The sequence below is a fragment of the Streptomyces sp. NPDC002206 genome, from assembly GCF_053593595.1.
Window position 1 is genome coordinate 55,034 of the sequence record NZ_JBSFCW010000014.1, and the last position, 57,671, is coordinate 112,704.

At 69.1% G+C, this 57,671-nt stretch carries 43 protein-coding genes and 2 pseudogenes (2 of these 45 running past the window's edge); 19 read left to right on the top strand and 26 right to left on the bottom strand.

Annotated features, from left to right (window positions below):
* Nucleotides 1–111, bottom strand: the beginning of a protein-coding gene (locus tag ACWCP8_RS24345) for a PP2C family protein-serine/threonine phosphatase (protein WP_352267097.1). 720 nt of this gene lie to the left of the window's left edge; 111 of the gene's 831 nt are visible here — the first part of the coding sequence; it begins with the start codon at nucleotides 109–111; its stop codon lies off the left edge, out of view.
* A gap of 320 nt (nucleotides 112–431) precedes the next feature.
* Between ACWCP8_RS24345 and ACWCP8_RS24350 the strand changes: the two genes are divergently transcribed.
* Nucleotides 432–731 carry a DUF1876 domain-containing protein gene (locus ACWCP8_RS24350; protein ID WP_352267095.1) on the top strand — a complete coding sequence of 100 codons (300 nt, stop codon included), beginning with the start codon at nucleotides 432–434 and terminating at the stop codon, nucleotides 729–731.
* A gap of 140 nt (nucleotides 732–871) precedes the next feature.
* Nucleotides 872–1,984 (top strand): XdhC/CoxI family protein, encoded by a 1,113-nt coding sequence (locus ACWCP8_RS24355; protein WP_352267094.1) that lies wholly within the window; start codon nucleotides 872–874, stop codon nucleotides 1,982–1,984.
* Between the two features lie 122 nt (nucleotides 1,985–2,106).
* Here ACWCP8_RS24355 and ACWCP8_RS24360 read toward each other — a convergent pair whose 3' ends face one another.
* From ACWCP8_RS24360 to ACWCP8_RS24370, 3 genes and pseudogenes are all read right to left on the bottom strand, one after another.
* A complete protein-coding gene (locus ACWCP8_RS24360; RefSeq protein ID WP_451118079.1) occupies nucleotides 2,107–2,232 on the bottom strand; it encodes a hypothetical protein in 126 nt (41 codons plus the stop codon).
* Nucleotides 2,233–2,299: 67 nt separating this feature from the next.
* Nucleotides 2,300–2,545, bottom strand: a pseudogene (locus ACWCP8_RS24365) (pectate lyase); the annotation flags it as partial.
* A gap of 92 nt (nucleotides 2,546–2,637) precedes the next feature.
* Complete coding sequence (locus ACWCP8_RS24370) at nucleotides 2,638–2,943, bottom strand: PQQ-binding-like beta-propeller repeat protein (protein WP_352267091.1); 306 nt, start codon at nucleotides 2,941–2,943, stop codon at nucleotides 2,638–2,640.
* 72 nt (nucleotides 2,944–3,015) lie between these two features.
* Here ACWCP8_RS24370 and ACWCP8_RS24375 point away from each other — a divergent pair, with 72 nt between their 5' ends.
* On the top strand, nucleotides 3,016–3,654 hold the full coding sequence (locus tag ACWCP8_RS24375) for a DUF6629 family protein (protein ID WP_451118081.1): 639 nt from the start codon (nucleotides 3,016–3,018) through the stop codon (nucleotides 3,652–3,654).
* A gap of 179 nt (nucleotides 3,655–3,833) precedes the next feature.
* Here the strand turns inward: ACWCP8_RS24375 and ACWCP8_RS24380 are convergent, their stop codons facing one another.
* Together ACWCP8_RS24380 and ACWCP8_RS24385 are read right to left on the bottom strand one after the other, a co-directional pair.
* Nucleotides 3,834–5,534, bottom strand: coding sequence for an acyl-CoA dehydrogenase family protein (locus ACWCP8_RS24380; protein WP_451118083.1), 1,701 nt, complete (start codon nucleotides 5,532–5,534; stop codon nucleotides 3,834–3,836).
* A 76-nt stretch (nucleotides 5,535–5,610) separates the two neighbouring features.
* Nucleotides 5,611–6,222 carry a TetR/AcrR family transcriptional regulator gene (locus tag ACWCP8_RS24385; RefSeq protein WP_451118085.1) on the bottom strand — a complete coding sequence of 204 codons (612 nt, stop codon included), beginning with the start codon at nucleotides 6,220–6,222 and terminating at the stop codon, nucleotides 5,611–5,613.
* Nucleotides 6,223–6,683: 461 nt separating this feature from the next.
* On the opposite strand from ACWCP8_RS24385, the gene ACWCP8_RS24390 reads away from it, so the two are divergent.
* Nucleotides 6,684–7,220 (top strand): hypothetical protein, encoded by a 537-nt coding sequence (locus ACWCP8_RS24390; RefSeq protein WP_451118087.1) that lies wholly within the window; start codon nucleotides 6,684–6,686, stop codon nucleotides 7,218–7,220.
* 504 nt (nucleotides 7,221–7,724) lie between these two features.
* Here ACWCP8_RS24390 and ACWCP8_RS24395 read toward each other — a convergent pair.
* A complete protein-coding gene (locus ACWCP8_RS24395) occupies nucleotides 7,725–9,827 on the bottom strand; it encodes a SpoIIE family protein phosphatase (RefSeq protein WP_451118089.1) in 2,103 nt (700 codons plus the stop codon).
* Nucleotides 9,828–10,276: 449 nt separating this feature from the next.
* On the opposite strand from ACWCP8_RS24395, the pseudogene ACWCP8_RS24400 reads away from it, so the two are divergent.
* Together ACWCP8_RS24400 and ACWCP8_RS24405 are read left to right on the top strand one after the other, a co-directional pair.
* Nucleotides 10,277–10,476, top strand: a pseudogene (locus tag ACWCP8_RS24400) (IS200/IS605 family accessory protein TnpB-related protein); the annotation flags it as partial.
* 219 nt (nucleotides 10,477–10,695) lie between these two features.
* Complete coding sequence (locus tag ACWCP8_RS24405; RefSeq protein ID WP_352267226.1) at nucleotides 10,696–10,866, top strand: hypothetical protein; 171 nt, start codon at nucleotides 10,696–10,698, stop codon at nucleotides 10,864–10,866.
* A 128-nt stretch (nucleotides 10,867–10,994) separates the two neighbouring features.
* On the opposite strand, the gene ACWCP8_RS24410 is transcribed toward ACWCP8_RS24405, so the two are convergent.
* Nucleotides 10,995–11,237: a hypothetical protein gene (locus ACWCP8_RS24410; RefSeq protein WP_451118091.1), complete on the bottom strand. Its 243-nt coding sequence runs from the start codon at nucleotides 11,235–11,237 to the stop codon at nucleotides 10,995–10,997.
* 48 nt (nucleotides 11,238–11,285) lie between these two features.
* A complete protein-coding gene (locus ACWCP8_RS24415; protein WP_382838375.1) occupies nucleotides 11,286–11,417 on the bottom strand; it encodes a hypothetical protein in 132 nt (43 codons plus the stop codon).
* 436 nt (nucleotides 11,418–11,853) lie between these two features.
* Here ACWCP8_RS24415 and ACWCP8_RS24420 point away from each other — a divergent pair, with 436 nt between their 5' ends.
* Entirely contained in the window at nucleotides 11,854–15,198 is a 3,345-nt protein-coding gene (locus tag ACWCP8_RS24420; RefSeq protein WP_451118093.1) for a S8 family peptidase, read from the top strand.
* A 167-nt stretch (nucleotides 15,199–15,365) separates the two neighbouring features.
* Here the strand turns inward: ACWCP8_RS24420 and ACWCP8_RS24425 are convergent, their stop codons facing one another.
* Entirely contained in the window at nucleotides 15,366–16,685 is a 1,320-nt protein-coding gene (locus ACWCP8_RS24425; RefSeq protein WP_451118095.1) for a DUF6777 domain-containing protein, read from the bottom strand.
* Nucleotides 16,686–16,828: 143 nt separating this feature from the next.
* On the opposite strand from ACWCP8_RS24425, the gene ACWCP8_RS24430 reads away from it, so the two are divergent.
* A complete protein-coding gene (locus ACWCP8_RS24430) occupies nucleotides 16,829–18,109 on the top strand; it encodes a streptophobe family protein (protein ID WP_451118097.1) in 1,281 nt (426 codons plus the stop codon).
* A 174-nt stretch (nucleotides 18,110–18,283) separates the two neighbouring features.
* On the opposite strand, the gene ACWCP8_RS24435 is transcribed toward ACWCP8_RS24430, so the two are convergent.
* The 14 genes from ACWCP8_RS24435 to ACWCP8_RS24500 form a co-directional block, all read right to left on the bottom strand.
* Complete coding sequence (locus tag ACWCP8_RS24435) at nucleotides 18,284–19,327, bottom strand: serine/threonine-protein kinase (RefSeq protein ID WP_352267217.1); 1,044 nt, start codon at nucleotides 19,325–19,327, stop codon at nucleotides 18,284–18,286.
* Nucleotides 19,327–20,016, bottom strand: a complete 690-nt coding sequence (locus ACWCP8_RS24440; RefSeq protein ID WP_451118099.1) for a hypothetical protein — start codon at nucleotides 20,014–20,016, stop codon at nucleotides 19,327–19,329. The genes ACWCP8_RS24435 and ACWCP8_RS24440 overlap by 1 nt, the downstream gene beginning before the upstream one ends.
* 15 nt (nucleotides 20,017–20,031) lie before the next feature.
* Nucleotides 20,032–22,386 carry an FHA domain-containing protein gene (locus ACWCP8_RS24445; protein WP_451118101.1) on the bottom strand — a complete coding sequence of 785 codons (2,355 nt, stop codon included), beginning with the start codon at nucleotides 22,384–22,386 and terminating at the stop codon, nucleotides 20,032–20,034.
* A 149-nt stretch (nucleotides 22,387–22,535) separates the two neighbouring features.
* Nucleotides 22,536–24,173, bottom strand: coding sequence for a phosphoglucomutase (alpha-D-glucose-1,6-bisphosphate-dependent) (pgm, locus tag ACWCP8_RS24450; RefSeq protein WP_451118103.1), 1,638 nt, complete (start codon nucleotides 24,171–24,173; stop codon nucleotides 22,536–22,538).
* A gap of 47 nt (nucleotides 24,174–24,220) precedes the next feature.
* Nucleotides 24,221–24,967 carry a 4'-phosphopantetheinyl transferase family protein gene (locus ACWCP8_RS24455; protein WP_451118105.1) on the bottom strand — a complete coding sequence of 249 codons (747 nt, stop codon included), beginning with the start codon at nucleotides 24,965–24,967 and terminating at the stop codon, nucleotides 24,221–24,223.
* 212 nt (nucleotides 24,968–25,179) lie between these two features.
* On the bottom strand, nucleotides 25,180–26,748 hold the full coding sequence (locus tag ACWCP8_RS24460) for a tyrosine-type recombinase/integrase (RefSeq protein WP_451118107.1): 1,569 nt from the start codon (nucleotides 26,746–26,748) through the stop codon (nucleotides 25,180–25,182).
* A gap of 60 nt (nucleotides 26,749–26,808) precedes the next feature.
* Nucleotides 26,809–28,061, bottom strand: a protein-coding gene (locus tag ACWCP8_RS24465) for an IS3 family transposase (protein WP_451118109.1) whose coding sequence is annotated in 2 segments (ribosomal slippage) — nucleotides 26,809–27,779 and nucleotides 27,779–28,061 — 1,254 coding nt in all. Because the reading frame shifts where the segments join, the coding sequence is not laid out codon by codon here.
* 206 nt (nucleotides 28,062–28,267) lie between these two features.
* The gene (locus ACWCP8_RS24470; RefSeq protein ID WP_451118111.1) at nucleotides 28,268–28,816 is read right to left on the bottom strand and encodes a DUF4142 domain-containing protein; all 549 of its coding nucleotides are present in this window, start codon (nucleotides 28,814–28,816) and stop codon (nucleotides 28,268–28,270) included.
* 469 nt (nucleotides 28,817–29,285) lie between these two features.
* A complete protein-coding gene (locus ACWCP8_RS24475) occupies nucleotides 29,286–30,560 on the bottom strand; it encodes a glycoside hydrolase family 3 N-terminal domain-containing protein (RefSeq protein WP_451118113.1) in 1,275 nt (424 codons plus the stop codon).
* Nucleotides 30,561–31,257: 697 nt separating this feature from the next.
* The gene (locus tag ACWCP8_RS24480) at nucleotides 31,258–32,055 is read right to left on the bottom strand and encodes a bestrophin-like domain (protein WP_327243794.1); all 798 of its coding nucleotides are present in this window, start codon (nucleotides 32,053–32,055) and stop codon (nucleotides 31,258–31,260) included.
* Nucleotides 32,056–32,563: 508 nt separating this feature from the next.
* Nucleotides 32,564–33,052, bottom strand: a complete 489-nt coding sequence (locus ACWCP8_RS24485; protein WP_451118115.1) for a flavoprotein — start codon at nucleotides 33,050–33,052, stop codon at nucleotides 32,564–32,566.
* Between the two features lie 142 nt (nucleotides 33,053–33,194).
* Nucleotides 33,195–35,810 (bottom strand): ADP-ribosylglycohydrolase family protein, encoded by a 2,616-nt coding sequence (locus ACWCP8_RS24490; protein ID WP_352267070.1) that lies wholly within the window; start codon nucleotides 35,808–35,810, stop codon nucleotides 33,195–33,197.
* Between the two features lie 754 nt (nucleotides 35,811–36,564).
* Nucleotides 36,565–37,281: a response regulator gene (locus ACWCP8_RS24495; protein ID WP_451118117.1), complete on the bottom strand. Its 717-nt coding sequence runs from the start codon at nucleotides 37,279–37,281 to the stop codon at nucleotides 36,565–36,567.
* Entirely contained in the window at nucleotides 37,278–38,516 is a 1,239-nt protein-coding gene (locus ACWCP8_RS24500) for a sensor histidine kinase (protein ID WP_451118119.1), read from the bottom strand. Before ACWCP8_RS24500 ends, ACWCP8_RS24495 begins: the two co-directional genes overlap by 4 nt.
* A gap of 203 nt (nucleotides 38,517–38,719) precedes the next feature.
* On the opposite strand from ACWCP8_RS24500, the gene ACWCP8_RS24505 reads away from it, so the two are divergent.
* The 3 genes from ACWCP8_RS24505 to ACWCP8_RS24515 all read left to right on the top strand — a co-directional run bounded on the left by ACWCP8_RS24505 (nucleotide 38,720) and on the right by ACWCP8_RS24515 (nucleotide 42,576).
* The gene (locus ACWCP8_RS24505) at nucleotides 38,720–39,412 is read left to right on the top strand and encodes an ABC transporter ATP-binding protein (RefSeq protein WP_352267067.1); all 693 of its coding nucleotides are present in this window, start codon (nucleotides 38,720–38,722) and stop codon (nucleotides 39,410–39,412) included.
* A complete protein-coding gene (locus ACWCP8_RS24510) occupies nucleotides 39,409–41,769 on the top strand; it encodes an FtsX-like permease family protein (protein ID WP_451118122.1) in 2,361 nt (786 codons plus the stop codon). The genes ACWCP8_RS24505 and ACWCP8_RS24510 overlap by 4 nt, the downstream gene beginning before the upstream one ends.
* Nucleotides 41,770–41,973: 204 nt before the next feature.
* On the top strand, nucleotides 41,974–42,576 hold the full coding sequence (locus ACWCP8_RS24515; RefSeq protein WP_451118124.1) for a recombinase family protein: 603 nt from the start codon (nucleotides 41,974–41,976) through the stop codon (nucleotides 42,574–42,576).
* Nucleotides 42,577–42,618: 42 nt separating this feature from the next.
* On the opposite strand, the gene ACWCP8_RS24520 is transcribed toward ACWCP8_RS24515, so the two are convergent.
* Both ACWCP8_RS24520 and ACWCP8_RS24525 read right to left on the bottom strand, forming a co-directional pair.
* Nucleotides 42,619–44,343 (bottom strand): IS1182 family transposase, encoded by a 1,725-nt coding sequence (locus ACWCP8_RS24520; RefSeq protein ID WP_451118126.1) that lies wholly within the window; start codon nucleotides 44,341–44,343, stop codon nucleotides 42,619–42,621.
* Nucleotides 44,312–44,509: a hypothetical protein gene (locus ACWCP8_RS24525; protein ID WP_451118128.1), complete on the bottom strand. Its 198-nt coding sequence runs from the start codon at nucleotides 44,507–44,509 to the stop codon at nucleotides 44,312–44,314. Before ACWCP8_RS24525 ends, ACWCP8_RS24520 begins: the two co-directional genes overlap by 32 nt.
* Before the next feature lie 742 nt (nucleotides 44,510–45,251).
* Between ACWCP8_RS24525 and ACWCP8_RS24530 the strand changes: the two genes are divergently transcribed.
* From ACWCP8_RS24530 to ACWCP8_RS24565, 8 genes are all read left to right on the top strand, one after another.
* A complete protein-coding gene (locus ACWCP8_RS24530; RefSeq protein ID WP_451118130.1) occupies nucleotides 45,252–45,734 on the top strand; it encodes an N-acetyltransferase family protein in 483 nt (160 codons plus the stop codon).
* Between the two features lie 148 nt (nucleotides 45,735–45,882).
* Nucleotides 45,883–47,076: a S8 family peptidase gene (locus ACWCP8_RS24535; protein WP_352267059.1), complete on the top strand. Its 1,194-nt coding sequence runs from the start codon at nucleotides 45,883–45,885 to the stop codon at nucleotides 47,074–47,076.
* 404 nt (nucleotides 47,077–47,480) lie between these two features.
* On the top strand, nucleotides 47,481–51,770 hold the full coding sequence (locus tag ACWCP8_RS24540) for a discoidin domain-containing protein (RefSeq protein WP_451118132.1): 4,290 nt from the start codon (nucleotides 47,481–47,483) through the stop codon (nucleotides 51,768–51,770).
* Between the two features lie 220 nt (nucleotides 51,771–51,990).
* Nucleotides 51,991–53,415, top strand: a complete 1,425-nt coding sequence (locus tag ACWCP8_RS24545) for an extracellular solute-binding protein (protein ID WP_382838408.1) — start codon at nucleotides 51,991–51,993, stop codon at nucleotides 53,413–53,415.
* A gap of 87 nt (nucleotides 53,416–53,502) precedes the next feature.
* Entirely contained in the window at nucleotides 53,503–54,462 is a 960-nt protein-coding gene (locus tag ACWCP8_RS24550; protein ID WP_326601873.1) for a carbohydrate ABC transporter permease, read from the top strand.
* A gap of 13 nt (nucleotides 54,463–54,475) precedes the next feature.
* On the top strand, nucleotides 54,476–55,426 hold the full coding sequence (locus tag ACWCP8_RS24555; protein WP_352267057.1) for a carbohydrate ABC transporter permease: 951 nt from the start codon (nucleotides 54,476–54,478) through the stop codon (nucleotides 55,424–55,426).
* 315 nt (nucleotides 55,427–55,741) lie between these two features.
* Complete coding sequence (locus tag ACWCP8_RS24560; protein ID WP_352267055.1) at nucleotides 55,742–57,364, top strand: glycoside hydrolase family 13 protein; 1,623 nt, start codon at nucleotides 55,742–55,744, stop codon at nucleotides 57,362–57,364.
* A 79-nt stretch (nucleotides 57,365–57,443) separates the two neighbouring features.
* A protein-coding gene (locus ACWCP8_RS24565) for a cupin domain-containing protein (RefSeq protein ID WP_352267054.1) crosses the window boundary here: on the top strand, nucleotides 57,444–57,671 show its 5' portion. It continues 90 nt past the right edge of the window; 228 of the gene's 318 nt are visible here — the first part of the coding sequence; its start codon is at nucleotides 57,444–57,446; its stop codon lies beyond the right edge, outside the window.

A 57,671-nucleotide genomic window follows, 5' to 3' on the forward strand; every position in this document is an offset into this window, starting at 1 on the left:
CACCCGAGCCTGATGCAGCTGGACCTCGTGACGTGCCCGGGCGGTGAGCTGCTGCAGCGTGGTGAGCAGCTCCTCGGCACTCGCGGAACGGTGAGGACGACGCCGGTTCATGGGCCGCTCCACACTGCATTCGTTCGCGAGCCGCAACACAGGGCTTATGTGGCGGGGGGATCCGGGACGCCTCCCGCACAGCCCCGTGGGCACTGCGCCGGTCGGGAACTGTCCGGCGATGGCTTCCGTGGCAGTTGCCCTCTGCATCATATTTCGGCGCGGAAAGTCCCGCAGGATGAGCCACCGGTCACGGATCCCGCAGGGTCTCGGGGTGGCACCCGCCCGGAGCGCGCGAACCGGCCCTGCTGGGTGGATCCTGAGAGAACAGGACCGCGTCGTGGCGGCGCAGTGCGGCCGGACGCGGGTGAGGGAGGTGCGCGATGACACGCACGCTGGAGTGGAATGTCCACCTCGATCTCTCCGAGGAGAACGGTACGACCAAGGCCGAAGCCGTGCTGGACACCGGTTCCGAGATGCTCATGGGGCACGGGGTCGCCCGCTGCAACCCGCAGGACGTGGACATCCCCACCATCGGTGACGAACTGGCGGCGAGCCGTGCCATGAAGGATGTCGCGGGCCAGCTGATGAGAGCGGCCGACCGCGAAATGGAGGCGGTGGGCGCCGGACCCACGAAGGGGCCCCTGGGCAAGCCGTACGCCTGGACGGATGTGACGAGCTGAAGCCGTAGGCCGCAAGGCGTGCGGCCTCACGGCCGACGGCACATCCGTGGACGCCTTCGTCGAGGGACACGGCCTGCAGGCTTTCCGGACACCGCCCACGGCAGGTGTCGGCGGCGAGGCAGCTGTGGGCGGTGCTCGTCATGCGTGAGATCCTTCCGGCGCTGAGCCGCTGGTACGCCTCCGGAGAGCCGTTCGGGCTCGCCACCGTCGTCCACGTCACCCGCAGCGCGCCCCGCGGCCCCGGCGCGGCAATGGCGGTGGGCCCCGGTGACGAAGTCGTGGGCAGCGTCTCCGGTGGCTGTGTCGAAGGAGCCGTCTTCGACCTGGCCACGGAGGTTGTCGAGACCGGCCGGGCCCAACTGCGGACCTTCGGCTACAGCGACGAGGACGCGTTCGCCGTCGGGCTCACCTGCGGCGGAGAGATCACCCTCCTCGTACGCCCCGTCTCGGCCGCGACCGACCCCGCGTTCGGCGAGGTCGCCGCGTCGGTCGCCGAACACCGTCCGGTGGTGGTGGCCACCGTGACCGACGGCCCCGCCCCGCGCGGCGCCGCGCTCGCGGTATGGCCGGACACCGTGTCCGGTTCGCTCGGAACCAGCGGCCTCGACGCGGCTGTCACCGCCGACGCACGGGGCGAGCTGGCCCAAGGGGCAACAGGCCTGCGCCACTACGGTCCGCGCGGCGAGCGCCGTGAGGACGACGTCACCGTGTTCCTGCACTCGTTCGCCCCGCCCCCGCGCATGCTCGTCTTCGGTGCGATCGACTTCGCCGCCGCGGTCGCCCGGATCGGTGCGTTCCTCGGCTACCGGGTCACCGTCTGCGACGCACGCCCGGCCTTCGCCGACCCCCGGCGGTTCCCGGACGGTGCGGAGGTGGTCGTCGACTGGCCGCACCGCTATCTGCGTTCCACGGACACCGACGAGCGGACCGTCATGTGTGTGCTCACGCACGACCCGAAGTTCGACGTCCCTTTGTTGGAGGTGGCCCTGCGCTCCCCGGCCGCGTACATCGGCGTCATGGGCAGTCGCCGTACTCACGAGGACCGTCTGGCGCGGCTGCGGGAGACCGGCCTGGGCGAGACGGAACTGGCGAGACTGCGCTCGCCCATCGGCCTCGATCTCGGCGCCCGCACCCCCGAGGAGGTGGCCGTCTCGATCGCGGCGGAGATCGTCGCACTGCGCTGGGGCGGCACCGGCGCTCCCCTCGCCGACACCGCCGGAGCGATCCACCGCCCGCGACCGAAGTCCGTGTGAGCTGTCGGCGACGGAACCGTAAGCGTCCGAGCCGGTCGTGGTCACGGCCGGTGCCGGTGAAGGAAGAGGCCCGCCCCGGCTGCCGGGGCGGGCCTCTTCTCGGTGTTCCGGACCTCGTTGCGTCAGTCGACGTAGGTGATGTCCGAGGGGGAGTAGATGCAGTTGGTGCCATCCGCCCCGGTACCGATCTTGGTGGGCTCGCCGCTCGTCACACCCTTGTACCTGGTGCAGATTGTCGATATCGGCATCGGCGTAGTCGTAGATCGTGATGCCGGAGAACCGGGCCGTGTCACCGTAGTTGGTGTTGATGCCCACGATGCTGTCACCTGGCGAGGTGACCCGGACGTTCTGCACCTGGACGTGCCGGCCGTACATCGTGGAGCAGTTGCCGCACGAGCGGTACAGCTTGCCGAAGTCCTCGACCTGGAAGTTCTTGATGATCAGGGTGCCGGCGCCGTTGTGCTGGAAGACCTTGTCGTCCGCCGGTCTCGCGCCGCCGCCGTCGACCGTGCGGACCAGCGACGAGGAGCTGCCGAGGAAGGTTGCGGCGTCCTCGCCCACGTCCTACGGCATACGGCGGTCAATGAGTTGGTACGAACAAGCGCGAGCCGGCGCGCGACCGCACCGGCGGACGCTCGCCGACACCCGTACGGTCAGCCGTAGGTGATGGCTCCCGGCGTCGGAACACCGGCAGCGACGCGACGGTCCCCATCAGAGGTGGAGACGGCCGGATGACCGCTGCCCGCCGTTGCCCGGCCAGATGTGCCGACAGACAGGGCGCAGGAAGCCCGTTCGGTCCAGCGGATCCGCCGGCTCTTCCGGTCGACGGCGCGCAGTGTGTCGTCGGCGGTGAGGACGTAGACGGTGGAGTCGTCCCCCGTGACCTGCGCTGACGACCACGAGCCCACCCAGCGGGCGGTGATGTGCCGGAGGGAGGTGTTGGGCGGGGCGCCGGTCATGTCCCGTGAGGAGGCCCTAGCGTTGCCCGCGTCAGAGATCGACTCGCACAACTTCGGGGCCGGGGTGACTTCATGTGCTGGAGTGCGACTGCCGATCTGGTTGTCGGTTCCGGCATCGCCGCGATCGGAGTGGTCTGCGTCGCGCGCACCCGCCGGTTCCGCGATCTGCCGCTCGCGGCCTTGCCGCTGCTTCTCGGCGCCCATCAGACCATCGAGTCGTTCATCTGGCGCTCCGGTGGCGGCACCGGCCCCGCCACGGTGGCCTGGGCCGTCATCGCTCTTCCACTGCTGGCGCTCTGGGTGCCGTCGGCCGTGCTGAGCGCCGCGCCGCCGCAGGCCCGGCGCCGACTGCTGTTACCCGTCCTGGCCGGCGCCGCGACCGCCGCCTCCCTCGCGTACCGTCTGGCCACCCGTCCCGTGACCGCAGAGATCCGCGGTCACACCCTCGGCTACGTCCTCGACCTTCCGCACGCCGAACTGCTCGTCGCGGGCTACCTCGTGGCCACGGTCGGCTCCCTGCTGCTCGCCGCTGACCGTCTGCTGCGGCTCCTCGGCTTCCTCGTCGCCGTCGGGGCCGCGATCTGCGCGACGCTGTGGCGGCTGGAGTTCATCTCCACCTGGTGCGCGTTCGCTGCGGTGTGCTCGGTCGTCCTGCTCGGCTGGACGCACCGTCGGCCGGTGACCGCGCGGACGCCGATGCCGTATCACTGAGGGTCCGTTCCCCGACGGGCCGAGCCGCTCCCGGGCCGCGGCCCACTCCGCTTCCCGCTCGGCCTGCAGTCCGCGATTCCCTGCGGAGATCAGCGATGGGCACCAACTCCACGCATGTCCGCCGGACACGCTCGGGTTGGTGCCCGGCCGACGGCCCGGCTCGGCCTGCCGGACTGCCCCTAGCGTCCGCCGAAGTGCCGTTCCACGATCGCGGCGGCATCCGTGCCCCGCGGCAGGATGCCGTACTGGTGGCCGCGGTCCTCGCCCAGGCGGGCGGCGACGAACGCCTCGGCCATGGACGCCGGAGCGTGCCGCAGCATCAGCGAGGACTGCAGGGCCAGCGCCATGGCCTCGACCGTCGCCCGGGCGCGCGTCTGTGCGGCAAGGGGATCGCGCAGGTCCTCAGCCAGCTCGCGACGTACTCGACGCACATGCGTGTCGAGTACGGCACTGGCACCGGCGGTGGTCTCCAGCTCGGCCCAGAAGGCGTCCAGCGACTGCGGGGTCCTGGCGATGCCGCGCAGCACATCGAGGGCGATGACGTTGCCGGAGCCCTCCCATACGGCCATCACCGGCTGTTCGCGGTAGCGGCGGGCCAGTGGCCAGTCCTCGGTGTAGCCGTTGCCGCCCAGGCACTCCAGCGCCTCGTAGGCGTGGTGCGGGCCGCGCTTGCAGATCCAGTACTTGGCAACTGCCGTGGCCAGTCGGCGGAACATGGCCTCGGACTCGCCGCCGCCCGTCTCGTACGCCTGGGCGAGGCGCAGTGAGGTCCAGGTCGCGGCCTCCGTCTCCAGGGCCAGATCGGCGAGTACCGCAGTCATGGCCGGCTGGTCGACCAGCCGGGCGCCGAAGGCGCTGCGGTGCTCCGCATGCCAGATCGACTCGGAGACCGACTGGCGCATGCCCGCGGTGGTGCCCAGGACACAGTCCAGCCGGGTGTGGTTGACCATCTCGATGATGGTGGGAACGCCACGCCCCGGCTCACCGACCCGCACCGCCCACGTGGAGTCGAACTCCACCTCGGAGGAGGCGTTCGACTTGTTGCCGAGCTTGTTCTTCAGCCGCTGGATACGGACGGTGTTGCGGGTGCCGTCGGCCAGCACACGCGGTACGAGGAAGCAGGTCAGCCCGGCCGCGGCCTGGGCCAGAACCAGGAAGGCATCCGACTGCGGGGCCGAGAAGAACCACTTGTGACCGGTCAGCAGATGGGCCCGGCCATCGGGGTCGGAGGCGACCGGGACCGCGCGCGTGGTGTTGGCGCGGACGTCGGAGCCGCCCTGCTTCTCCGTCATCCCCATCCCGAACGTCAGCCCCGACTTGCCGCCCGGGGCGATCAGCCGCGGGTCGTAGGAGCGGCTGAGCAGCCCCGGCAGCCAGTCCTGGCCCACTTCGGGGTCGCGCTGCAGGACCGGGACCACGGCGTGCGACATGGACATCGGGCAGGCGTGGCCCGGCTCGACCTGGGCGAACAGCATGAACGACGCCGCCCGGGCCACCGCGGCGCCCGGCTTCGGGTCGGCCCACGCCGCGGTATGTGCGCCATGACGCACGGCCGCGCCGATGATCTCGTGGTACGCCGGGTGGAAGTCGACCTCGTCGACGCGGTTGCCGTACCGGTCGTGGGTGCGCAGCACGGGAGGGGAGGTGTGGGCGAGCTCCGCATCGGTCTGGAACTTCGCGGAGCCGACCAGGCTGCCGATCTCGTGGAGTTCCGGCTCGTGCCACGCTGCGCCGAACGTCCGGACGGCCTCGGCGAGCGGCAGATTGGTGCCGTACTCGTCGAGGCCGGTCCGGGGCGGCGCCTGATTGGTGACCTCATGGGTGGGGTGCGGTGCGGGAGCCTCCGGCCGGAGGCCGGTCGGGGATGCGGTGACGGTCATCTCGGGAGTTCCTGTCTGACGTCGGCTGTCTGGTCGGCCGGTGCTGGGGAGTGACGGTGCGGTGCGGGGGAGCGGGTCAGGTGCCGACCGCTCCCACGGCTCTGAGGCAGAGGGTGGCGATACCTGCCACGACCGGCTCCGGGTCGGTCCGCTCGCCCACCGGGGACAGCGGGCCGAGCAGCGCCTCGCTGATCGCTCCGATCACGGCGGCTGCAGACAGCCGGGCGTTCTGTGCGGGCAGCTCACCCGCCTCGATCCCGGCCGTGATGACCGTCTCGGCGAGGGCGTGATAGCCGCGCCGATAGGTCAGTCGTTCCGCCTCGACCAGCGGATCGACGGGCTCGGCGAGCAGCGCCCAGGCCGTACGGGGCGTGCGCAGTGCCCGGAACGCGAACACCTCGACCAGGGCGCGCAATTGCTCGGACGCCCCGCTCTTCGCGGCCACGGCTTCCTGTACCGCGGTGAGCTCATGGCCGGCGACATGCCGGAATACCGCGGCCAGCAACTCCTGCTTGGAGGCGAAGTGGTTGTAGACGCTGCCGGTGGCGACCTGGGCGCGCTCGGCGAGCGCGGAGATGCTGGCCGCGGCGTATCCGCCCTCGGACAGCAGTTGCCGCGCGGCGTCCAGCAGCCGCTGGCGATGCGCGAGCCGAGTTGCCTCGGTACGGGCGGTGGGGCGGTAGGCCATGATGCTCTGAACCCCGATTCATAACTTCAGCTCCCACTGAACCACCGTTGCGTCCGCCGCGCAATGAATCGGCGGCCTCCGGCGGGGAGGTAGAACCCCCTTTCTTTTTTCTCCGGGTAGCAGAAAGCCTGTTCGAGGTTGGGCGAGCAGCGACTGTTACAGAATTCCGCGCCGGTCTCGCAAGGGTGAGCCGTGGCGCACGCGGGTTGACGTGGCGCGCGCTGTGCCGGGTGTGCCGGTATCGAACGGGTGGGTGCAGTGGCCAGCGATTGACAGGTACCCGGGTAGTTGAATACGTGCCAAATGCACGCGTGTGTGACGGAAATGTCTGCATTTCGTAACACGCAATGAGGCGCCTGTCGTAAATCGGGCAATCAGTACAAAGTGTGCGCTCTCGGCATCACGCCGGGACCGATCAACGCTCGGGCCGCACGGTCCGGGCCTGCACTTGAGGGGTTTTCATGTCCCGTTCCGCACGGCGGTTCGCTGCTGCCGTTATTGTTGCCGGCGCGCTGGTGGGCGCCGCCGCTCTCCCGGCCGCCGCCGACGACAACGACCGCGGTTATGGCCGGCCGAGCTCGTATTCCGGCGTCTACCTGGGCGACATCCAGTACAACAGGCCCGGATCCGACAACGGCACCAACCGCAGCTACGACGGGTGGTGGGGCCACGGACGTGACGACGACAACCGCCGTCACGAGAATCGCGATCACGATGGTTGGGGCCACAAGGACCGCGACCACAAGGACCGCGACCACAAGAACCGCGACCACAAGGACCGCGACCACAAGGACCGCGACCACAAGGACCGCGACCACAAGAACCGCAACCACAAGAACCGCGACCACGATGGTTGGGGCCACAAGGACCGCGACCACAAGAACCGCAACCACAAGGACTGCGATCACAAGGACCGCGACCACAAGAACCGCGACCACAAGAACCGCGACCACAAGAACCGCGATCACGACGGTTGGGGCCACGACGGTCGTCGTTGACCCCCTGCACCCACCTGTCCTGACCCTCTGACCCCCGCTCCCTGACCCGGGAGCGGGGCCCCGCCCCATTCGCCCGCGGCGCACCCCGGCCCCCGGCCGTGGTGCGCCGCCTGACTCAGAGGTACCGGTCCATGGGCCGGGTAGTTGTACAGGTCCTCGTCCTCGCCCTGCCGCTCGCGGCGCCCGGCCGGCGTGGGCAGCAGCGGTGTCTCCGTGTCCGGGCTGAACATGATGCGCTCAGTGGTCCGGTCGATCTCGGTGAGGGACCGCCGTGTCGATGCGGGCTCCAGAGCGGCGGGCAGCTCGGACGGGGGGCAGCACGGTGCTGCGAGCCGTGGCGGTCACGGCCATCACCGGCGTGCACAGGGCGACGACGACGAAGGCCAGGGTCCGCAGCGGGTGCGGCACCGCGCGGCTCGCATGCGGTTCTCCGTGGGACGTGTGCGTGCCCATTCCCTTGTGCTCCGTCGCCCTGCGGACCGGGGTGCCCGGAGGGTGCCCACGTCATTCGGGGCGCGCGATCTCTTGTTCGGCCCAGAGCGCCTTGCCGGTCCGGCCGTACCGGGTGCCCCATTGGGTGGCGAGCTGGGAGACGATGAACAGCCCGCGCCCGCCCTCGTCGACGGTCCGGGCATGGCGCAGATGCGGTGCCACCGGGCTGCTGTCGTGGACCTCGCAGGTCAGGAAACGGTCCAGGATGAGCCGCAGTTGCAGGGGTGGGGTGCCGTAGCGGACGGCGTTGGTCACCAGCTCGCTCACGATCAGCTCGGTCGCCTGGGCCGTCTCGTCGTCGAGCTCCCAGCCGTCGAGCCGGTCGCGCACGAGGGTACGCGCGACGGCGGGAGTCGTCCGGTCGTGGGCCAGTTCCCACGTGGCGACGCGGTCGGGCGGCACGATGCCGGTACGCGCGAGGAGGATGGCCGCACCGTCGGGGACACTGTCGGCCGGCAGGGTGTAGACGACGCCGTCGCACAGCTCCTGCAGAGTGCGGTCGGGGCGCGCGAGCGCGTTCCGCATCCGGGTGGCGGACGCGTCGTCCGGCAGCAGGGCGCCGGTGGCGAACGCCAGGATGCTGCCCTTGTCGAGTTCGAGGGTGGCGGTGGCGAACGGGGCGCTGTCGGCGGCGAAGAGCGCAGGCCCCTCGGGTACGTCGACGGCGGGCGCGCTGCCGTCGGGTGCGATGACGATCGGCGCGGGATGCCCCGCGCGGGCGACCGTACAGGTGCGGGTGAACGGGTCGTAGACCGCATAGATGCAGGACGCTTTGAGTAACTCCCGTTGCAGCGAGTCGCCCGGCGGCAGTGCGGCGCGTTCGTCGGCCAGGCGGTCCGCTGTGTCGTTCAGCCGGGCCAGGACCTCGTCCGGCTCGAGATCGAGGCCGGCCAGAGCCTGGATGACCGTACGCAACTGCCCCATGATGATGGCCGTCTGGAGTCCGTGGCCGGCGACGTTGCCGACGACCAGCGCGGTGCGGGCGCCGGACAGGCCGATGGTGTCGAACCAGCATCCGCTGTTGCGCCCGGGCAGCAGGACATGCGCGGTGTCGACGGCGACCCGGGCACTGTCGCCCTGCGGAAGCAGCCTGCGCTGGACCGTCGACGCGATCACATGGTCGCGCTCGTACCGGCGCGCGTTGTCGATACTCAGGGCGACATGGACGGCCGCGGACTGCGCAAGCGTGATGTCGTTCTCGTCGTACGGATCCGATCCCGGGCACCGGTACAGGCTCACCAGCCCGAGGATCGCGCTGTGCAGCTTCAGCGGGACCACCATCAGCGAATGGGCCTCGAGCGCCTGGATCACCCGGGCGGTCTGCGGGTCCGCGGCGAGCCACGGGGTGTCCGCGTCGAGTGCGACAGTCCGGGGCTGCAGGTCCGACACTGCCAGGGCGAACGGGGTATGGGCGGGCAGCAGGCGCGTGTCACCGACGAGCCCTACCTGGTCGCCGACGCCCTTGACACCGTGAAGGGCGGACCGGCTGATACCGCGAAGGGCGGCCCGGCGCAGCGGGACGTCCGGCCCCAGCGGGCCCATGGGAGGATCCGCACCGCGCAGCACATCGTCCACCACCTCGACCACGGCGAAGTCGGCGAACCCCGGCACAGCGGCCTCGACGAGCGCCTGGCAGGTGGTCGCCACATCGAGCGACCGACCCACGCCCTTGAGCAACCTGGCCCGGTACATCGCACGGGTGCGAGCCTTTTCGCGTTCGGTGACATCGACGACGGCGGCGAGCAGCCCGAGGATCTGCCCCTTTTTGTCGTTCAGCCGGAAGACGGTGACCGTATAGCTGCGGTTCGGACCCGGCGCGCTCTTGATACGGCCGTGGACCAGCCGATCGTGCACCGGCTCACCCGTGTCCAGCACGCGTTGCAGCAGCTTCCCGGTGGAGCTCGGCCGGTCGAGATGGTACGCATCGGTGAAGTGACGCCCGATCACCTGCTCGGCGAGGTCGGCACCGGCCAGAGAGCTGATCCGTACCACACGCAGCTGCGGATCGAGTACATGAAGACCCACCACGGACTGGGTGAACAGTCTGTCGAGGAGCGCCGCGTCCAGACCGTCGTCCTTCATGGACGCGGGGACCGGTGCACCTGCGTCCGACACGGTGTCACCCCCATCAGGCTATGCCCACCCCTGCGATTCGGCACGTACGCGATCAGCGTCCGGGCTCCCGTCGCGCCCCGCCACCGAGGAGCGGCAAACGAGTGAATCCACCGTCGCGACCCCGGGCGAGGACCGGGCCGTACCTGCCGCTGCATGTTCCGGCGCAGACACGGCAACTTTTCGGCGTCCGGTGGTGACTGACGTCACGTAACCCGCCCCCGGCCGGAAGGCGCGAAACCGTGGCTCACCCGCATCACCGATCCCCCCGCAGACGCCGCACCGGCCGGCTGCGCCCTCTGTTCACCGCGCCGGCGGCCGGTGTGCTGGGGGTGGGAACGGGGGTTCTGGGGTCGAATGGGCGACCTTGGCTGCTTCGGCTCGTTGGGTTGGGTGACGGATGTCCGGCCTGGGCGGGGGTGATGTGATGGGTGGTCTACGGGAGCTGTGGCCGGCATTGCAAGGTCGCGCATATCCAGAAGCTGGATGCCGGGATCAGGACGTTGCGGCACCGGCTGTCCCTCCCGCTCGGGGAGAAGGACACCAAGGGGGCGGCGGGCGGCTACCGTCCAAGGGTGAGTGGTTCTGCAAGTCCCGCCGCCTCGCGGCACTGGAAGACCGGCACACCGCTGCTGTCGCCGACCGGGAGGCCCGCACAACCGTGAACGTCTCGGCCTGCTGCGCGTTCGCGACAACGCCATCGTCCTCCATGCGATGCGATGGCCGGACGAGGGGTGGTGTGTGGTGCGCGCCGAACCGATCTGCTCCAAGCCTTGTTTTGGGCCAGTGTCAGTCCGGGTCGAGGAGTGGCGGCGGGAGCGGGTGTGGCCGGAGCGGGTGTTCCTCGGTACCCGGCATCTGGTGGCCGTGCGTGTGGGTCAGGCCCGTCATGCGCGGCTGGTGGCCCGACCGGGCGACGGCCGAGAGGAAGTACACGCGGTGGATCGGCGAGCGCGGCGGCAGGGACGGCCCCCGCACCACGCTCACCGACGAAGCGGAGGGCGGGCGGGTGCTGAAAGCCTGGCCGGCCGAGGACCGCTGATACCGCCCGCACTGGCGACGGCACCTGCCACACTGGCCGTTGCCTCGCTGCGTCCCCCGTCGGCGGGGCCACTCACTGCGGGGTGCGGCCGTCACTGATCGATAGCGACCGGCGGGTCGGCGGGGTTGTCACTCAGGGCAGAGAGTCTCCCGCAGCGCGGCATTCAACTGCTTCCCTTGCGCGTCCGTCAACGGCCGGGAGTCGCTCCCGGACCGCTGCGCCGCGAGCCAATCAGCCTTTTCATCCCCGTCCATAAGTGTGGCGCACTGGTTTCGCCCCGCATCGATGGCTTTCGCCTCGGTGTACGGCTCGCTCCCTGCGCGGCCAGAGAAGCACGCGCCTTCGATCAGTTCGTCACTCGGTTCCGCCACGGCCGGATCGTAAACGGCGGCACTGACCATCGACCGGAGCCGCGCAGCTCACGCCGCCTCGACGGCATCCGCGCGGACCGCGGCCGCCCACTCCACCAGCAGCCGCTCGTACTCCGCAGCATCCTCCGGCGACAGACGCCGGCCAGACCGCTCCCACAAGGCGCGGATGTCCTCGTTCACCGCGGCAGGAGAGCGCACAGGCGTGGCAGGAGAAGAGGTTGGGGGCATGCGAAAGGAGTACGACCGGGCGCTGACAATGCACTCCGCCCGACCGTCACTTGGGGAGGTCGGCGACGAACCCCCCCTCGCCGCGCACGCGGAGCGCATCCGGCCTGGCAGAACACCGCCTACAGCCGACCGCCGCACCCGGGCTTCTTCATCGGCAGCCGGAGGGCGACACCACCACGGCCGACCGTCTCCGTGTCATGAGCGCGTATCCGTACCCATAGGCGCATTTCCGTCAACTCCGCACACGTGTCGCGGAAATGTTCATGCGTTCGGGTGTCCCTCGGTCATAATGCGTCGACCGGGGGGTGCGGAGACATGTGCGTGACCCCGCGGAACTGGCGGTTCCTGAGGAACCACTTGATCTCCAGGGGGAGACTTGCACAGACATGTGAAGAGTGCGTGCGTATCCACCCTTGCCGCGGCAGCCGCCGTGGCGCTCGCGGCGGGCATGACCACCCCGGCCGTGGCGACAGTGGATCGCGCGCAGACGAGGGCCACGGGTACACAGTTCGTGGCCCCGCACCACATCACGCTCATCACCGGTGACCGCGTCTCCGTGGACGCCAAGGGCCGTGTCGTGACGTTCGAGCCCGCCAAGGGGCGCGAACACATACCCGTGGCCACGCGCATACGCGACGGGCACACGCTCCTCGTTCCGATCGACGCCCAGCGGCTGATCGTCGACGGCAAGCTCGACGAGCGGCTCTTCGACGTCACCGAGCTGAACCGTGCGGTGAACCGCAAGGCCCAGAAGGCGGGCCTGAAACTCATCGTCGGGTATCGGGGCGGACAGGCCGCCGCGGCCAGGGCCGAGGTCCGCGCAGCGGGCGGTACGAAGGTCCGCCGGACCTTGAAATCGCTGAACGCAGACGCGCTGACCACCCCGAAGAACGACGCCAAGGACATCTGGCAGGCGCTCACCAGCAAGCGCGCGGGCAGCGCCGAACGCGCCACGGCCTCCGGTGTCGACCGGGTCTGGCTGGACGGGGTGCGCCGGGCGAGCCTCGACAAGAGCGTGCCCCAGATCGGTGCGCCGGCCGCGTGGCAGGCCGGTTACACCGGCAAGGGCGTCAAGATCGCTGTCCTGGACACCGGTGTGGACGCCACCCACCCCGACCTCCAGGGCCAGATCCTCGCCGAGAAGAACTTCTCAGCGTCGGCCGACGCGGTCGACCGCTTCGGGCACGGCACCCATGTGGCTTCCATCGCGGCCGGTACGGGCGCGAAGTCGGACGGGAAGTTCAAGGGCGTAGCCCCGGATGCCAAGCTCCTGAACGGCAAGGTGCTCGACGACAACGGCTACGGTGATGACTCCGGCATCCTGGCCGGCATGGAGTGGGCGGCCGAGCAGGGCGCCGACATCGTCAACCTGAGCCTGGGCGGCGCCGACAGCCCCGAGATCGACCCGCTCGAAGCCGAAGTGAACAAGCTGTCGGCGGAGAAGGGCATGCTGTTCGCCATCGCGGCGGGCAACGAGGGCGAGGGCGGGGCCGGCACGGTCGGCTCGCCGGGCAGTGCGGACGCCGCGCTGACCGTCGGCGCGGTCGACGACAACGACAAGCTGGCCACGTTCTCCAGCCGCGGTCCGCGTATCGGTGACGGTGCGATCAAGCCCGATGTGACCGCACCCGGTGTGGACATCACGGCCGCTGCCGCACCCGGTTCCGTCATCGACCAGGAGGTCGGGCAGAACCCGCCGGGCTATCTGACGATCTCCGGCACGTCGATGGCGACCCCGCACGTGGCGGGCGCCGCGGCGCTGCTCAAGCAGGAGCACCCGGAGTGGAAGTACGCCGAGCTGAAGGGCGTGCTGACGGCGTCCACGAAGCCGGGCGCGTACACGCCGTTCGAGCAGGGCTCGGGCCGGATCGCCGTCGACCGGGCCATCGGTCAGAGTGTCGTGGCCGATCCGGTTTCTGTCGGCTTCGGGGTGCAGCAGTGGCCGCACACCGATGACACCCCGGTCGTCAAGAAGGTGACGTACCGCAACCTCGGTACGACGGACGTCACCCTCGACCTGGCGGTGACGGCCACCGGCCCGAAGGGCCAGCCCGCGCCGGCCGGCTTCTTCACCCTCGGCGCAGACAAGGTCACCGTCCCCGCGGGCGGTACCGCCGAGGTTCCGCTGACCGTCGACACCAAGCTCGGTGGCACGGAGAACGGCAGCTACTCCGCCTATGTCGTCGGCAGCGGCGGCGGTCAGACCGTCCGCACCGCGGCCGCGGTCGAGCGCGAGGCCGAGTCGTACACCGTGACACTCAAGCACCTCGACCGGCAGGGGAAGTCCGCCGCGCTCTACGACACGAGCCTCGTCGGTATCTCCCGGGACGTGGCGGACGTGTGGCTGGACCCGAAGGGACCGACCGGAACGGTGAAGGTCCGTGTTCCCAAGGGGAGTTACGCGGTCAACACCGGCATCTACGTGGACCCGGAGGACTTCGCCAAGGGCACCGACTGGATCTTCCAGCCGAAGCTGAGCGTCACCAAGGACGTCACCGTGACGCTCGACGCCCGGAAGACGAAGCCGGTGAACATCACCGTGCCCGACGCGGACGCGAAGTCGCAATTCGCTTCGGCGGACATCCAGATCGAGACCGAGCAGAGCGGCTACGACTTCGGCTGGTGGCTCGGCTCGTTCAAGGGGTTCCGCACCGCCCATCTGGGCGCGCAGGTGACCGACGGCTCGCTGTCCCAGTTCTGGTCCGGCATCTGGGCCAAGGGCTCATCGACCGGCTACAACATCGTGCTCGGCGGGCCGGTGAATCAGGTCGCGACCGGCTACACCAAGAAGTTCACCACTGCTCAGCTCGCCAAGGTGAAGATCGGGCTCGGCGCCTCCGCCGCCGGGAAGACCGGTGGGCTCAACCCGTGGGGCTATGTGCCCGGAGCGTTCTCCAACATCTCCGTCTCGACGGAGCAGAGGCTCCCCGCCACCCGCACGCTCTATCTGTCGACTGCGAACAAGGTGAAGTGGAGCTTCGACTTCGAGCAGTACGGCGGGGTCGACTCCGAGGGCTTCCCGGTGACCGACGCGTTCTACACGCTGGGCACGCCGCAGACCTTCGCGGCGGGCAAGAGCTACGGGAAGACCTTCAACACGGCTGTGTTCGGCCCGAGGATGGACAAGTCGTTCGGTCTCTTCCGTGAAGGAAACGACCTCGTCGGTGTGCTGCCGCTCTTCGCCGACGGCAAGACCCACGCCGGCTCCTCCGCCTACACCTCGGTGAAGACGTCGCTGTACCGCAACGGCGCCAAGATCACCGAGAACGCGGACCCGCTGGACGGGCAGGGCTTCTTCAAGGTCCCCGCCGGTGACGCCGAGTACCGGCTCACGACCTCTGTGAAGCGATCGGCGAAGGTGGCGTCGGCGTCCTCCCGGATCGACGCCAGCTGGACCTTCCGGTCGAAGAAGACCTCTTCGGTCGCACAGCTGCCGGCCTCCACGGTGCGCTTCTCGCCCACTGTCACCCTGGACAGCAAGGTCACCGCGGGCAGGACCGCCTCCGTTCCGGTGAAGGTGCTGGGTGCTGCTGCCGGTACGAACCTCAAGTCGCTGACCGTGTACGTCAGTTACAACGCCGGTACGACCTGGAAGAAGGTCACCGTCAAGTCGGGCAAGATCTCGGTGAAGAACCCGGCCAAGGGGAAGTCGATCTCCTACAGGGCCAATGTCACGGACAAGAAGGGCAACAAGTCGTCCGTGTCGATCTACAACGCGTACTACGGGAAGTGACGGCGCTCAGCCGCTGAACTCCGTGTGAGTGGCGCGTGATCCAAGGCGGCCTGCCGGGACGGTCCTCCGTTCCGGCAGGCCGTTCGCATGTGCGGAGGTCTCGGTGCCGTAGTGCGATCGCCGTGCCCGGCGCCCGGCACGGCACGTCCACGACTCACCGGCGCCGCTCAGGCGATCGGGTAACCGGCCGGGGACTCGTTCCCGGAGACCGAGGCCACCGCAGAGGAATCCGGTGACCCGGAAAGCGATGGCTCCGGGGCCGACCGGGACGCCGGCGACTCGATGACAGGCGGCGGGCCGGAAGGCTCCTCCGGGGAGGGCGGGGGCGGCGGACCCGACGGCTCGGTGGACGGGGACCCGGTGGACGGGGACTCGGGGGTCGCAGATCCGGGGGACGGGGACCGGGGCGAGACGGATTCGGGGGACGGGGACTTCGACGTGTCCGAGGCCGGTGGACACGGCTCGGTGGACTTCCCCCCGGGAGCCGACGGGCAGGGCGACGGCGTGTGCTCGGCGGGCGGCTTCGTCTTCTTGTCGCCGCCGCCGGTGTCACCCGCATCGCGAGTGAACCAGTTGCCGCTCTTCGGGTCGTACATGACGAACTTCTTCACCACGCGCGGTGCGGGCTCCACCACCACGACGTTCGAGGAACGGTACCCGGGCCAGGGCTCACCCTTCACCTCGGGACTGCCCTTCAACGGGACCGGCTCGAGCAGCGGATTGCCGCACGCGCAGCGCACCCGCGGTACGCCGCGGTCGTCGACGAGCACGGCCGTTCCGGCCTGAAGCACCGCCTGATAACTGGTGGCGGAGCCGTCCCGGAACCCGTGGTTGGTGACCCGCGTGTCCAACCGCAACTGGACGGGGGTCAGCGCCCGCAGGTAGGCGGGGACGTCGGTCGGATCGATCCCCAGTACCCCGGCGAAGGCGTTGTTCTTGTCCGGTTCGGCCGTCAGCGCCTTGATCTGTTTCTCCACGTCGCAGCTGGCGACCTTGCGGGTCCCGCCGTACAGACCGGGGGTCGAGCCGTCCACGCCCTGCGTGACGCCCACCCCGGTCCTGGTCGGGGTGGGCGCCGTGGTCGGTGTCGCCGGGGCGCTGCTCCGCGCCGTCGAGTCGGTGAACGGGTCCTGTCCGGCCGATCCTGCCGGCTGCAGGAAGATTTCGCCGCGCGCCTTCGAACCGCCGTCGGGGCGGATGAAGAAGACGACGGCCATCACGGCCACGGCGACGATCACGGCGGCGATCGTCGCCACCTTGGGCACGGACTGCCACCACGGGCGGCCGGGGCCGCCCGCGGACCCGCTCGGGCCGCCGGGCCCTGAAGACCCGCCCGCGCCGCCGGAGCCTCCGCTGCTCGGCGGCCCGCCGCCGGAGCCGGACGGAGTACCGGGCGGTGGCGGCACGGACGCCGGTTGCGTGGGGCCCGAGAGCGGGCCGGCAGGGGGGCCTGTCGGGCGGTCGGACGACGGCGGTTGGCTGCTCACGGCCTCTTCTTCCCCACGTAAGGATCAGTCCCCCTTCTTCCCGCGTGTGCTCATTGTGTGCGCGCGTACCGCGCGCCTCGCAAGCTGACGCTGACGGCCCCTCCCAAGGGGCGGTCCGCCCCGCGTCTGCCTAGCGTGGCAGCGTGAGCCAACAGGCATCCAGCGACCGCAGCCGTGCGCCGAGACCCGCGCACGGCTGGGGTCACGCCCTTCTGACGGTGCTCGCCGGGCTGGTGGTCATGGTCGCCACGGCCGCCCTCGGCCTCTGGGCGGCGGGCGCGGCCGGCCTGCCCGGCAGCGCCTTCCCGCGCGTCGTCGCGGCCGTCGTCGTGATGGCGGCAGGCGGCTCCGTCGAGCTCTCGGGCAACGTGGGGGACCTCGCCAGGACCCATGCGGAGTTCTCGGTGCTTCCGCTGTCGGTGACCCTGGCCGGCGCCCTGGTGATCGCCGCGGGATTTCTGCGGCCGCTGCGCCACCGTGCCGTCGCGGGCACGCGCGAACTGGCCGGCTGGGCCGCCCGGGTGGCGGTGCTGTGGGCACTGGTCCTCATCGGCCTGTCGGTGCTGGCCAGAGCGAGCTTCGACATTTCCGTCCGCAACGCGACGGACGCGGCCATCGCGGAGCTGCTGGGCGTCTCCCCGAAGGTCGGGTTCGGGGCCGATATCCTCCTCACCCTCGTACTCGGACTGCTCTGGCTGGCTGCCATCCTCGTCCTGGCCCTGCTCGTGTCGCGCAGCGCGCCGCTCCCGGGCCGCCTCCTGCGCTTCCAGGAGTCGGTGCGCCCGGCCGCGTACGCAATGGTCGCCCTGCTGCTGGGGTACGTCGTCGTGGGACTGGTGGTCGCACTCGTCGTCATGGTTGTCCGGGGGCACCCGGCCGACACGTTCGCCGTGATCCTCCTGGGGCTGCCGAACCTCGTCTGGCTCGCCTACACGCTGGGGCTCGGCGCGTCCTGGGAGGGGAAGGTGGACGGCCCCTTCGGGCTGCCGATGCCGCAGATGCTCGACTCGGTACTGCGTACGCCGGACATCTCCACGGTCAATGTCTCCACGCTCGCCGAGCACGACGGACGGGCGTGGTGGCTGGTCGTCGCCGCCGCGGTGCTGACCGTGGCTGCCGCGTGCCTCATGGCGGTCCGCTCACCGGCCCGGATACGGCCCTGGCAGCATGCCGTCCACATGGCGGTGGCGCTCGTCCTCACCGTGCTGACCATCTGTCTCGTCGCGAGGGTCTCCGCGCACTACGGCGTGTCGTTGCTCGGCATCGGAGACCTCGGCGGCGGCCTCGGCGGGGAGCTGACGCTGCGACCGCGGCTGTGGTCCGCACTTGCTGTCGCCGCCCTCTGGGGCCTGGTCACCGGATTCCTCGGCGGTCTGCTCGCCTCCAGGGTCGACCGGCGCGGAGAAGTGCCGACGAACGGCTGAGACGGGCGCGACCACCGCCAAGGGCTGTCCCGTAATCCCTGGCGGGCGCACGACAACAGCTACGGCGCCTCGCTGTGTTGTCGTAACGCCCGAATACGCCCCGTACGAGGACGCCCCTCCCCCTTTGCGATGCACTGCGTCCGACGCCGTGCGCTCCACCAGGGATTACAGCCCTCAGCGTACGAACCCCGGGAAAACGGGAAGCGCCCAGTGCGGCGGCGCGGGCGGTGGTTCGGGCCCGGTGGCCCATGCACCGATTCGCTGGTCCACCTGCGTCGGCGGATGGTCCTTCCGCACCGTGCTCCGCGCTGCCGAGCGCAGCGCGGCGACGAACTGCAGACAGGAGTCGTACCGGTCGTCAGGGCTCTTGGCCAGGGCCTTCGCCAGGACGTCGTCGACGGCGGGCGGAAGATCGGGGCGCCGGCCGGTCAGCGGCGGCGGCGGGTCGAACTGATGGGCCCACAACAGTGCCATGTCGTCGTCCCGCTGAAACGGCGGTACTGCGGCCATCGTCTCGAACACCACACAGGCCAGGCTGTAGACATCGCACCGGCCGTCCACCGGGCGGCCGGAGATCTGTTCGGGCGCCACGTAGTCGAGCGTGCCGACGAACTGGCCCACCGAGGTGAACCCGGTCAGCGACAGCGACTTCTTCGTCAGCCCGAAGTCCGTGAGGTACACATGCTCCGGGTGGTCGCTGTCCGTGCCCGCAGCAACCAGGATGTTGCCGGGTTTGACGTCACGGTGCACCAGGTCATGGTCGTGTGCGGCGTCGAGCGCGGACGCCACCTGCGCGGCGATCCGGACCGCCGCCGCGATCGGCAGCGGCCCCTGACGGTCGATGAGGGCGCGCAGGTCCTGGCCGGCGACGTAACGCATCGCGATGTAGAGGAGGCCCTCGGTCTCCCCGGCCTCGAAGACCGGCACGATATGCGGATGGTCGATCGCGGCGGCGACCCTCGACTCATGGGTGAACCGCTTCCTGAAGGTGTCGTTGCGGGCGAGTTCGGGGGCGAGCAGCTTGAGCGCGACCGTCCGGTCCAGCCGCAGATCCTTGGCGCGGTACACGACCGCCATGCCGCCGCGGCCGATCTCGCTCTCCACCCGGTAACCCGCGATCTGCCTGCCGAGCAGATCGGACGGTCGGCCCACGGGCAGCGCCGTGTCCTGCCGCGGGTCGGGGGAGTGCGGGGCGTTCGGCGCGGGGGCGGGGGACATCATGCGTCACCCGTCCGGGTGGGCGGATGCGCGGTCTCCGGCCCGGGCTCGTCGACGGACTGCAGGAGCTGCGTCGGTTCGGCATCGGCGGGATCCGCCGGGCGGGATCCGGCCAGCTGCGCGGGGTCGACGATCTGCGTCGGCTCAGGCTCCGGTGCGTGCACCTCGTCGGTCCCGCGGTCCACGGGGGCCTCGCTCGGGCGGGCCGGACCGGCCGAGGCCGCGTACGTACTCAGCTGTGTCCCGTCGGAGTACACCCAGCGCTCGTGCTCGGCGTCGTACAGCCACACCGCCTCGCCGTCGACAACCATGCCCACCCGCAGCCCCTGGGTACGACGGCGGAAGGTCTCCCCGTCGATCCGGCCCTCGGCCAGCTCTTCCGCGGCGCCCCGGTACCGGGCCAGCGACTCCTGGACCTGCGCCATCAGCGGCCGGGGATCCGCGGTGCGCGCGAGTGGCTGCCCGGGCTCCGGCGGACCGTGCGGTACGGAGACGAGCAGCCGGCCGTCGACCCATGCCGACCAGCCGTTCGAGCAGAGGATCCGCCCCCAGTCGCCGCGCCGGCCGACCAGCTGGACGGGAAGCAGCGGGTCGAGCGGCTCGGTCGGCCGGGACATGTCGGGTGCCTCCCAGGCGGACATCCCGTCCGGGGGGACTACATGTGTGGGGCGGAACTCCGGTGTCGCCATGGGCTCCCGCCTCCGCTACTTCCGCATGATGACGGGCTCGTGCCGGCGGAGCAGCCGCGCCACCACCAGTCCGAAGACGACCGACAGCACCACCAGCATCCCCATGTTCAGCAGCCACGTTGCCGCGGAGTGGTCGAACAGCGGATCCGAGCTCACCTTTCCCGGCACGATCCTGCCGAGCCCGATGGTCCCGCCCATCGCCGCGAGCGCCCACCGGGACGGCACCAGCCACGCCAGCTGCTCCAACCCGGGCACGCCGTGCAGTTTCAGCAGCGCACCGCAGAAGACGACCTGGACGATCGCGAGGAGCACCAGCAGCGGCATGGTGACCTCCTCCTTGCGCACCAGAGCGGAGACGAGCAGACCGAGCATCATCGCCGTGAACGACAACATGGCCACGGCCAGCGTCATTTCGGCCAGCGGTGGCAGAAGAACGCCCTTGCCGCCCGGGGCGTTCAGATCGACGCCCGCCAGGCCGACGAGGGTCAGGACCACGGCCTGCAGCACCGTAATGGTGCCCAGGACAACCACTTTGGACATCAGATACGCCGATCTGGACAGCCCGACGGCACGCTCCCGCTGATAGATCGCCCGCTCCTTGACCAGTTCCCGAACGGCATTGGCGGCGCCGGTCAGTACGGCGCCCACGCAGAGGATCAGCAGCGCGTTGATCGCCGTGTCCTGGGTCAGCCGGCTGCCGGCCAGGGCCCGGGTCATCGCGCCCATCACGAACGGCAGAGCGATCATGATGGCCAGGAAGGTCCGGTCGGCGCTCAGCGCGGCGGCGTACCGGCGGGCCAGCGTCCGCAGCTGAGCGCCCCCGCTCCGGGTCTTCGGCGGCGGGGCGACCGGCGCGGCCGCGGCCTGCGGCAGCCGGGGCTGCGCGGTGGAGTTCGCGATGTACTGCCGGTGAAACGGGGACGCGCGGTACTCCGCCGACCAATTCCGGTCCCGGTCGTTCTCGAACGCCTCGAACGCCTCCGGCCACTGCTCGAACCCGAGGAAGGGGAGCGCATCGTCCGGCGGCCCGTAGTAGGCGGTCTTCCCGCCGGGGGCGAGCACCAGCAGCCGGTCGCAGACATCGAGGCTGAGCACACTGTGCGTGACGACGATGACCGTACGCCCGTCGTCGGCGAGCCCCCGGAGCATATGCATGACCGAGCGGTCCATGCCGGGGTCGAGCCCCGAGGTCGGCTCGTCGAGGAAGAGCAGCGACGGCTTCGTCAGCAGCTCCAGCGCGACGCTGACGCGCTTGCGCTGGCCGCCGGAGAGGCTGTGGATCGGCTGCTCCGTTCGTTTTTCCAGACCCAGCTCACGTATCACTTCGGCGACCCGGGCCCGGCGTTCGGACGGGTCGGTGTCGTGCGGGAAGCGGAGCTCGGCGGCGTATCCGAGGGCGCGGTGCACGGTCAGCTGGGAGTGCAGGATGTCGTCCTGCGGGACGAGCCCGATGCGATGGCGCAGCTCGGCGTAGTCGTGGTAGAGGTCGCGGCCGTCGTAGAGGACGCTGCCCTCGTCGGCCGGCCGGAGGCCGGTCAGTGCATTGAGCAGAGTGGACTTACCGGAGCCGCTCGGACCCACCACGCCGAGCAGACACTTCTCGCCCACCGGGAAGGAGACGTCGTCGAGCAGGGTCTTGCGGCCCCGGTCCACGGTGACCGCCAGGTCCTGTACATCGAGCGAGACCTCACCGGTGTCGACGAACTCCTGCAGCACGTCGCCGACCAGAGAGAACTCGGAGTGACCGATGCCGACGATGTCGCCGGCGGCGACCGGGGCGCGGCCGACCAGCTGGCCGTTGAGATACGTGCCGTTGTGCGAGCCGAGGTCGACGATCTCGTACGTGCCGTCCGGATGTGCCCGCAGTTCGGCGTGCCGGTGCGAGACGGTCAGGTCGTCGACGACGAGGTCGTTGTCGGCGCTGCGGCCGATGCGTACGGTATGGATGGGCCGCGGCCGCACGGTGGTCGGCTGCCGGAACGTGCCGGTGGCAGCGGGCATGGAGACGGCGGACGGGCGGTCGGCCGGGTGCAGCGCGGGGGTCGGGGGTGCCTGTCCGACCAGAACGGCGCACGGCCCGTCCGCGGGGTGACCGAACCGGATGACGCTGCCGGGGCCCACGCCCGACTCATGGATGCGCTTGCCCCCGGTGTATGTACCGTTCGTGCTGTTCTCGTCCTCCAGGGACCAGTGGTCGTCCACCGGCCGGAGCACCGCGTGGTGCCACGACACCCGGACATCGTCGATGACGACGTCGCTCAGGGGGTCGCGGCCGACGTGGTAATCCCGGCTCGGACTCATCACCGTGGGACCTGCATCGGTTTCGAGCACAAGTTCGGGCGCAGTCGACGCGACAGGCCGGTCTACCATGCTCGAATTCTATCTATTGGTCCCTTTATGTGCTTGTGGGTCACCGCTGCCATTCCCGGACGCAGCGGCACGTACACCCTTCACCACAGAGCCGCCTCCCGCGGCGGCCGAGGTCACGGGAGGCGGCTCTTCTGTCTTCGTGACCGGACTCAGGCCAGGGCCGCCGAGACGACCGCCTCGGCCTCGTCCTGCACCCGGCCGAGGTGATCGGAGCCGAGGAACGACTCCGCGTAGATCTTGTAGACGTCCTCGGTGCCCGAGGGGCGGGCGGCGAACCAGGCGTTCTCCGTGGTCACCTTGATGCCGCCGATCGGTGCGCCGTTGCCCGGAGCGGAAGTGAGCACCGCCGTGACCGGTTCGCCGGCCAGCGTGTCGGCTGTGATCTGCTCCGGCGAGAGCTTGGCGAGTACTGCCTTCTGCTCGCGATCGGCGGGGGCGTCGATGCGGGCGTACGCGGGCTCACCGAAGCGCGTGGTGAGTGCCGCGTACTGCTCCGACGGGGACTTCTCCGTCACTGCGAGGATCTCCGACGCCAGCAGCGCCAGGATGATGCCGTCCTTGTCGGTCGTCCAGACCGAACCGTCACGGCGCAGGAACGACGCACCGGCCGACTCCTCGCCGCCGAACCCGAACGACCCGTCGACCAGACCGTCCACGAACCACTTGAAGCCGACCGGCACCTCGACCAGCTGCCGTCCGAGATCGGCGGCGACCCGGTCGATCATCCCCGACGACACCAGCGTCTTGCCGACGCCCGCCGCGGCCGGCCACTGTGCGCGGTGTGCGAACAGGTAGTTGATGGCTACCGAGAGGTAGTGGTTCGGGTTCATCAGCCCGGCGTCCGGAGTGACGATGCCGTGCCGGTCGGCATCCGCGTCGTTGCCGGTGGCGATCTGGTAGCGGTCGCGTTGCTCGATCAGCGACGCCATTGCGTACGGCGAGGAACAGTCCATCCGGATTTTGCCGTCCCAGTCCAGCGACATGAACCGCCAGGTGGGGTCGGTCAGCGGATTGACGACCGTCAGATCGAGCCGGTGCTGTTCGGCGATGCGGCCCCAGTACGCGACGGATGCGCCACCCAGTGGGTCCGCGCCGATCCGTACCCCGGCGGCACGGACCGCGTCGAGGTCGAGCACGGACGGCAGATCCGCCACGTAGCTGCCAAGGAAGTCGTACGTCGAGGTGGTCGGCGCCGCCAGCGCGCGGACGTACGGCAGCCGCCGCACGTCCTTCATGCCGGCCGCGATGATCTCGTTGGCCCGCTCCTGGATCCAGCCGGTCGCCTCGGACCCGGCCGGGCCGCCGTTCGGCGGGTTGTACTTGAACCCGCCGTCGCCGGGCGGATTGTGGGACGGCGTCACCACCACACCGTCGGCGAGACCCGACGTACGGCCCCGGTTGTGGGTGAGGATCGCGTGCGACACCGCGGGGGTGGGGGTGTAGCCGTCGGCGGAGTCGATCAGCACCGTCACGTCATTGGCGGCGAACACCTCGATGGCGGTGACCCGAGCGGGCTCCGACAGCGCATGGGTGTCCGCCCCGAGGAACAGTGGCCCGTCCGTGCCCTGCGAGGCCCGGTACTCGCTGATGGCCTGGCTGGTCGCGGCGATGTGGTCCTCGTTGAACGCGGTGGCCGTCGACGAACCGCGGTGGCCGGAGGTGCCGAACGCGACCCGCTGATCCGGCACGGCCGGATCGGGGTGCAGCGTGTAGTACGCCGTCACCAGCCGGGCCACATCAGTGAGATCCTCCGGCCGCGCCTGCTGTCCCGCTAGTTCGTGCGGCATCTGCCCACTCCTCCGTATCGGTCGGTCGTCATGCTCTGCCCGCCGGTTCATTTTCGCCGGTGGCCGTCCGCGACCGGTGACTGCCCCGCCGCACGGACGGCCACCGCGGCCGCATAGCCGCCCGGAACCAGCACATCGGCGACCGTCCAGCCCGCCGGCCCGGGCCGCGGCACGGGTCCGGTTCCCAGATGGTCGAGGGAGAGATCGCGGGCCAGCCCGATGCCCTCGCCTTTGAGATACGCCTCCTTGCGTGTCCAGGCCCGGGCGAAGGCGACGGGCCGGTCCGACGCAGGGAGCGCCGCCAACTCCCGGGACTCCGCCGGATGCAGCATCGCTCCGACCTCCGCCGCCGCCTCACTGCCCGGTACAGCCTCCACATCGACGCCCAGCGGCACGGCGGCGAACGCGAGCAACGACAGGTCCCGGCTGTGCGAGAGCGAGAAGTGCACCCCGCCGTCGGTCGCGGGCCGGCCGTGCGGTCCACCGCAGGACGGGCACGGCTCGCGGACCATCCGTACGTCGTGGGGTTCGACGCCCAGCCGGGCACCGAGCAGTATCCGCAGCGCCACATGGGCCGCGACGTAGCAGCGGCGGTCGGCCGATGCGGCAAAGCTCTCGGCGCGCCGCTGTTCCCCGGCATCGAGGATCCCGGGGGCGAGCCGCTCCGCACGATCACCGTGCCGCGCGGCGTCCACGATCCACAGGGCGGGTGTCCGGGCAGGCCACGACGGCAGCGCACCCCGGCTGCCGTCCTTCGGGTCGAACTCGATGGGCTGATGCACAGGTCGAGTCATCCATTCACCTGACGAACGCCGTGAGGAAGCGTTGAGCTCGGATTCCCATCCCGCAGATCCTCATGAGGAAAGACCGAGGCTATACCCTGTGGCCTGGACATTTGTCATTTCCTTGATCGGCTTTTGGTCTAAACCACTTGTCGATTGGGTCCGATGAGGGTTCAAGGGGGCCAGAAGGGGGCCTCCGTGCGGGAGAGGGGCCCCCACTCCCGTCAGGCCGCCTCTTTGCCCTGTCCCTTGGGCGCCTTCTTCCCCTTCTTCTTTGCCTTCTTTGTGGCCTTCTTGTTCTTCTGGGCGCGGAACGCGGCGATCAGGTTGAGGGAGGCCGAGGCGGTCGCGGCATGCATCTCGGGTAGCACCGTCTGGTAGGTGTCGGTCGTCATCCGCATCGAGGAGTGTCCCAGCATCGCCTGGACGGCCTTGGGGGCGACGCCGGCGGCCAGCGCGAGACTCGCGGCCTCGTGGCGGCCGTCGTGGAGTCGGATCGGCGGCAGGCCGGACAGCTTGACGAGCCGTACCCAGCGGTCGGAGAGGGCCTGTGGGTGGTACACCTCGCCGTCTTCCCGGGTGAAGACCCTGTTGCCCGAGTCCTTCCAGGCCTTGTGCTTTTCCCACTCGGCGCGCTCGGTGCGCTGCTTCTTGCGCCACGCTTTGAGCAGGCTCACCGAGTCGCGGTTGAGCTTGATGTCCCGGATGCTGTCGGCTTTCGGGGTGTCCTCGTGGATCTCGGAGGAGATCGACACCAGTTGCTCGGTGATGTGGATGACTTCCTCGTCCAGGTCGACTTCGTCCCAGGTGAGCGCGGCCAGTTCGCCGCGGCGCAGGCCGTGGAAGAGGATCAGATGCCAGGCGGCGAATTGCCGGTCCATGACGATGAAGTCCAGGAACTGAGCGGTTTGCTCCAGGATCCACACCATGACTGGCGACGGCTTCTGGCCGGTGCGCTGCCAGCTGGCGACGCGCGGGGCGGTCCATGCCAGTGCGCGGGGCTTGACGACTTTGGGGAGGGTGAGGAACGCCGCGTAGTTCTTGGCGATCAGCTCCTCCTTGAGGGCGTCGCTGAGCGCGGAGGACAAGGTGGTCTTGATGCTGAGCATGGTGGCTGGGCCGGTGGCCCGCCGCAGGCGCTGGCGCTGGGCCAGGTGCTGGTCGCGGGCGGTTGTCCAGATGGCGCGCAGTCGGGCGCGCTCGTTCTTTTCGGTCAGGGTGGCGACCGGCGCGGTTCGCCATGCCTGGGACGCGGCTTCGGCAGTTGCCTGGAGTTCCTGCACGCGGGTCCGGTGTTCCACGCGCCGTTCGTTGTCTGTGATGATCCAGTCGAAGATGGCCTGGCAGTGTCGGGCGCGCAGGTCGCGCAGCTTCAATGCGCCGAGGTGGGGGGCCAGGTACAGCTCGATGTCCCGCTCGTACTCGTGGGCGGTGGTCCGCTTGAGTCCGGCCTTCTTCTTCTTGATCCAGCGGGTGAGGAACTGGGCCACGGTCTCGTCCGACAGGACGTTCACGCCGGCTTTGGAGGCTCGCCATATTTCCTCGGCCTGACGCGCGGCCTCTTCCTGGGTACGGAAGCCTCCCTCGCGGGCCCGCTTGCGCTCGCCGTCGCCGCTGCGCTCGAGCTCGATCTGGTAGAACCACGAGCCGTGGTTGCGCTCCGTGAGCCGCGGGCAGTTGCGGTCCAGGCGGCCGGTCTTGTGCTCGCCGGCGTCGGTGAGGACGGGGTCGCCGTCCCTGTTGAACAGCGGCCCGTGACAGGTGCACCTCTTGTACGTCTTCTCTTCGAACAACGTCCCCCCAAGTTCTTCGCCGGAACATCACTATGAACCGTTCCGGGTTCGGTAGAGATCTCAGACGTTGTGTGTGACCTGCTGTTTTGTGGTGGCCAGGTAGTGCAGGGCTTCGTATTCGACGGGTGGGACGTGACCTATCTCGCCATGGAGTCGTCGGTGGTTGTACCAGTCGACGTACTCGGCGGTGGCGAGCTCGACGTCGGACAGTGTCTTCCAGGGGCGTCGGGGCTTGATCAGCTCGGTCTTGAACAGGCCGATCGTGCTCTCCATCAGGGCATTGTCATACGCGTCGCCGACGGATCCGATCGAGGCGGCGATGCCGGCGGTGTCCAGATGCTCGGCGAGCCGGAAACTGGTGTACTGCGACCCGGCATCGCTGTGATGGATCAACTCGCCTGGCTGGATGGGGTGTTGTTCGCGGTCGCGTTGCCAGATTGCCATCTCCAGTGCGTCCAGGACGAACACCGTTTCCTTCACGGTGGCCGCGGACCAGCCGACGATGCGGCGGGAGAAGGTGTCCACGACGAACGCGACGTAGACGACACCGGCCCAGGTCATCACGTGGGTGAAGTCCGCGACCCAGCACCGGTTCGGGGAGTCGGCGACGAAGTCTCGGTCCACCAGGTCCGGCGCCCTCCCGGCCTGCCCGCCGGGCAGCGTGGTGATCACCTTCTTGCCGCGGACCACACCGGCGATGCCCAGCTCGCGCATGAGGCGTTCGATGGTGCAGCGGGCCACCGCGTGGCCCTGCCGGTTGAGCTCACGCCAGATCTTTCGTGCCCCGTAGACACGGTAGTTGGCCGCGAAGACCTCGCTGATCCGTTCCTTCAGCTCGGCGTCCCGCACGGTCCTGGCCGACGGTGCCGCCCGGCGCTTGTGGTGGGCGTAGTAGGTGGAAGGGGCAATCTTGCATTCGTGGTCGGTCAGAACACGGCAGATCGGCTCGACTCCGCCGAAGCGGTCCCGGTGCTCGTCGATGAAGTTCACGAGCGTGTGTGTGGCCGGTCGGGCTCGGCCGCGAAGAAACTCGCCGCGGCCTTCAGGATCTCGTTCGCCCGCTTCAGCTCGGCGATCTCCTTCTTCATCGCCTTGACCTGCGCGGACTCCTCTGTCGTCATGCCCGGCCGGGCACCGGCATCGACTTGGTCCTGCCGCACCCACTTCCGCAGTGTCTCGGTCGTGCCGATGCCGAGCTTCGCGGCGACCGCTTTCATCGCCGCCCACTCGGTGTCGTAGTCGGGCCGCACCTCGGCGACCATCCGCACCGCACGACGGCGCAGCTCAAGCGGGTACTGGGAAAGACGTGCCATGACTCGATCCTCTCAAATGATCGAGTCCCTACCGAACCCGGAACGGTTCACTGTAAGTCGGCACCATCACGTCCAAGGGCGATCGCGACATGGCGTCCGAAATCGACTTCATACGCGCAAAGCCCCGGCGTCCCCAACTCCGCATCGTGATCCCCCCGAAGGCGCACATCAGTGGGCTGAGATCACGTCCGTGAGCCGGCGGGTGCCTACGCGTGGCACACGCCGTGGTTGACCATCTGGGTGTGGCGTGCGACCACCGGGCGCGCGCTCTTGGCCAGGGACTTCACCAGCGGGTTGGTGCCCGAGGCGATCTCCTTGTCGATGAGCGCGAGGGTCTGCACGTGGGCGGGGTACTGGGCCTTGAGCCACGCGGCATCGTACGCGGGCGTCCCGGCGAGGGACTTGAGGACGGCGGTTTGCGTCAGCTGCGCGCCCGTTTGCCCGGACGGCAGTGCCACGCCGAGTTCTGCCGCGGTCTTGACGACACCGGCATCAAGGGCGCTGTGGTCACGGATGAAGTCGGCGCCGGCCCGCTTGACGCAGGCGGTGGTCGCGGCGCTCTGACCTTGCTGACTGGTCGTGATCTCCCACAGGTTTCCCTGGTGGGCCGCGGTCAGGAGCTGCCTGTCCAGGGTGGAGACCGCCGACGGCGAGAACGACGACGAAGCGAGGGCCGGGAGCGACGTGGCACCCATGACGCACAGGGTGGTGGCGCAGACGGCGGCGAAACGGGCACGGGATCGAGTCGTATACATGAGTCCTCCACAGGTCGCACGTGCAAGCCTCGACGAAAACCCCATCCTCATTGCTCGAAGCGTGAGAAACCGTACCTATGCCATGGTTCACCCGGTTGAGTTCCTCGGCAACCGAGGACCCGGGCGCCTCTATCAGCTTCGGTGGGTGGTCGGGCGTCGATCCTCGGCGGCCGACCGTACGACCTTCGGCACACCTGCATCACCACATGGTTGAACGCAGGGGTGTCCACGCCTGAGGCGCCCTGAGCTTCCCCCGAGATGCGGAGCTGTGTGACAGCGGGTCAGATGGGACTCATGAGAGGAACTCTGACGATGCCTGCACCGAGGAAGTATCCGCTGGAGTTGCGTGAGCGTGCGGTGCGGATGTACCGCGCCGCAGGTGACGTGGACACATGGCCGGCCGGGCATCAAGGGGCGCCTCCCACTGGGCAGTCGGGTGAGCCAAGAGCTCCTTGCGCTCCGCTCGCGCTCAGGAGCAGAGATTCACGTGCCGGACGGCCAGGATGTGCCCCGCCGCGTCGATGAGGCGGCTGCGGGAGAGGTGTCCGCCGACCACCGCATTGGTGATCGCCGTGGCGATCGAGGACGTTTGGGTGCTGACGTTGCTCCCCAGGTCGAACATGACCATGTCGGCGCCGGAGCGCAGGGCCTGGACGGCGGCGGCGGGGACGCTGAAGCCGGCGGCGGAGATCGCCTTGGCGCTGAGCGAGTCGGTGACCACCAGCCCCTTGAATCCCAGCTTGCCGCGCAGCTCGGAGCTGATGGCGGTGGGTGACAGACTCGTCGGATTGGTGCCCAGGCCCGGCACGATGTTGTTGGAGACCATGATGGCCGGGGCACCGGCCTTGATGGCCGCTGTGAACGGCGGGATGCCCACCTTTTGCAGGGTGGACCAGGGCAGGGTGTGGGCAGGGCCGAAGTCGGAGTTGTAGCTGGAGCCGCCAAGGCCCGGGAAGTGCTTGACGACAGGTATCACGTGCCCGGCGCGCAACCCGTTCATGTACGCGACACCGTCCTTGGAGACCACCGAGGTGCTGCCGCTGAAGGACCGCCACCCGTCGGGGTTGGTCCGACTGGGGGCCACGTTCTTGCCGTCGACGTCGACCACCGGCGCGAGGTCCATGTTGACCTGGGCGGCCGCCATCTTGGTGGCGACCTTCGTGACGTTCTGCTGGATCTGGGCCGGGGTCCAGTGTGTGCCCATGTACGCGGGCCAGGGCAGGGATCCGACGAGGTTCGCCATGCGCTGGATGCCGCCGCCCTCCTCGTCGGTCATCACCAGCAGGCCCAGGTGGCCGGGTACATGGGACTTCAGGGCGGTCAGCCGGGAGCCGAGGTCGGACGGCGCCTTACTGCCGAACAGCAGCACACCGCCCGCACCCGCGCTCACCTCGGAAGTGACGTCGGACACCGAGGTCTCCGACACTGGGACGGCGATGGTCAGCATGGCCAGCCGGCGGTTCGACCACCCGGCCAGCTTCGTGCTGTTGGTGCACGCGGTGGCGGGGGAGGTGAGGGCCGGAGCGAAGGTCGAACGGGAGTGGGAAGGCGTGGCGGGCGGGGCGAGGGACACGCCGGGACCACTGGAGTGCGGGGCCACCTTGGGGGCGCCCGTGCCACAGCCCGCCAGCAGCATCGCCGCCACAGCGGCAGCAGTGCTCAGTCTTCGTGCGTTCCTGGCCCGGCCGGGGAGCCGCGGCGGTGGTGTCGCGCTTCTACGGTCACGGTACGACAGGAGATTCATCGCCCGGCCTCCTTCGAGAAGGCGCGACGGTACCCGTCGCGCCGAGGGCCGTATGAGCATGAGGTGGGCTTTACGACGCGTGAGAGGCGCGCCAGCCCGCATTTGTTCGCTGGTCCACGGTCGGAGTACCAGGATCTCGCGCCTCGGAGCCGGACGAAAGTCCAGCCGAGGTGAGTCAGGACTTGCCTTCGAGCGCGCTTCACCCAGGTCGCAGCGCAGTTCACCGTGGGACGGGTGTGGGGCGAGGGCGCCCTCGGGCCGGGAAACGGCAGGTCAGGGCAGGCTCCCAGCGCGGCCTGCAAATCTGCCGGCGCGCCGCCTGCTGGCCCGGGAACGCTCCGCGGCTGGGAGAAATCTGGGAGAAGATCTTCTCCCGGTGCGACTCCAGAACCTACGGAGAGCACGCCATACCAAGGGTCTGACCTGCATAGATGTCGGCGAGACCAGGTTCGGACTCCACCCGGACCTTATTCGGAGCGAAGGGGTCGTGGGTTCAAATCCCGCGGCGTTCCCGAGGTCCCTTCCCCCAGGTGTGCCCCAGGAGCATCTAGTGGCTCGGCTCGGATGGTTAACCCGAATTGATCCGCCATCCGTTGCCCGCCAGGCTGCCTCCAAGGGTCGATCTTGGAGATCGTCGTGGGGCGTCGTCCGGGCCGCGAACAAGCTTCGCCGTCGGCGCACTGATCCCGCCCGCCGCCTAAGACCCGCCTTCGAAGAAGCCGGACTTCAGGTCCCCGATGATGACGTCGAGTGGATGCCCACTCACGGTGAGCGGTCCACTCCAGGGCGCGGTGAGTGCGAAGAGCAACGCCAGGCTCAGCCCGACCACACTCGCAACGCCCAGAACGAGCAGTGACGTTCGCAGGCTGCTGCGGAAGGTGAGTGCGCCGGCGTTCACGATCAAGGCCAGTCCGCCGACCACAAGCGTGACAACGTAGAGCGCGGGTACGTCGCGCGAGGCAGCCGCAACGCGTGCGCGACGACTATTGGTGACGCTGTCCAGGGAAACCAGCAGCTCCGTGCTCGCCGGGGTTCCCAGCTCGGGCCGGGCCGCCTCGGCACGCACGCTCCGCTCCAGCCGTGCGATCGCGTGAGCGGTGGCCGGGTCGTCACCGGACGCCGCTGCCGCACCCTCCCATTCCCTGACACGCGTGGCCTGCAGGTAGTCCAGCAGTGCCGAATGGATCGGCTCCGACTGGACTCGCGGACTTGTCGCCGACCACGCCAGGCGGGAGGCTGCGGCCGCCTCGTCGCTCACCAACTGCTCTGCTGCGCGCAGGTAGCTGGCCTCGCTGGCCAGCGAGAGTGCCGCAAAGATCGCGAAGGCGGCGCCGAGTGTAGGCATCAGGGGCATGGCAATCTGGGGCACCCGATCCTGTTCCCCGACCGGTACGAGCGCCCGGACGCCGACCCGCGCCACGGCCGCGACCAGTAGGGCAAGGAAGAGCCAGCCAACAACCAATACCACCGTCGGCAGCGAGGCCAACCAGTTCACCACATCACCTACAGCGCGTTCCCGCGAGCGTCACACGGCGGCGCCCCACGACCTGGACCTTCAACGAACGCTCCATGATCACAGGTCGAAGACCTCCGATGCCCGCGACGCACGGCACCGGCACCTCGCTTCGTTGGCCAATCAGCCGAGTACGGCCCAGTGCGACGCTGTTCGGCCGCCTTGCGATGCACCGCACCGGACGCCTTTTGTTATCCGCCCAAGGCTGCGAGACGCGCTGTTAGCCCGGCCTCTGCCGCCTGTCGAATGCGTGCCGAAGGCCGGTCGACGAGACGCCAAGCACGGGAAGAGGAGCAGGTCAGCAGGGGTATGACACCCAACCCGCCAAGCGCCTTCTAAGCGCTTGGCCCCATCGATCAGCAAGTTGTGGTGACGGCAGTGTCTGACGGCAACGTCAGCACACTCGATCGCTCCTGAGCGACTCTTGGGCCACTCACCGTGCTGTGTCATCGGTTTGGCGCCCAGGCGGGCCGTTCAGTTGCTAGAACTCCTAAAGCGAGTGTCGAGCAGCCCGGGCCGTCACGTGCTGGATGGACTCCATGATCGCAGCCCAGGGGAGCTGTCGAACTGCTGGCCCTTCGCGGGGTTCATAGAGCGGCCAGACGTCAGGACCGTGGATGAGCTCTACGTCCGCCTTCCGTAGGGCCGCGACATGCCTTTCCCACGCTGGGTGCCGTACGTGTGCTGCGTTGACCCGCGGGAACACCACGACGGGAACGTCGATCGTGCCGAGCGCCTCGCTCACTTGCGTCAGTGCTTGGTTGTCGGCGATGCCCGTCGCGAGCTTGGCGACGTAGTTCGCGCTTGCGGGGCCGACGACGTAGCAGTTGGCGACCGGGTGTGGACGAGCCTCGGTCGGTAGGCGAGGCGTATCCCGGACTGGCAGGCCGGTTACGGCCGGCACCGGCACCATGGCCCGCCTCCTGCTGAGCCGAGCAAACGTCGCGGACGTACTCGCCGTCGACCGCAACGTGCGCATTCGCACCGACCACCCCGTCCCGGACCTCACCGCCCTGGAGGCGGACAACACCGGCGCGCACACTTTCGCCACGCCGGTCACCGAGATCGACGAGCGGGGAGCCGATGGCGCGGTCGACGTCCTCGAGAGAGGAGCCGGCGGGTCACCAGCCGGGGTAGCGGTTCCACCAGTGCCGGTCCCAGCCGCTGGTGTACTCGGTGCCGCCCGGCCGGTCGGTGAGCTGGGCGACGAGGTCGCGGGCCAGGGTGTCGAGGACCCAGGCCAGTTCGTGGCGGCTCACCAAGTCGATGGGCAGCGCCTCGGCGCCGTGCACCGCTCCGAGCAGCGCACCGGTCACGCAGGCAACCGAGTCGCCGTCGGGCGCCTCGGCGGCGAAGCGCAGTGCGGCACCGAGGTCGGCGCGGTCGGGGAAGGAGGCGGCGGTGTAGAGGCCGCCGAGGAGTGCCGACGGCGCGGTGGCGTCCGGCGCGAGCCGTGCGAGCCGTCGGGCGTCCGCGGGATGGTCCTGGCCCTGACGGAGTGCTGCCGTGAGTTGGCTGTGCTCGGTGTCAGTGAGGTCCTCGTCGAGAGAGGGCAGGGCGGACAACCCCGCCTGCAGGGTGTCCTGGACCCGTTCGCCGGTAAGGCAGTGGCTCAGGAGCGCGGTCGCGTGGGCTGCTGCGGACTGCGCGGCTCTGTCGCCGTGGGTGAGCGCGGCGATCTCGCGGGCCTGTCGGACCCAGTACCCCGGGTCTCTCCCGGCGACGGCTACGGCGAGCGGGAGGGTGCGGGTGAGTGCATGGCAGCCGCGGCTGGTCGTCGTCGGCCTGTCTATGGTGCCCTGCTCGATCTTGGACAGGGCGGCCACGGTTGCCGGTGCGGCACCACGCCGTTCGGCCAGCACGGGCACCTGGGCGAGCCAGCCGTCCGGCGTGTTGTTTTCCCATGCCCAGCGCCGCGCCTCGATCCCCTGCAGGGCGGCCCACCGGCAGTAGGCGTGCCACACCACCGATGGGGGATGGCAGAGGCCCTTGTGGTCGCCGCGCACGAACGCGCGGATCGTTCCCTCGGCGGTGAAGCAGGCCAACTGGGTGCTGACCCGGGCCTGCAGCGGGCCGTCGGCCGGCAGCTTGCCCCGGGCGGCGCCCAGCGTGTCGCCCAGCGCCAGGCCGAGCAGCATCCCGCGCGCCCGGGACGCCGCTCCCTTCTCCTTCAGGAACTGCCTGCGCTGCTTCTGCTCGGCATCGTCGCCCGGCCCCGGCTCCTCCAGCAGCTGCTGCTCCAGTTCATACACCGCGTCATACATCTCGGGGTGCGCCTCGAGATGCCAGCCGCCGGTCAGCGCCCGGCGCAGGTCCTTCAGCGCGGTATTGGGGTCGGCGCCGGTTGCCAGGTGGCTGTAGATCGCGGCGACGGCCGGGGTGCGGCTCTGCCCGGCAAAACAGTGGAGCAGGACCCGCTTGCCCTCTTGACGCAGCCGTTGCACCTGGCGGGCGGCCTGGTCCAGAACGTAGTGGAGGTTGGCGTTTGCCCCCTGGCTGTCCACCAGCCAGACCCGGACGTGCTCGACGTCGGCACCGGGCAGGATCGGGTCCGTACCGACCCGGCACAGCGAGACCACGGCGTCGACGGGGACCGGCTCGCCGGCCTGGGTCAGGGCCAGATTGCCCAGAATCACCCCGGGGTCGTGCGGGTGGGGTATGGCGAAGCTGCGGTGGTCGCCGACGGCCATGCGCGGCGACGAGGGCCAGCCCTGGGCGTCATCGATCCCGCCGCGGGCGGTGAGCACCGCAAGGCGGACCAGGTCGACCCCGCTGAGGCCGGGCCAGCCGTGGACGGCCTGCTGCCAGGCCAGCGGGATGCCGGAGCAGCCCCACCGCGCGCCGAGCAGGGCGCCCGCGATCGCCGCGACGGTGTCGGTATCCGTCCCGGCCCGCACCGCCGCCTCCAAGGCGAGGCGCAGGTGCTGGGCAGGGAAGCTGCCCTCGGCAGGGCTCAACTCGGGCACGGCGGTGCGGGTGATCGCCGACCAGGCGGCCTGGAGCGCGTGAACGACCCAGCCGTTGTTGCCGAAGTGGTGCGGCGCCTTGTCCTCCGCCTCATCGAGCCGCTCGGCCCACATCGCCCGGCGCTCCGCGGGTATCAGGTCCAAACCGGCGCGCACGCCGTCGAACGTGCCCTCAAGCACCGCGGTGCGGATGCCGGAGCACCACAGCACGCAGGCGTCGGCGCAGTCCGGATCCGGGTGGGTGAGCGCACTGACGGCGATGGCGGCCTCGGCCATCGCCGCGACGTCGCCCAGGTGGGTCAGGGCGACGATCCCGGTGCGCATCAGCGAGCCGTTCCCGGCGGCGCGATCGGTGCCGGCGGTGAAGCTGCGGGCGGCATCCAGCAGCGCCGCGCCCGGCGCTCCGCCGGCCCGGCCGGCGGTGGTCAGGACGGTGCGGGTCTGCGAGCCGACGTCACTGGCGCCGCCGCTCAGCCAGCCCTGGAAGTTGGCGGCGATCGCGTCAAGGGCCTCCGGGGTGCGCAGGTCCGCCCCGGTGGCCGCGACCTGGGCGATGCACACCTGCATCTGGGTGTCGTCGGAGTACTCGCCGGGCTCGTACGGTCCCAGGCCGCCGCCGATCATCCGCGGCTGCTGGTCCTCGCGCAGCCGCGTCTGGAACTCGTAGGGCACGCCCAACGCGTCGCCCACGGCCGCGCCGAGCAGCACGCCGACGGCCCGGTCAGTGCCCCGCGCGTCCAAGGCAGGCTGCGGGGTACGGGCTTGGGCCATGGAGTCTCCATAAGGTGCGGCGGCGCGCGCAGGCGGGCCGAGCGGTGGCGTGCGGGCAGCGGTCCCAGGCGCAAGCAGTGGGTGGAGCAGTCGCGACGAGAGGCCGAAAGGGCTGTCTCAGCGACAGTTTGATGTTGAGTCAGCTTGGCACGGCACCCCATTTATCGTCAATAAGACAATACGAACTACTTGCCGAGGCAATCGCCGACAACGCCCCTGGGAGCCCGGCACCGAGGCGACCATCCAGGCCGCAGCCGCAGCCGACGTTGGCAACGACGACCAGCCCGAGCCTGAGCCGCAGGCCGCCGCCGATGAGCCCGCGCCCGCACCGCAGGCGCCGGCCGACGAGCTCGCCGCCAAGCGGATCCACCGCCCCCTCTCTGACAGCCTTGGCTCAGACGCCCGCTTTGCCCAGATGGCACGTGCTCGCTTTGGATCTGCGTGAAACAGTCCAGTTTTACGCCTGCCACCAGTGGGGGGCTTCCGCGTCCCCACCCGGCTGCGTGGGCGCGAGTTCAGCTCGATGCTCCGATCGCCGGGCAGGGTTGAGTCCGCCTTACTCCTGACCCCGCTGTTCTGGTCCCACGTGCGCCCGTACGGTGAGGTAAACCTCGACATGGACGCCCGCCTGAACCTTGCTTCCACCACGGTGCCCGGACTCCGTGCTGTGGAAGAGCTGGACGACAAGCCTGCTGGAGATCGTATGGGAATGTGACACTGCTCTGAGGGCGTTCGGACACGGTGCAGCGGCTGGTCACATTTGCTGTCGATCGGTGAGCGGCGGCGAAGCGGGCTCGGTTCCGCCGACGCTGGCCAGGCCTGTTTCGTAGGCGACGACGACAACTTGGGCGCGATCGCGCAGTCCGAGCTTGGCGAGGATGCGGGAGACGTGGGTCTTGACGGTCGCCTCGGAGAGACGGAGGCGGTCGGCGAGCTCGGAGTTACTCAGTCCCCGGGCGAGCAGGCGCATCACTTCGAGTTCGCGCGGGGTGAGCGCGGCGAGGTCTCGGTGGACCGCTGCAGTAGCGGAGTCTCGGCGGGCGAACCGCTCGACCAGGCGCCGGGTGATGGCAGGGGCCAGCAGTGCGTCGCCGGTGCGTACCATGCGGACGGCGGCTGTGAGGCGTTCGGGGCTGACGTCCTTGAGGAGGAAGCCGCTGGCTCCGGCGGACAGCGCGGCGTAGACGTACCGGTCGAGGTCGAAGGTGGTCAGGATGATCACGCGCAGGCCGTCTGCGCCCATATCGGTGCCGCTGAGGATGCGCCGGGTGGCCTCCAGGCCGTCCATTTCCGGCATTCGGATGTCCATGAGGACCACGTCGGGCAGGGTGCGCCTGACCGCGTCGACGGCCTCAACGCCGTTGTCCGCTTCGGCAACCACTTCGATGCCCTCGGACGCCAGGATCATCCTGAAGCCGGTACGCACCAGCGTCTGGTCGTCGGCGACCACCACGCGCAGCGGCTCGGTCACGGTGCCTCCAGGGGTACCAGTGCGGTGACGCGGAAGCCGCCGCGGGGTCGGGGGCCGGTGTGCAGGGTTCCACCGTAGACGGCGAGGCGCTCGCGCAGTCCGATGAGTCCGCGCCCGTTGCCAGCGGTCGCGGCGGCGCTCGGGCGGCCACCCGTGTCGACGACCTCCACGCGCAGCTGGGCGGCGGCATATTCGACGGTCACTGCCGCGGACGCGCCGCTCGCGTGCTTCACGGTGTTCGTCAGCGCTTCCTGTACCACCCGGTAGGCGGCGAGTTCGACGCCGGGCGGGACGTGGCGGGGCTGTCCCGTCAAGGTCAGCTCGACCGCCATCCCGGACTGCCGCACCCCCGCGACCAGGGCCTCCAGCCGGTTGAGGCCCGGCTGTGGTGTGAGATCAGCCGACGCGTCCGCGTCGGGTCCTGCGGCGTCCGTCGTGAGCAGCCCCATGACCTGACGCAGCTCGCTCATCGCTGCCCGGCCGCCGCTCTCGACCGCGAGCAGCGCCTCACGGGCCTGGTCGGGGGCCGCGTCCATGGCCTTGCGCGCGGCGCCGGCCTGAATGACCATCACGCTGACGTTGTGTGTCACCACGTCGTGCAACTCGCGGGCGATGCGGGCGCGTTCCAGCTCGACCGCCCGGTCCAGCGCCGCGACCTGCTCGCGCTCCAGCGCGGACAGTTGTGCGCGCCCCTCATCGACCCGCCGCCGCCACATGCGAAACTCGTACGCTGCGGCGAAGACTGGGACAAGGACCAGGACCGCGATGACACCGTTCGGGAACTCGGGCAGCTGTGCGTTGGTGAACAGGACTGCCAGGACCGTGGCTGCCACCGGTAGGCTCACCAGCGTCGGCACCCGGTGCGGGCAGTAGGCCGCGGCGCTGTAGGCGGCGACGAGGCAGACCATGCCGCCATAGAAGGCGATGTCCCCGGAGTCGCGCATGATCAGCGGAGTCACGGCCATCACGGTCCACAGCACCGCCAGCGGATACCGGCGGCGGAGGGCCAAGGGCGCCGAGACGAGCGGCACGAGGAGTACTGAGCCGGTCCAGGAGGCAGGCCCGGCCCCCTCGTTCATGATCGTGACATAGCGGATGCCATCGGCGGCGAGGAGTAGAGCCAACGCTGCGTCGAATGCCCAGTTGCGCCGAGTGGGTCGGGGGAACCGACCGGTCGGGCGTACCGTACGGCCGGTCAGTTCCCGCACTCGGTCTGCGGTCGGCAGGTTCACCATCTGCTCATTCTCACCGCTGCTACGGGTCTCGCGGCATCCACCTGGATGATCACCTGCGATACATCCGTGGACTACATCGCAGGGATGACACCGGTCGGCCTCACCCTGGCGCGGTATCGGGAATGGCTCCTGAGCCCGACGCACCATGCCCGGCGGCCGCCCTAGCGTCGACCAGGCCAGACAGGCCCACCTGGGAGACGACCATGACCACGCCGTTGATCGAACTGTGCGATGTGAACCGCAGCTACGACGAGGGGCCGCCCGCCCTGCAAGAGGTGTCTTTGACCGTCGCATCCGGAGAGGCGCTGGCCATCCTCGGTCCGTCCGGCAGCGGCAAATCCACCCTGCTCAACCTGATCGCCGGTCTCGACCGGCCGAGCACGGGCACTGTCACCGTGGCCGGTGTGCGGGTCGACGAGCTCGGCGAGACAGGCTCGGCTCGCTACCGGCGAACTAGTGTCGGCATGGTCTTCCAGTTCTTCAACCTTCTGGACGACCTCACCGTTGCCGACAATGTCGTGCTGCCGGCGCAACTTGCCGGGATGTCGCGCGGTGAAGCGGCCAGACGCGCGGCGGAACTACTCCAAGCGCTCGGAATCGACCGGCTTGCCCGCGCTTACCCCGGCCGGCTGTCCGGCGGTGAGCGGCAGCGCGTCGCGGTGGCCAGGGCCCTGATGAACCGCCCGGCACTGCTGTTGGCGGACGAGCCGACCGGTGCGCTGGATACCAAGGCCGGTGAGGATGTCAGGGAGCTGCTCAACGACCTGCACGCAGACGGGCAGACCATCGTCCTGGTCACCCATGATGTGGCGTTGGCGCGAGCCTGCGCGACACGCACGATCCAGCTCGTCGACGGCCGGATCGCCGCCGACCACCCGATGGAGACGGCACGATGAGCGCCCTGGGGAAGGTCGTTCGTTCGGGGGTCGGCCGCCGCCGGGTGCAGACCCTGGTGACCGGTCTTGCCGCGATGATGGCGGTGACCGCGTCCGTTCTGGGCGGGTCGCTGCTGGTTGCCTCCAGCGCGCCCTTCGACACTGCTTTCGCCGGGCAGCACGGGGCGCATCTGACCGCGCAGTTCGACGCGGGCAAGGCCACGGCCGGGCAGTTGTCCACCTCCGCGCACGCGTCCGGCGTCACTGCGGCGTCCGGCCCGTTCCCGACTTCGGTGGTCACCCCGCGCGGAGGGCCCAACGCCGGTGCCCTCGCGGGAGCCGACCTGCTGCCGATGACGGTCGTCGGCCGCGCCGATCCCGGCGGTCCCGTCGACGACGTCACCTTGACGGCGGGGAGGTGGGTGACAGGCCCCGGCCAGATCGTGCTGTCTTTCTCGGGCCCGGGAACTCGCCTGGGCGCCACCCTTGAAGTACCCGGCCTTCCCGGCAGCCCGACGCTGACCGTGGTCGGCGTGGCCCGCTCGGTCAGCGGCACCGCCGACGGCTGGGTGACACCCTCTCAGATCGGCTCGCTGACCGCGCCCGGCGTCTCCCGCGGCTACCAGATGCTCTACCGCTTTGCCGCGGCCGGCACCACCAAGCAGATCGCCGCCGACCGCGCTGCGGTGACGGCAGCGGTCCCGGCGGGAGCGCTGACCGGGGTGCAGTCTTGGCTCAACGTCAAACAGGGCACCGACCGTAACACCGCGCTGTTCGTGCCGTTCCTCATCGCGTTCGGCATCCTGGGTGTGGTCATGGCAGTGCTCATCGTAGGCAACGTCGTCGCCGGAGCAGTCGGTGTGAGCGTGCGACGGATCGGCATCCTCAAGGCCATCGGCTTCACACCGGCCCAGGTCGTGCGGGCCTACACGAGTCAGGCGCTGGTTCCGGCGGCGGTCGGCGCTGCGGTCGGCGTCGTCGCGGGCAACCTCCTCGCCATCCCGGTGCTGTCCACGACCAACCAGGTCTACGGCACGACGGCCTCGGGCGTGGCTCCGTGGGTCGACGTCGCGGTGATCGCCGGGACGCTGAGCCTGGCGGGTGTGACCGCATGGACAGCGGCACTGCGGGCCGGACGGCTGCATACCGTCGACGCGCTCGCGGTCGGACGCACCCCTCGTCCCGGCCGGGGCCAATGGGCGGCCAGGCTGACCGCCAAACTCCCGCTTCCCCGGCCGGTCAGTCTCGGCCTGGCCCACCCCTTCACCCGTCCCACCCGCACGGTCGCGATGGCCGCAGCAATCGTGTTCGGCGCCACCGCCGTCACCTTCGCCATCGGCATCGGCAGTTCCTTGAGCCAGGTCCAGGCCGCCAAGAACCACGACACCGCCGACGTCGTCATCGGCCCTGAACGCGCCCCCGGTGGTCCCGGCGCCCTCACCCGGCAGCCGACCGGGGGCGATCCCGCTGCGGTCACCGCGGCGATCAACGCCCAAGCCGGGACCAAGGCGTACTACGGCACCGCCACAACAGAGGTGACCGTCCCGGGGATCAGGAGTACCAGCACGGTCTTCGCCTTCACCGGCGACGCCTCCGGGGCCGGCTACCGGATGGTCACGGGAAGCTGGTTCCACGGACCTGGCCAGGCCGTCGTGCCGACCACCTTCCTGACCGCCACCGACACCCACATCGGGGACACCGTCACCCTGGACTACCACAACAAGGCGATCCCAGTCCGGATCACCGGCGAGGTCTTCGACCCCCACACACAGACCATGGAAGTCCTCACCGACGCCTCCACCCTCGCCACCGCAGAGCCGGACCTGCGCCCCCTCACCTACTCCATCACGGTCAAGCCCGGCACGAACGTGGTCAGCTACAGCAACACCCTGAACACCGCGCTGCGCCCTCTCGGCGTCACCATCCAGGCAGACGAGTCCGGTAAGAGCGATGTAATCCTCGCCCTCAACACACTGACCGCAATCCTCACGCTGATGCTCGTCGTCACCGCCGGCCTGGGCGTACTCAATGCCGTCGTCCTCGACACCCGCGAACGCGTCCACGACCTCGGCGTCCACAAGGCGCTGGGCATGACCCCCCGGCAGACCATCGCCATGGTCATCTCCTCAGTCGTCGTGACCGGCCTGATCGGAGGCGCCATCGGCGTACCGACCGGAGCGGCTCTGCAGGCGTTGACCGTGCCAGCCATGGGACACAGCGCCGGAATCAACATGCCCGCCTCCATCATCGACGTCTACCACACTCCCGAACTGGTCCTACTCGGACTCGGCGGCCTGCTCATCGCCGTCCTGGGCGCACTCCTGCCCGCCGGCTGGGCCGCCCGCACTCGCACCGCCACCGCCCTGCGTACCGAATAAGGCACGGGGCAAGACGACCAGGGGGCAGGGTGCTGTCCGCGAGGCATGCGCGGACAGCACCCGAGAAGCGCCGCGCGGCGAGTGTCGGAAAACGAACGTCTGCCGACACTCGGGACCGTGATCACGAACCTGCAGGTGGGCAGTGTCGGCAACTCGCGTCGGAAATCAACGTCGGAGAACGGTTCTTCGGGGTAGTTTCCGACAATGCTCATCGGCTACGCCCGCACATCGACGGCCGACCAGAACCCCGATCATCAGATCGGCGCACTTCTCCGCCATGGCGTCGACCGCGACAACATCCATGTCGACGTCGCCAGCGGCGCGAAGGCGTCCCGCCCGAAGCTCGACCTCGTCATGCAGCTGCTACGCGAGGGCGACACGCTGAAGGTGACCCGGCTCGACCGGCTCTCCCGCTCCGTGCTGCACCTGGTGACCCTCGGGTCCGAGCTGCGCGAGCGAGGCATGGGCCTGCACGTCATCGAGCAGGGCATCGACACCGCGACCATGGAGGGCCGCGCAATGTTCGGGATGCTGTCCGTGCTCGCCGAGCTTCAGCGCGAACTGATCGTGGCGAACACGAACGACGGGCTCGCCTCCGCACGGGCCCGCGGCCGGGTCGGCGGACGCCGGCCGAAGCTCACCGAGGACCAGGCCGCGCTCGCCCAACGGCTCTACGACGAGCGGGAGAAGACCGTCCAGCAGATCGCCGACATGTTCGGCGTCCCCCGCTCCACGGTGTACGGGCACCTCGACAAGACCAAAACCGTCCCCCGCCAACCCAAGAAGACCACGGTCACGAAGCTCTGACCGCTCGTTTGCGGCTGTCACCGATCCTGCTGGCTTATTCGGTCACGCGGCGAGGGAGAGGTCGAGGCGGGCAAGGTGGCTGACGCGGGTGCGGTCGAGCGGGTGGCCGTTCCACCAGGCATCGAGGCGGATGAGGTTGAGCGCAACGGCGGAGAGGACGTGCTCCAGGTGGGTCTTCTGGAGGCCGAGGTAGCGGGCACGTCTCATCCCGGTGACCGCGACGGCCTGGTGGATGGTTCCCTCGACGCCCGCGCGGGTTCCGTACTTGGCTCGCCACTGCTCGTCGGACTGCTGGAGGCGGGCATGGTCGAGGACTTCTTGCAGCTCGCGGGGTTGCAGGGAGAGGGTCCGGCCGCCGGTCTTCGAGCGGGTGCACTGGTCTCGCACCGGGCAGGGGCGACATGTCTCCTTGTCGAATTTGATGACGATGGCCTTGGTCCCGCGCTGGGTCGCGGGGCTCCACCAGGTGCTGGTGTCCCCGCGTGGGCAGGTGGCCTGCCGCTTCTCCCAGTCGATAGTGAACGCGGTGCGGTCGAACCCGGCGCCGGCACGTGCCTGGGGTGAGCTGTTCAGCAGGACCGGGGTGACCAGGGTGACCCCGAAGTTCTTCTTCATCCCCACGATCAACTCGGCGGAGGCATAACCGGAATCGAGGAAGTGCTCGGCGGGCAGAAGACCACGGCCGGCGAGCATGTGATGGACCGGTTCAGTCATTTCCGCGTCGGTCACTGTGGCGTCGGTGGTCGCGATGCTGGTGATCAAGCGTGGCGGCGGTCCGTCGGCTCCAGGGATCGTCGCCTGGCCGCTGGCAGCCGAGTCCTGGTCATCGGTATCGTCGCAGGACTCACTGATGTGGATCTTGTAGCCGGTCCACCAGGAGCCCTGCTTGAGACCGTAGCGCGCGTCCGTGTCGTACGGAGAGACCAGCCGCAGTCTGCCGGGCGGGAGGTCTTTGCTCTCCCGCCGCTTCACCTCCGCCCCGGCCTCGGTCACAGTGCGGTGGTAATTCTGCACCCACATCGTGCGCAAAACCTGCACCGCTGGGAGCTCACGCAGCCAGGCAGGCGCGTCAGGGGCGTGCACCGCCTCCAGCAGCGCGAACCCGTCCCGGCCGTAGACCAGGGCCATCTCCTCGCGCTTGCTCGTGGAAGCCGGCGGATGCCAGGAGTGAATCCGCGAGCCGTAGCGTTCGGCCCATTCCCGAACAGGCACCGCCCGAGCCAGCCAGTCCGGGGCCGCGCAGGCCAGCGCCTCCAGCGCGGCCCGCAGCGTCTCCCCGGCCAGCTCCAGCCTGTTCAGATCGCGTACCGCCGCCAGCACGCGGGTGGAGTCAGTGCGCTGCCTGCCTCCCGCCTTCACCAGGCCCCGGTCCTTGAGCGCGGTCAGCAGCAGGTCGAGCACCTTCTCCTCCATCCCGTGCTTGACCAACCGCGTGCGGAACTCGGACAGCACCGAGGCGTCGAACCCGGGATCATCCAGCTCCAGGCCGAGCGCGTATTTCAGGTCCATGCCGTACCGCACCCGATGCACTGCCGCCCGGTCGGTGAGGTTCTCGGCGAACTGCAACACCGTCACCAGCGCGAGCTGGCCTGGTGACCAGCCTGGCCGTCCTCTGGCTTCGAACGCCTCGGCGAACTCGGCGTCCGCGAACAACTCGCCCAGCTCGTCACGGACCCGCATCGCCAACGGGTACGGGCCCCGTGCCGCCACCGCCCGCGCCACCTGCGCGGTCAGCTCAGGCACCTTCGGCCAGGGCCTCGGCTGCATCGACATTCCACACCCCACCCGCGACCGGGAAAGCCAAGACGGCCGCTGCTGTCCTGCCCAACGAGCCGTCAGCCCCGCTGGGCACGGAATAAGCCAGCAGGATCGGTGACACGGTTCTTACCGGCACCCCAATGAGCTGCGCGAAAATCATGCTCAGAATGGCCACCTGAAGTGCACCCCGTCCTCCCGCGCGAGATGGCCGCCCTCGAGCCGAACTTTGCGGCCCCTACCGTGACGCCTTCGGCCTGTGCGCCGGCTGCGGCCTGAGAGGCCGCGTCGAACGCCACTATGCCGCCGACGACCCCGACCGCTCCCGCGAGTCCCTGCGGTCCCCGTACGCCCAGCCCTGGAAGTGGGTGCCCTGCCCGCACGAGTGCGTATGCGGCGACCGGCCGAAGCCCGCCCCAGCGTCTTGTACGGACTGGTCCCGCAGCTCAGCCCGAACCAGTAGCCTGTGACCAGCGGCCACGAACGGCCCGCGCAGACGGACAAAGAGGTCCTACCCCAGGCGGGGTAGGGCCTCTTTGCTGCGCAAGGGGCGATGCGCCAGAGACCCTTTTCCGCCCGCCGCTGACCTTGCAGCCCGTCCGCCGGCGGCACAGATGCCCGTCGGCGGGCCCGATGAGGGCCAGATGGGGGCCGGAAGGACGGGGAAACCCCGTGAACGATCATCGCGCCCTGAGTACGCCCATGTGTGCTGACCTGCTGAAACGGCGAATCCGGGGACGGTCAGGGAAGGACAGGGGCACGCTCTGGCGAGGTGAGGAAGCGTCAGCGGCGCGAAGAACAGCACTGATTCTATTTGGGTGGAGATCCGCGCGGGCTCCGGCATAGGTTCGTCCGCGATGTGAGCAGCTCACCGCGCACGGGGAGCCGCGACGGGCTCCACCTGAACTCGGAGAGACGACATGGCGCCGAACGAGCCCGCACCGGCCGGCCGCGCACTGCTGCGGAAGGCCGCAGCCAAGGACGCAAAGCCCCTCACCCGGGTTTTTCTCGCCTCCCGCGCCCGGACCATGCCGTACCTCCCGAAGTTGCACAGCGACGCGGACACTCTCGCCTGGATGACCCACGTCGTCCTGCCCGGGACCGCGGTGTGGGTCGCCGAGACCGGGACGGGCGACGTGCTCGGGTTCGCCTCCGTCGACGGAACCGAGCTCGAACATCTCTATCTGCGCCCCGATGTGCGACGCCGGGGCATCGGCTCGCTGCTTCTGGCGAAGGCCCGCGAGATCTCTCCCGAAGAGCTCACCCTGCATGTCTTCCAGCGCAACACCGATGCCCGGGCGTTCTACGAGAGGTACGGATTCACCGCCGTCGACTTCAATGACGGCAGCCGCAACGAGGAGAGGGAACCGGACGTCCTGTTCCGGTGGACGGCGCGGGGCTGACTGCATTCGCATGCACAACGAGTTGAGCTGTCCGGCTGATCACGCTCAAGGCGGAAGCGGATCCCGGACGAAGGACAGTGTGGACGCGTTGCGGATCTTGTTCCGTGCGCTCCTGTCCGCGCCGACCCAGGCACTCAAGGAGTCATGCATGCGTCTACTCACACGCTGGGCGTCGGCCGCCCTTCTGCTGGTCGCACCGCTGATCAGCGGCACCCACGCCGCCGCCAGTCCGGATGACGGCGGCCTCGCGGTGGAACGTTCCGCGCGGGCCGTCCCCGGTCAGTACATCGTCACCCTCGCCTCCGAGTACTCCGCCTCTTCGGTCACCGAACAGTCCGATGTGAAGCCCCTGTTCACCTACGACCGGGTACTGCGCGGCTTCGCCGCCGTGCTCACCCCTGCGCAGCTGGCCAGGGTTCTGACGTCACCCGGTGTCGCGGCGGTCGAGGAGGACTCCGTGGTCACGGCGAACGAGCCGGCCGCTCCTTCCACGCGCGCGGCGTCACGCGCTGCGGTCCCGGCTGCGAGCTGGGGACTCGACCGGATCGACCAGCGGTACCTCCCGCTCGACAAGGCGTTCAACACTGCGGCCACCGGCAAGGGGGTCACGGCGTACATCGTCGACACCGGAATCGACACCGCGCACAGTGAGTTCGGCGGGCGCGCCACCGTCGGATTCGACGCCATCGCCGACGGCCGGGCCGGTGAGGACTGCAATGGCCACGGCACCCATGTGGCGGGCACGGTCGGCGGCGCCACCTACGGTGTCGCCCGCTCCGTCTCCCTCGTCGCCGTGCGCGTTCTCGACTGCGAGGGCAACGGCACCGGCTCCGGGCTCCTGGCCGGGTTGGACTGGGTCGCCAAGCATGCCGAGCAGACCGCGGTGCTGAACGCCTCTCTCGAGGGCCCCGCGTCCACGTCGATCGACGACGCCGTCAACGCCATCTCCACCAAGGGGATTCTGCCCGTCGTCGCGGCCGGGAACAGCGCGGTGGACGCCTGCGGCACCTCCCCGGCGCGCGCGTCCCACGCGGTCGCCGTCGGCGCCAGCGACAGCCAGGACCGGGAAACGAGCTTCAGCAACTACGGCTCGTGCGTGTGGATGTACGCCCCGGGAACGGCCATCGTCTCCGCCGGGCTCGGCGGAGGTTCGCTGGCCTTGGACGGAACCTCCATGGCCAGCCCGCATGTTGCCGGTGTCGTCGCCCTCTACAAGGAGAAGCACCCGGGCGCGATGCCGAACGACATCGCCCGCTGGCTCGCCGACCAGTCCACCGTGAACGTCCTGTCGTTCCTGGGCGCGGGCTCGCCCAGCCGTCTCCTCTACACCGCCGGTCTCTGATGCCGACCGGCTGAATCAGCACAACGAGCGCGGGGCCGGCATCTGCGGGCCCCGCTTCGTACTGCGCCGCGTGCAATCGTCCCGCCCATCCGTGAGCAGGTACCTTGCGCAACCTTTCACGGTCACGCAAATTGATTGCGTAATTTGCAGATCCGTTGCATAGCGATCTGTGTCCCTGAAAAGGCTTATCTGCAGGTCCAGTTGGCTGAGAATCGCTGACAGTACATGTGCCTCCTTCGGTTATCTGTTCTGAGAAAACTGTGGACTCGCTCTCATTCCTCTGCAACTCTCTGACCGCAAAGCGCAAAAGTCCGTCAGGTAGTGCAGAAATGCATGCCACACACGTTCGCAGACAGAGCCGCGCCCTCGACGCGCCCTGCGCCGAGGCCGAAGATCGGGGACCTATGAGAACCCAGTGCTGGAGACGGCGGGTCCTTTCCGCCGTGGTCACCACCAGTCTTCTGATGATCGGCTGGCCGGCGCTCACCGCGTCGGCGGCCGGCGGCCCGAATATCGCTGTCGGCCGACCCGCCGCCGCGAGCAGCGCCAACAGTGAGTACACCGCCCGGAACATCACCGACGGAGACCGGTCGACCTACTGGGAAGGGGCCGGCAGCAGCCTGCCCCAGTGGGTGCAGACCGACCTCGGAACCGGCACCCGTATCGACGAGGTCACACTGAAACTGCCCGCGGGCTGGGAGAGCCGGCAGCAGACACTCTCGCTCCAGGGCAGCGCCGACGGCACCAGCTTCTCGACGCTGAAGACCTCCGCCGCCTACACCTTCGCTCCAGGCAGCTCCAACGAGGTGACCATCGCCTTCCCGGCCACCCAGACCCGCTTCGTCCGTGTGAACATCACGGCGAACACGGGCTGGCGGACCGCCCAGCTCTCCGAGCTGGAGGTCCGTGCGGCGGGGGAGTCGTCGGTCAACCTCACCGCGGGTCGCACGCTTCAGGCGAGCAGTTACACCGAGATGTATGTGGCCGCCAACGCCAACGACGGCAACCCGGCCACCTACTGGGAGTCGCGCAACGGCGATCTGCCGCAGTGGATCCAGGCCGACCTGGGAGCCTCGGTGCGCGTGGACCGGGTGGTGCTACGGCTGCCGGGCGGCTGGGAGCCCAGGACTCAGACACTGAAGATCCAGGGAAGTACCAACGGCTCTGACTTCACCGATCTCACCCCGTCCAAGGACTGCGCGTTCACTCCCACCGGCGGTGAGACGGCGACGGTCTCCTTCGACGCCACGACCACGCGCCACGTACGGGTGCTGGTCAGCGCCAATACCGGCCGGGCGGCCGCCCAGCTCTCCGAACTGGAGATCTACGGCCCCGGCACCGGCGACACCGATCCGCCGACCGCACCCGGGGGCCTGGCGTACACCGAGCCGGCGTCCGGTCAGATCAAGCTGACCTGGCAGGCGTCGACGGACAACAAGGGCGTCACCGGCTACGACATCTATGCCGACAACGCACTGCTGACCAGCGTGGCCGGGGACGTCACCACGTATAGCGACACCCGTCCCGCCGATGCCACCGTGGCCTACTTCGTACGGGCCAAGGACGCGGCGGGCAACGAGTCGGCCAACAGCAACACCGTGACCCGCAGGGTGGACACGGGGGACACGCAGGCGCCGACCGCACCCGCGGACCTCTCCTTCACCGAGCCGGCGTCCGGTCAGATCAAGCTGACCTGGCAGGCGTCGACGGACAACAAGGGCGTCACGGGCTACGACATCTACGCCAACAACGTCCTCCGCAGGAGCGTGGCCGGCGACGTCACCACGTACACGGACACCCAGTCCGCGGGCACCACCGTCTCGTACGTCGTGCGGGCGAAGGACGCGGCGGGCAACATATCCGGCGACAGCAACACCGTCACCCGCAACGGCAGTAGCGGATCGGCCTCCAACCTTGCCGTCGGCAAGCCGATCACCGCCTCGTCCGTGGTCCACACGTTCGTCGCCGAGAACGCCAACGACAACCAGCTGACGACCTACTGGGAGGGCGCGGGCGGCAGTTACCCGAACACCCTTACCGTGAAGCTGGGAGCCAACGCCGACACCGAGAGTGTCGTGGTCGAGCTCAACCCGGACAGCATCTGGGGCGCCCGGACCCAGAACATCCAGGTCCTCGGACGTGAGCAGAACGCCACGTCCTTCACGAGTCTGGTCGGGGCGAAGGACTACGCGTTCAGTCCCGCGACCGGCAACACGGTGACCATCCCGGTCGATGCCCGGGTCGCCGACGTCCAGCTGAGGTTCACCTCCAACACCGGCTCCGGTGCCGGCCAGGTCGCGGAGTTCCAGGTCCTGGGTGCCCCGGCTCCCAACCCGGACCTGCAGGTCACCGCGGTCGGTGCCACTCCTGCCGCACCGGTCGAGTCGGACGCGATCACCCTGGCCGCGACCGTGCGCAACAGCGGAGCGGTCGCCGCACCGGCGAGCAAGCTCGAATTCCGGCTGGGCGGCTCCAAGGTGGCCACCGCGCCGGTGGGCGCGCTCGCGGCCGGATCGTCCACCCAGGTCAGTGCGGACATCGGGCCGCGCGACGCGGGCTCGTACGAACTGAGCGCCGTCGCGGACGCGGCGGGCGAGGTCATCGAACAGAACGAGACCGACAACACCTATACGCGTGCGGACGCGCTGGTGGTGAAGCCGGTGTCCAGCTCGGACCTGGTGGCCGCCGCGGTCACCACCTCGCCGTCGGCTCCGGCCGACGGCGACAATGTCACGTTCTCCGTCGCGGTGAAGAACCAGGGCACCGTGGCATCCGCGAGCGGCAGCCACGCCATCACGCTGAGTCTGATCGACTCCAAGGGCGCCACGGTGAAGACCCTCACCGGAACGCACAGCGGAGCCATCGCCGCCGGTGCGACCACCGCGGCGGTGAACCTGGGCAGTTGGACGGCCGCCAACGGCTCGTACACCGTGAAGGTCGTCCTCGCCGACGACGCCAATGAGCTCCCGGTGAAACGGGAGAACAACACCAGCACCGAGTCGCTCTTTGTCGGCCGCGGGGCCGACATGCCGTACGACACGTACGAGGCGGAGGACGGCGTCACGGGCGGCGGCGCCCAGGTCGTCGGCCCGAACAGGACCGTCGGTGACATCGCGGGCGAGGCGTCGGGCCGCAAGGCCGTCACCCTCAACAACACCGGCAACTATGTCGAGTTCACCACCAGAGCGAGTACCAACACCCTGGTGACCCGGTTCTCCGTTCCGGACTCCGCGGGCGGCGGCGGCATCGACACCGAGCTGAATGTGTATGTGGACGGCACCTTCCTGAAGGCGATCGACCTCACCTCGAAGTACGCGTGGCTGTACGGCGCCGAGACGGGCCCCGGCAACGCGCCGGGATCGGGGGCGCCCCGGCACATCTACGACGAGGCGAACATGATGCTGGGAAAGACCGTTCCGGCCGGGAGCCGGATCCGGCTGCAGAAGGACGCGGCCAACACCAGCACCTATGCGATCGACTTCGTCAGCCTGGAGCAGGTCGCGCCGGTCGCCAACCCGGACCCCGCCACGTACACCGTCCCCGCCGGATTCACCCACCAGGACGTCCAGAACGCCCTGGACAAGGTCCGGATGGACACCACCGGACAGCTCGTCGGCGTCTATCTGCCGGCCGGTGAGTACGAGACATCCAGCAAATTCCAGGTCTACGGAAAGGCAGTGAAGGTCGTCGGCGCGGGGCCCTGGTACACCAGGTTCCACGCCCCGTCCGGGCAGGAGAACACCGATGTCGGATTCCGCGCGGAAGCCAGCGCGAAGGGTTCGTCGTTCGCGAACTTTGCGTACTTCGGCAATTACACCTCGCGCATCGACGGACCGGGCAAGGTGTTCGACTTCTCGAATGTCTCCGACATCGTGATCGATAACATCTGGAACGAACACATGGTGTGCCTCTACTGGGGAGCGAACACCGACAGTGTCACCATCAAGAACTCCCGCATCCGCAATCTGTTCGCCGACGGCATCAACATGACCAACGGCTCGACCGACAACCGCGTGACCAACAACGAGGCCAGGGCCACGGGCGACGACAGCTTCGCGCTGTTCTCGGCGATCGATGCCGGGGGCTCGGACATGAAGAACAACGTCTACGAGAATCTGACCTCGATCCTCACCTGGCGTGCCGCGGGAGTCGCCGTCTACGGCGGCTACAACAACACCTTCCGCAATATCCGTATCGCGGACACCCTGGTCTACTCGGGGATCACGGTCAGCTCGCTCGATTTCGGATACCCGATGAATGGATTCGGGACCGAACCGACCTCGATCGAGAATGTTTCGGTCGTCCGTTCCGGCGGCCATTTCTGGGGATCGCAGACATTCCCCGGGATCTGGCTGTTCTCGGCGTCCAAGGTGTTCCAGGGAATTCGCATCAACAACGTGGACATCGTCGATCCGACGTACAGCGGCATCATGTTCCAGACCAACTACGTGGGAGGACAGCCCCAGTTCCCGATCAAGGACACCATCCTCAGCGACATCTCGATCTCCGGAGCCCGCAAGAGCGGCGACGCGTACGACGCCAAGTCCGGCTTCGGGCTGTGGGCCAACGAGATGCCGGAGGCGGGCCAGGGGTCCGCAGTCGGTGAGGTCACCTTCAACGGCCTGACGCTGAGCAACAACGCGCAAGACGTGAAGAACACGACCCCCACCTTCCGGATCAACATCAACCCGTAGCACGGAACCACAGGTCAGGGACGCCGCCCGGGAGGCTGGGCGGGCGGCGTTCCGGGCCGCGCGGAACCTCCGCCACGCACGTCACATGCGTAGCACTGTCAAACTTTTACGAAAACTGCGCGAGATATTGCGCAGGGATGTCAGCGGTGGTTGAGTGTGCCGCGCCCCGGCAGAGAGCCGGCCGAGGGACTTCCATGCTCATGCCCGAAGGGGACCATCGATGAGAAGTGCTGGGTTCCGCCGTCATCGCCGTACACGCCGCACCTCCGCGGCCGCCCTCGTCACCGCACTCGCCCTGACCGCTCTCGCCTCCTGCGGTACGAGCAGCAGCGGCGACAGCAGCGGCGGCGGTTCCGGCGGCGGCTCGTCCGACCCGTCAGCTCCGCTGGACCCGAAGGCGAAGGTGACGCTCTCGATCGACTGCATGCCGCCGGCCGCGAAGGCCGCGGAGCTGCGGGAGTGGAACGAGGACATCAAGACGTTCAACAAGAAGTACCCGAACGTCAAGATCAACGGAAAGTCCACCCCGGGTCAGTGCCTGGAGCCGCCGCGCTTCACGGCGATGCTCAAGGCGAAGTCGCAGCCCGACGTGTTCTATGCCTACTTCACCGACCTTCAGCAGGTGCTCGACAACGACGGCGCCGAGGACATCTCCGCGTACGTCACCGACAAGACGGTGCCGGCGCTGAAGGACATCCAGCCCCAGGTGCTGGACGTGGCCCGCAAGGACGGCAAGCTCTACGCCCTGCCGACCAGCAACTACACCATGGGCCTGATGATTAACCGGAAGCTGTTCACGCAGGCCGGCCTCGACCCGAACTCGCCGCCCTCGACCTGGGACGAGGTCCGCGCGGCCAGTAAGAAGGTCGCGGCCCTCGGCAAGGGCATCGCGGGCTTCGGCGAGTACAGCGCGGGCAACAACGGCGGCTGGCACTTCACCGCCACCCAGTACGGCCTGGGTGGCGATGTCGTCGACGCGAGCGGCACGAAGGCGGCCTTCAACGACGCCAACGGCAAGCAGGTTCTCCAGCAACTGCACGACATGCGCTGGGAGGACAACAGCATGGGCCAGACCCAGCTGCTGAAGTGGGGCGACCTGCAGAAGCAGATTTCCTCCGACAAGCTCGGCATGTTCCTCGCCGCGCCCGACGACATCGCGTACATGGTCCAGCAGCTCGGCGCCAAGTACGAGAACTTCGGCCTCGGACCGATCCCCGGCGCCAAGGGGACTCTCTTCGGTGGCAACAACTACATGATCAAGAAGGGCAGTTCGCCCGACAAGATCAAGGCCGCCGTCGCCTGGCTGAACTTCAAGAACCTCACCCAGGGCAAGGGCCAGTTCGACTGGGCCCGCACCAAGGCCGACCAGCTGCCGGTCGGACTGCCGCAGCCGAACTTCTTCCTGGGTGACACCAAGACGAAGGACGACGCACAGCGGGTCGCCAATGCCACGATGCCGGTCGAGAACTTCAAGGCCTTCATGGACAACCCGGTCACCGGCAAGGCCGAGCCGCCGAAGGCCCAGGAGATCTACAAGATCCTCGACAACGCCATGTCCGGCGTCCTGACCAACAAGAACGCAAACATCGACAAGCTGCTCTCCGACGCCGAGAAGCAGGTCAACCAGGTGCTGGCGAACCAGTGACGGACGCGCGGGACCGGGTCACGCGGACCCGGCCCCGCCCCGGACCGTCGATCCGCGTCTGAAGTACACCGGCACCGAGGAGACATCATGTCGGCCCCCACCCTGTCCACCAGCAAGGCGACCAGGCCACGCCACGGACACCCGGGCCCCGCCCGCCCGAACTCCGCCCGCGAGGAGTTCGTACGAGCCGTGCGCCGCAACATCTCGGCGCACGGCTTCCTGATCGGGGCGGTGCTCTGTTTCTCGTTCTTCTCCTGGTATCCGATGGTCCGGGAATTCATCCTGGCCTTTCAGAAGAACGAGAACGGAAAGACCACCTGGGCCGGCTGGTCCAATCTCAGTTACGTCGTCAACGACCCGGCCTTCTGGCAGGCCTGGCGCAACACCCTGCTCTTCACCGGCCTGGCCCTGCTGCTGGGCTTCCTGGTCCCGTTCGTCGTCGCCGTCGTACTCAACGAATTCCGGCACGGTCAGGGCTACCTGCGGCTACTGGTCTATCTGCCGGTGATGCTGCCACCGGTCGCCTCGGTCCTGCTCTTCAAGTACTTCTACGACCCCGGCTACGGACTCTTCAACCGCATCCTGGAGGTCTTCCACCTCCCCGCCCAGCAGTGGCTGCAGTCCACGGACACCGCGATGCTCTCCGTCGTCATCGCGGCCACCTGGATGAACATGGGCGGCGCCACCCTGATCTACCTCGCCGCACTCCAGTCGATCCCCGGCGAACTGTACGAGGCGGCCGAACTGGACGGCGCGGGACTGCTGCGCAAGGTCTGGCACGTCACCATCCCGCAGACCCGGCTCATCCTCTCGCTGCTCCTGCTGATGCAGATCATCGCGACGATGCAGGTCTTCACCGAGCCGTTCCTCCTCACCAACGGTGCGGGCCCCGAAGGTTCCACCACGACCGTCGTCTACCTCATCTACCAGTACGCCTTCAACTTCAACAACTACGGCAGTGCGGCCGCCCTCGGACTCGTCCTGCTCGTCGTCCTCGCGGGCTTCTCCGCGGTGTACGTACGACTCAGCCGCAGCAGCGAAGACTAGGAGGGGCCCGACCATGGCATCGAACACCTTCGTCTCCCGACGGCGCGTCCCCGGACAGCGCAGGGCCGAACGGCGCGCCGCCGACCTGGGGCGCCAGCGGACCCTGATCTCGCCGGCCCAGCTCGGCCGGCCCCGCGGCAGGACCGTCTACTGGATCGTGTTCGGCGTGGTGATCGCCCTGTTCACCGTGGCCTTCCTCGGGCCGCTCTACTGGATGGTCACCGGCGGACTCAAGACCACCCAGGAAGTCGTGCAGAGCCCGCCGACCGCCTTCCCCACGTCGGTCCATACGGAGAACTATTCCCGGGCGTGGACGGTGATGGACCTGTCCCGGCTCCTCTTCAACACCCTCTACTACGCGTTCGGCGCGCTCGCCTTCCAGTTGCTCTTCGACGTCGCCGCCGCCTACTCGCTCTCCAAGCTGCGGCCCATCTTCGGCAAGGTCATCCTCGGCATGATGCTGGCCACGCTGATGATCCCGGCCACCGTCCTCGTCGTACCCCAGTACCTCACCGTCCTCGACGTGCCGATCGTGCAGCGCAATCTGCTCAACTCGCCCTGGGCGATCTGGCTGCCGTCCGTCACCAACGCCTTCAACATCTTCCTGCTGAAGCGATTCTTCGACTCGATCCCGCGCGAACTCCTCGACGCCGCCGCGATCGACGGGGCCTCGCCCCTGCGCACCCTGCGCTCCGTGGTGCTGCCGATCTCCCGGCCGATCCTCGGCGTCGTCTCCATCTTCGCGATCGTCGGCGTCTGGAAGGACTTCCTCTGGCCGATGCTCACCCTGCCCGACCCCAGCAAGCAGACCCTCAACGTGGGTATCTACTCGCTGGCCAGCGGTGTCCCCGAGAACGTCCTCATCGCGGCACTCACCATCGCGTCCATCCCGACGCTGCTCATCTTCCTGCTCTTCCAGCGCAACATCATGAGCGGACTCACCGCGGGCGGCCTCAAGGGCTAGGGCCTCTCGTTTGGATCATGCTGGGCTCGCGGGATCTGGTGCGCACATCTGCCGCGTTGTCGTCAGTCTTCCCCAAGCTCTCGGCTTCGCTCGAGCAGGGGAGCCCCCATTCGCTCCGCGTGGGCTCCTTCCTCCGCCTTGCAGCTGCACGCACCAGATCCCGCTCCCTGATCCAGCCTGATCCAAACGAAAGACCCTAGAGCCACCCGCTGCAGCAGCCTTCTCCTCCCCAGCGCTCCGCCGTCGGCTCTCCCATCCAGCGCCCCGCTGTCCGGGGCCGGCGGCGGAGTCCCACCTGCCCGAAAGGAACGCCACGTGGCAGCCAACCGTCCGTCCGAGCCCACCGTGAACTGGTGGCGCGACGCCGCTATTTACCAGATCTATGTACGCAGCTTCGCCGACGGCGACGGTGACGGCACCGGCGATCTCGCGGGGGTACGGGCCAAGCTGCCCTACCTCGTCGAACTGGGCGTGGACGCACTCTGGTTCACCCCCTGGTATCTCTCGCCGCTCGCCGACGGCGGATACGACGTGGCCGACTATCGCACCATCGACCCCGCCTTCGGCACCCTCGCCGAGGCCGAGAAGCTGATCGCGGAGGCTCGTGAACTGGGCATCCGTACGATCATCGATGTCGTCCCCAACCACGTCTCCGACCAGCACGTCTGGTTCCGGGCCGCCCTCGCGGCCGGCCCCGGAAGCCCCGAGCGGGAGCTCTTCCACTTCCGGCCCGGACGCGGCGCGGACGGCGAGATCCCGCCCAACGACTGGGTCTCCGAATTCGGCGGCACGCCCTGGACCCGGCTCGACGACGGCGAGTGGTATCTGCACCTGTTCGCCACGCAGCAGCCCGACCTCAACTGGGCGCACCCGGCGGTCCGTCAGGAACACGAGGACGTCCTGCGCTTCTGGTTCGAGCGAGGTGTGGAGGGTGTACGGATCGACTCGGCGGCCCTGCCCGCCAAGGACCCCGCGCTGCCCGACTTCGTCGAGGGCCGCGACCCCCACCCCTACATCGACCGGGACGAACTCCACGACATCTACCGCTCCTGGCGCGCCATCGCCGACGAGTACGGGGCCATCTTCGTCGGAGAGGTCTGGCTCCCGGACACCGAGCGGTTCGCCCGCTATCTGCGCCCCGACGAGCTGCACACCGCCTTCAACTTCAACTTTCTGGCCTGCCCCTGGGACGCCGGACGGCTTCGCTCCGCCATCGACGACACGCTCGCCGAGCATGCCGCGGTCGGCGCCCCCGCCACCTGGGTCCTGTGCAACCACGATGTGACCCGGACCGTCACCCGTTACGGACGTGAGGACACCGGCTTCGACTTCGCGGCGAAGACCTTCGGCACCCCGACGGATCTCGGACTCGGCACCCGGCGGGCGCGCGCCGCGGCGCTGCTCTCGCTGGCCCTGCCGGGCGCGGCCTACCTCTACCAGGGCGAGGAGCTGGGCCTTCCGGAAGCGGACATCCCTCTCGGCCGGATCCAGGACCCGATGCACTTCCGCTCCGGGGGGACCGACCCGGGACGCGACGGGTGCCGGGTGCCGCTGCCCTGGTCGGCACAGGCGCCGTACGCCGGTTTCGGATCCACCGTCGAGCCCTGGCTGCCACAACCCGAGGACTGGGCGAATTACGCCGCCGATCTGCAGCGCGCCGATCCGGACTCGATGCTCAGCCTGTACCGCGCGGCGCTCCGGCTGCGCCGCACCGCGCCCGGCTTCGGCAGCTCGGGGACACCGGGGGACCAGCTGGTGTGGTTGTCGACCGCACCCGGGGTGCTTGCCTTCGCCCGCGGCGACCGGCTGATCTGCATCGTCAATCTGACCGAGGAGCCCATCGAACTGCCCGGCCACACCGAGGTCCTGCTCATCAGCGGCCCGCCGGCCGACGGAGGGAGGCTCCCGCAGGACACCGCGGCCTGGCTACGGGGCTGATCCAGGCGCGTACCCGCCGGCCGACACGCGGGTTCGCGGGCGGATCGCGGCGGACTCGGGGCTGCGGCAGAGTGGGCACATGGATGATCTCAACGCCCTCGCCGACGAGCATCTGGCCGCCGCGCGTACGTCCCCGCACGGCCGCAGCGCCCACCTGCTGCTGCGAGAGGAGCCGCTGCGGCAGACGGTCATCGCGCTCACCGAGGGCTCGGCCCTCGACGAGCACAACGCGCCGCCCGCGGCCTCGCTCCAGGTCCTGCGCGGGGCCGTCCGCCTGACCGCAGCCTCCGGCGACGTGGAACTGACC

Bases quoted from the DNA above. Each gene is read 5' to 3' on its own strand.
- ACWCP8_RS24520 (WP_451118126.1), bottom strand. From the start codon at position 44,343: ATGCAGCCGAGGCCCTGGCCGAAGGTGCCTGAGCTGACCGCGCAGGTG.
- ACWCP8_RS24485 (WP_451118115.1), bottom strand. From the start codon at position 33,052: ATGCGCACGTTGCGGTCGACGGCGAGTACGTCCGCGACGTTTGCTCGG.
- ACWCP8_RS24555 (WP_352267057.1), top strand. From the start codon at position 54,476: ATGGCATCGAACACCTTCGTCTCCCGACGGCGCGTCCCCGGACAGCGC.
- ACWCP8_RS24435 (WP_352267217.1), bottom strand. From the start codon at position 19,327: ATGTCCCCCGCCCCCGCGCCGAACGCCCCGCACTCCCCCGACCCGCGG.
- ACWCP8_RS24380 (WP_451118083.1), bottom strand. From the start codon at position 5,534: ATGACCGTCACCGCATCCCCGACCGGCCTCCGGCCGGAGGCTCCCGCA.
- ACWCP8_RS24490 (WP_352267070.1), bottom strand. From the start codon at position 35,810: ATGGCCCAAGCCCGTACCCCGCAGCCTGCCTTGGACGCGCGGGGCACT.
- ACWCP8_RS24375 (WP_451118081.1), top strand. From the start codon at position 3,016: ATGTGCTGGAGTGCGACTGCCGATCTGGTTGTCGGTTCCGGCATCGCC.
- ACWCP8_RS24530 (WP_451118130.1), top strand. From the start codon at position 45,252: ATGGCGCCGAACGAGCCCGCACCGGCCGGCCGCGCACTGCTGCGGAAG.
- ACWCP8_RS24470 (WP_451118111.1), bottom strand. From the start codon at position 28,816: ATGTATACGACTCGATCCCGTGCCCGTTTCGCCGCCGTCTGCGCCACC.
- ACWCP8_RS24510 (WP_451118122.1), top strand. From the start codon at position 39,409: ATGAGCGCCCTGGGGAAGGTCGTTCGTTCGGGGGTCGGCCGCCGCCGG.
- ACWCP8_RS24370 (WP_352267091.1), bottom strand. From the start codon at position 2,943: ATGACCGGCGCCCCGCCCAACACCTCCCTCCGGCACATCACCGCCCGC.
- ACWCP8_RS24535 (WP_352267059.1), top strand. From the start codon at position 45,883: ATGCGTCTACTCACACGCTGGGCGTCGGCCGCCCTTCTGCTGGTCGCA.
- ACWCP8_RS24545 (WP_382838408.1), top strand. From the start codon at position 51,991: ATGAGAAGTGCTGGGTTCCGCCGTCATCGCCGTACACGCCGCACCTCC.
- ACWCP8_RS24475 (WP_451118113.1), bottom strand. From the start codon at position 30,560: ATGAATCTCCTGTCGTACCGTGACCGTAGAAGCGCGACACCACCGCCG.
- ACWCP8_RS24515 (WP_451118124.1), top strand. From the start codon at position 41,974: ATGCTCATCGGCTACGCCCGCACATCGACGGCCGACCAGAACCCCGAT.
- ACWCP8_RS24505 (WP_352267067.1), top strand. From the start codon at position 38,720: ATGACCACGCCGTTGATCGAACTGTGCGATGTGAACCGCAGCTACGAC.
- ACWCP8_RS24390 (WP_451118087.1), top strand. From the start codon at position 6,684: ATGTCCCGTTCCGCACGGCGGTTCGCTGCTGCCGTTATTGTTGCCGGC.
- ACWCP8_RS24360 (WP_451118079.1), bottom strand. From the start codon at position 2,232: ATGCCGATATCGACAATCTGCACCAGGTACAAGGGTGTGACGAGCGGC.
- ACWCP8_RS24500 (WP_451118119.1), bottom strand. From the start codon at position 38,516: ATGGTGAACCTGCCGACCGCAGACCGAGTGCGGGAACTGACCGGCCGT.
- ACWCP8_RS24550 (WP_326601873.1), top strand. From the start codon at position 53,503: ATGTCGGCCCCCACCCTGTCCACCAGCAAGGCGACCAGGCCACGCCAC.
- ACWCP8_RS24355 (WP_352267094.1), top strand. From the start codon at position 872: ATGCGTGAGATCCTTCCGGCGCTGAGCCGCTGGTACGCCTCCGGAGAG.
- ACWCP8_RS24350 (WP_352267095.1), top strand. From the start codon at position 432: ATGACACGCACGCTGGAGTGGAATGTCCACCTCGATCTCTCCGAGGAG.
- ACWCP8_RS24455 (WP_451118105.1), bottom strand. From the start codon at position 24,967: ATGACTCGACCTGTGCATCAGCCCATCGAGTTCGACCCGAAGGACGGC.
- ACWCP8_RS24440 (WP_451118099.1), bottom strand. From the start codon at position 20,016: ATGGCGACACCGGAGTTCCGCCCCACACATGTAGTCCCCCCGGACGGG.
- ACWCP8_RS24445 (WP_451118101.1), bottom strand. From the start codon at position 22,386: ATGGTAGACCGGCCTGTCGCGTCGACTGCGCCCGAACTTGTGCTCGAA.
- pgm (WP_451118103.1), bottom strand. From the start codon at position 24,173: ATGCCGCACGAACTAGCGGGACAGCAGGCGCGGCCGGAGGATCTCACT.
- ACWCP8_RS24385 (WP_451118085.1), bottom strand. From the start codon at position 6,222: ATGGCCTACCGCCCCACCGCCCGTACCGAGGCAACTCGGCTCGCGCAT.
- ACWCP8_RS24540 (WP_451118132.1), top strand. From the start codon at position 47,481: ATGAGAACCCAGTGCTGGAGACGGCGGGTCCTTTCCGCCGTGGTCACC.